The organism is Streptomyces sp. NBC_00236 (assembly GCF_036195045.1).
Lineage (GTDB): Bacteria > Actinomycetota > Actinomycetes > Streptomycetales > Streptomycetaceae > Streptomyces.
Genome location: NZ_CP108100.1, coordinates 7,255,424 through 7,311,755, shown reverse-complemented (window position 1 = coordinate 7,311,755; position 56,332 = coordinate 7,255,424). Strand labels below are relative to the sequence as shown.

The following is a 56,332-nucleotide window of genomic DNA, read 5'->3' as shown; positions in this document are numbered from 1 at the left end:
CCCTGGCGGTCGACCTGGCGGCCGAGACAGGACTGACCCTGGTCGGATTCCTGCGGGGGCCCTCCATGAACGTGTACGCGGGAGAGCACCGCATCGCGCTGGAGGAGCCGGCCGTCCAGGGCTGAGGCGCCCGGTGGCCGTGCCCGGCCACTCAGCCCACCGGGGCGGTCTCCCGCGACTCCGCACTGCCGGAGGTGTCCTCCAGGGGATCCCGGGCCCGACGCTTCGCGATCACGGCGCACACCATGAGCTGCATCTGGTGGAAGAGCATCAACGGCAGCACGGCGAGGCTCGCCTGGGCGCCGAACAGGACACTGGCCATCGGCAGTCCCGAGGCGAGGCTCTTCTTCGAGCCGGCGAACTGGATCGAGATGCGGTCCTCGCGCCCGAAGCCGAGCCGCTTCGCCCCGTACCAGCTCAGCGAGAGCATGGCGGCCAGCAGCACCGCTTCGACGGCCAGCAGGGCACCGAGCCGGGCCGGGGTGACCTGGTGCCAGATGCCCGCGACCATGCCCTCGCTGAACGCGGTGTAGACGACCAGCAGGATCGAGCCCCGGTCGACGAGGCCCAGGACCTTCTTGTGGCGGGTCAGGAAGCCACCGATCCAGCGGCGCAGCAGCTGTCCCGCGAGGAACGGCAGCAGCAACTGGACGCCGATCCTCACCAGGGCGTCCGCGGAGAAGCCGCCACCGTTGTTGCCGAGGAGCGCCGCCGCGAGCAGCGGGGTGACGAAGATGCCGGCGATCGAGGAGAAGGAGCCCGCACAGATCGCGGCGGGCACGTTGCCGCGGGCGATCGAGGTGAAGGCGATCGACGACTGGATGGTCGAGGGGACGAGGCAGAGGAAGAGGAGACCACTCTGCAGCTGAGGTGTCAGGACGTACGGCACCAGCCCCCGGCTCGCCAGGCCCAGCAGCGGGAAGACGACGAACGTGCAGGCCAGGACGGTGAGGTGGAGCCGCCAGTGCTTGAGGCCTTCGACGGCTTCGGCGGTGGAGAGCCGGGCGCCGTAGAGGAAGAACAGGAACGCGACCGCCCCGGTGGAGGCTCCGCCCGCCACATCGGCCGCGGTGCCCGAGGCCGGCAGCAGGGCCGCCAGTACGACGGTGCCGATCAACGCCATGATGTACGGGTCGACCGGCAGCCAGGACGGCAATCGCGGGGTTCGGCGGCTCATGTGCTCCACGTGTCTCTCGTTCAGAAGCGTGCGCCCACCATCCTGCGCCCGATCACCCGTATCGGGAATCCCGTATACCGCTCTGACTGTCATCACGGTTCGCGATAGCGTGGCGCCATGTACGACCCGGCGCAGTTGCGCACCTTCCTCGCCGTCGCCCAGACCCTCAGCTTCACCGCGGCCGCGCGCCGGCTCGGGGTGCGGCAGTCCACGGTCAGCCAGCACGTGCGGCGGCTGGAGGACGCGACCGGGCGTCAGCTGTTCACCCGGGACACCCACCGGGTCGATCTCACGGTGGACGGCGAGGCGATGCTCGGCTTCGCGCGGACGATCCTGGAGGCGCACGAACGGGCGTCGGCGTTCTTCACCGGTACGCGGCTGCGCGGGCGGCTGCGCTTCGGGGCCTCGGAGGACTTCGTGCTGACCCGGCTGCCGGAGATCCTCCAGTCGTTCCGCCGCGACCATCCGGAGGTCGAGCTGGAGCTGACCGTCGAGCTGTCGGGGACGCTGCACCAGCAGCTGGCCGCGGGCCGTCTCGACCTGGTGCTCGCCAAACGGCGGACCGGGGACACCCACGGGGAGCTCGTCTGGCAGGACGCACTGGTCTGGATCGGTGCGCCGCGGCTGCGGATCGACCCGGACGGGCCGGTACCGCTGGTCCTCTTCCCGCCGCCCGGCATCACGCGGGCCCGCGCACTGGAGGTACTGGAGGAGCAGGGCCGCTCATGGCGGGTCGCCTGCACGAGCGGCAGCCTCAGCGGGCTGATCGCCGCCGCCCACGCGGGACTGGGAGTGATGGCGCACAGTCGCGGTCTGGTCCCGCCGGGGCTCGTTCCGGTACCGGCCAGGGCGGGGCTGCCGGACCTCGGCGACGTGGACTTCGTCCTCCTGCACGGGCGGCGGCGGGGCGGGGCGCAGCAGGCGGCGGACGCACTGGCCGCGGCAGTCCTGGCGGGCGGCGACCGGCTGATCCGTCCGCGCGGCGGTGTGGGCGTGATCGGTCCGCAGGACCGCGCATGACGGGGTGCGGGGAGGGGGAGAATGAACGGGACGCGGCGGCACGCCCCCAGGCGACCCGCTCCGGGCCGACCCGGCAATGACGGGTGAATCACCTGTATCCGTACACAACCGCGTGATCGCGGCGTACAGATTCGGTGGAGATTCCCGCGCGAGCCACTTACTCCGTGGTCAGAAGCGTGCCCGGGCCTTGCCCATCTGGCCTGATTTCACCACCTGACCCGTGCATGTCGAACCTGGTACGGGCCGCTCCCGCCACTCCCGGCGCGGCGTCCGGTGGGGTAGCGTCACGGCGCTGTGCGGAGCGCCACAAGGAGCAGGTCATTGCGTGAGTTCACTGTCCCACCCATGGCGGCCGCGCCCCACGTAGGCGGGCTCGCCGATGTCGTGTTCGACTACGCCGACGAGGATCCGCACCGGGTCGCGCTCGGCCGGAAAGGTGCGGACGGACGCTGGCGGGACGTCACCTCGGCGACATTCCGTGACGAGGTGCTGGCGTTGGCCAAGGGGCTCATCGCGCACGGCGTGCGGTTCGGCGACCGGGTCGCACTGATGTCGCGCACACGGTACGAGTGGACCCTCTTCGACTTCGCCCTGTGGTCGGTGGGCGCCCAGTCCGTGCCGGTCTATCCGACGTCGTCGGCCGAACAGGTCCTGTGGATGCTGCACGACGCCGAGGTGTCGGCGGTCATGGTCGAGCACGAGGACCACTCGATGACGATCGCGTCGGTGATCGACCGGCTGCCGCAGCTGAAGCGGCTGTGGCAGATCGACGCCGGAGCGGTGAGCGAGCTCGTCGAGGCCGGCGCCCATGTCGAGGACGAGGTCGTGCACCGGCACCGGCGCGCGGTGACCCCCGAGTCGGTGGCCACCGTCATCTACACCTCGGGCACCACGGGACGCCCGAAGGGCTGCGTGATCACGCACGCCAACTTCATGTTCGAGACGGAGACGATGGCGTCCCGCTGGGAGTCGGTCTTCCACTCCAAGCCGGGTGACGAGGCGGCGACGCTGCTCTTCCTTCCGCTGGCGCACGTCTTCGGGCGGATGGTGGAGGTCGCGGCGATCCGCGGCCGGGTGAAGCTGGGGCACCAGCCGGAGCTGTCGGCGAAGGCGCTCATGCCGGACCTGGTGACGTTCCGCCCCACGTTCATCCTGGCGGTGCCGTACATCTTCGAGAAGGTCTTCAACGGTGCCCGGCGCAAGGCCGAGGCGGAGGGGCGGATCGGTCCCTTCGACAAGGCCGTCGACATCGCGGTGAAGTACGCGGAGGCGATGGAGGCGCGGGCGTTCGGCACCGGTCCCGGCCCCTCCGCCGGGCTGCGGATGCAGCACCAGTTCTTCGACAAGGTCGTGTACAAGAAGGTGCGCGAGGCGATGGGGGGCCGGATCCGGCACGCCATGTCGGGCGGTTCGGGGATGGACCGGCAGCTCGGGCTGTTCTTCGCGGGCGCGGGCGTCACCGTGTACGAGGGGTACGGCCTGACCGAGACGACGGCCGCGGCCACGGCCAACCCCCCGGAGCGCACCCGGTACGGCACGGTGGGGCAGCCGATCCCCGGCACGAGCGTGCACATCGCCGACGACGGCGAGGTGTGGGTGTACGGCGCCAATGTGTTCGGCGGCTACCTGGGCGCTCCGAAGGCCACGGCCGCGGTCCTCAATGACGGCTGGCTGGCCACCGGCGACCTGGGCGCGCTGGACGAGGACGGCTATCTGACGATCACCGGGCGCAAGAAGGAGATCCTGGTGACGTCCGGCGGCAAGAGCGTCTCGCCCGCCGGCCTGGAGGAGCGGGTACGGGCCCATCCGCTGGTGGCGCAGTGCATCGTCGTCGGCAACGACCGGCCGTACATCGCGGCGCTGGTCACCGTCGACCAGGAGTCCGTGGAGCACTGGCTCGCGATGCAGGGGCGGCAGGCGCTGACCCCGGGAGAACTGGTGCGGGACCCGGACCTGGAGATGGAGGTACGGCGCGCGGTGGTGGCCGCGAACACGGCGGTCTCCCAGGCCGAGTCGATCCGTACGTTCCGGATCCTGGCCCACCAGTTCACCGAGGAGCACGGCCTGCTGACACCGTCGCTGAAGCTCAAGCGCAAGGCGATCGAGACGGCGTACGCCTCCGAGGTGGACGCGCTCTACCGCTGACCGGGCCCGGCCGGTGCGCGGCTCGGGGAGGCGCCGCGCGGACGGTACCTGCGGCTCGGTGCGCGTGCCGCTCCTGCGGCACGTCGCAGGAGTACGGTTTCCGGTGAGAACGGCGCGCCTGCGGGAATGTGCGGGCCGCCTTGATCGTTCACCCTGGGAGTCCCACCCCACAACGTTAGGATCGACCGCTCGTGAGCCAGGTCCCCTCCCTCACCCTCAACAACGGCGTCGAGATGCCGCAGCTCGGTTTCGGAGTCTGGCAGGTGCCGGACGACGAGGCCACGGCGGCGGTCGCCACGGCCATCGAGTCCGGGTACCGCAGCATCGACACCGCCGCGATCTACCAGAACGAGGTGGGCACCGGAAAGGCGATCACGGCCTCCGGTGTCGCCCGCGAGGAGCTCTTCGTCACCACGAAGCTGTGGAACTCGGAGCAGGGCTACGACGCGACGCTGCGCGCCTTCGACGCCTCCCTCGACAAGCTCGGCCTCGACTACGTCGACCTGTACCTGATCCACTGGCCGGTGCCGGCCAAGGACGCCTACGTCGACACGTACCGGGCGTTCGAGAAGATCTACGCCGACGGCCGCGCGAAGGCCATCGGTGTGTCGAACTTCCTCCCCGAGCACCTGGAGCGCCTGCTGGGCGAGACCTCCGTGGTGCCGGCCCTCAACCAGATCGAGCTGCACCCGCAGCTCCAGCAGGCCGAGTCGCGTGCGCTGCACGCCCGGCACGGCATCGCGACCGAGGCGTGGTCCCCGCTCGGTTCGGGCAAGGGCCTCCTGGAGGTCCCGACGGTCGTCGCGGTCGCGCAGAAGCACGGCCGCACGCCCGCCCAGGCGGTGCTGCGCTGGCACCTCCAGACGGGCAACGTGGTGATCCCCAAGTCCGTGACCCCGTCGCGGATCGCGGAGAACATCGACGTGTTCGGCTTCGAGCTGGACGCCGACGACCTGGCCGCGTTCGCGGCGCTGGACGAGGGCAAGCGGCTCGGCCCGAACCCGGGCGAGTTCAACGCCGGCGCGTAACCACCGCCGATTTCCCTGTGACCGCCGCCCGGCCCGGAGCCGGGCGGCGGTTTCGCCGTACGAGGCGCACAAGGCGTGCACGGCGTACCAGACGTACGAACAACACATACACAGCGCGAGCTGCACGAAGGGACCGGAGATGGCCGGGGACACCGCTCCCGTTGTCGGGGCAGGCCTTTACCGGCTGCGCAACGTGGGCAGCGGGCTCGTGCTGGAGGTGCGGGACGCCGCGAAGGGCGGCGGCGCACCGGTGCAGCAGAACGACGCCGACGGATCGGCCGCCCAGCACTGGGAGTTCACCCCCGTCCACGAGGGCGCGGCGCTGCACCACGTGGTCAACGCCCACAGCGGCAAACGGCTCGACGTGCGCGGAGCCTCCACGGAGAACGGGGCGGTGATCCAGCAGTGGCGGGCGAACAACTTCGGCGCCCAGGAGTGGCTGGTCGAACGGCACCTGGAGGCACCCGGCACGGTGACGCTGGTGAGCTTCGTCAGCGGACTGGTCCTGGAGGTCGCCGACGGCAGTACGGCGAAGGCGGCGCCCGTCCAGCAGTGGGAGGACACCGACTCCCCCGGCCAGTGGTGGCGGCTGGAGCCGGTGTCGGGCACGGCTTCCCCGTGAGCTCTCCCGCTCAGGCGCGACGGCCCAGGTGGACCGTGCGGGCCAGCAGCAGGTAGGTGTCGGGGCGCCGGTGCAGTCCGGCCGGGTCCTCGGGGTCGAGCAGCCGGTCCAGCACCGCGATGTCGTCGGCGGCGAGCCGGTCGCGCAGCCCGTCGCGGCGGCGGGTGAGTTCGGCCACGACGTGCTCACGCGCCACGTCGCCCAGCGGTGCCGGCAGATCGAGCAGGAAGCTGCGGGTGCCCTGCGGGGCGAGGCCCACCGCGGTGAAGAGGGCGGCCCAGTCCTCGTTCTCCCGCCGCGCCTCGGGCAGGTCCGCCCGCATCTCCTCGAAGAGCTCGGCCTGCACCGCCTCCATCCTGGCCTCCAGGCCGGGCCGGCCGAAGCCGAGGTCGCGCGGGAGCTGACGCGGCTGCAGCCCGCCCTCGACGAGCGCGACGGTCCCGCCGGGGTTCAGCAGGGCGGCGAAGCCGGCCAGCACCGCGCGCTGATCGCCCATGTGGTGCAGGGTGTTGCCCGCCCAGATCAGGTCCGCCCGCCCCAGCCCCGCGAGCTCGCCGGGGAGTTCGGCGTGCAGGGTGGCGACCCGGTCCCCGAGCCCGAGCCGTTCGGCGCGGGCGCGGGTGCGCTCCAGCAGGGCCGGGGTGCCGTCGACCGCGACGACCTCCGCGTCGGGGAACGCCTCGGCCAGCAGACAGGAGATCACGCCGGGCCCGCTGCCGATGTCCAGGACCCTGCGCACCTTCGGTGCGTCGGGCAGGCCGGCGATCCAGCGGGCCGCCTGCGTGTACTGCTCGCTGCTGAGTTCGGCGTTCTGTTCCAGCAGCGGGCCCATGACGTCCCAGTCGGGGTCGCTGGGTCCGTGGTGGTGTCCCTGCGTGCCGCCGTGCTGGTGATCGTGCGCATGGCCGGCGTCGTGGTGGCGGTGTCCGGTGTGGTTGCTCATGGGAACAGCGTCACCACGGCGCGGCCGGGGCGCAAACTTTGTTGCCGTTACGGCAAGCCGCCGCCTTTCCGGTAGTCCTGCGGGCTGACCCCGCGGACGCGTTTGAAGGCGGTGCTGAAGGCGAACGCCTGGCTGTATCCGACCTGGTGGGCCACCGCCTCGACGGTGGCGTCCGTCTCACGGAGCAGATCCGCCGCGACGGCCAGGCGCCAGCCGGTCAGATAGGCCATCGGGGGCTCCCCCACGAGCTCGGTGAAGCGCCGGGCCAGCCCGGCCCTGGAGACCCCGGCCCGGGCGGCCAGCGCTGCCACCGTCCAGGGGTGGGCGGGTTCGTTCTGGAGCAGCCTCAGCGCCAGGCCGACGACGGGGTCCCCCATGGCCCGGTACCAGGCCGGGGCCTCCGCGCCCGGCCGGGAGAACCAGGTGCGCAGGGCGTCGATCAGCAGGAGGTCCAGCAGGCGGTCCAGGACCACGCTCTGACCCGGCTCGTCCCGCGCGATCTCGTCGTCGAGCAGTGCCGGCAGCGGTCCCGGCCGGCCGGCGGAGGGCAGGACGAGCAGCGGGGGCAGCGCGTCGAGCAGCCGTCCGCTGATCTCGCCCTCCAGCAGGTACGTGCCGACGAGCACGGTCGTCGAACCGTCCCGTGCGTTGCCCCAGGTACGCACCCCCAGGTCCATCGACTGCGCCAGCGGCTCCCCGTGCAGGGTGGTGCAGGTGCCGCCGGGGCCGATCCGCGCGCGGGGTGCGGTGTCCGGCAGGTCCGCGACGGTGTACGGCTCCGGTCCGCGCGCGACGGCCCGGTCTCCCGGGCGCAGCAGCACGGGTTCGGCGCCCGCGACGGGAACGATCCATGCCTCGCCGGCTGTCACGGACATCAGACAGAGCGGGGCCCGGTCCTCGATCCGTACGGACCAGGGCGGCTCCATCACCATCCGCAGCAGAAAGGCGCCCCGGGCCCGCGGCCCGTCCAGCAGTCCCGCGAGTGCGTCCATGGAGGGCAGCGTAGACGTACGCGTAGGGAGCTGAGCGGCTCGGGGATGGAGCGCGCGGGGCTGGGCGGAGAGTCTTGAGCCATGACACGGAACACGGAGAACCAGAAGCAGGAAGTCCCCGCCGCGCGCCCGGTACTGGTGACGAGCGGGACCGGCAAGACGGGCGGCCGGGTGGCCGAGCGGCTGGCGGCGCGCGGGGTGCCGGTGCGGGCCGGATCGCGCAGCGGCGAGGTGCCGTTCGACTGGGCGGACCCGTCCGGGTGGGAGGCCGCGCTGCGCGGCGCGGACGCGGCGTACGTCGCGTACTACCCCGATCTCGCGGCGCCCGGCGCGCCGGAGGCGATGAGTACCTTCGGGGAGATCGCCCGACACTGCGGCGTGCGCCGGCTGGTGCTGCTCTCGGGGCGGGGCGAACCCCAGGCAGTGGTGGCGGAGGAGGCGTTGCGCGCGGCTGCGGGCGATGCCGAACTCACGGTCGTGCGCTCGGCGTTCTTCGCGCAGAACTTCAGCGAGGGTGCACTGCTCGACGGGGTGCTGAGCGGTGAGGTGGTGTTCCCCGCGGGCGGATCCGCAGAGCCGTTCGTGGACGTCGACGACCTGGCCGATGTGGTCGTCGCGGCGCTCTGCGGGGACGGCGGCGGGGGCACGGTCCATGAACTGACCGGCCCCCGGGCGCTGACCTTCGCCGAGGCCGCCGCCGAACTCACCGGCGCGACGGGGCGCGAGGTGCGCTACGTCGCGGTGACGGGTCCTCAGTACGCGGCGATGCTCCAGCAGTACGGGGTCCCGGAGGCCGAAGCGGGGTTCCTCGCCGGGCTGTTCACGTTTCTGCTGGACGGGCACAACGCGCCGGTGACCGACGGGGTCAAGCAGGCTCTGGGCCGCGACCCGAAGCCGTTCGCCGCGTTCGCCGCCGAGGCGGCGCGGGACGGCGCCTGGGACGCGTAGGGCGATGGTGGGGCGCCGCCGGCCGTGGGCTACCGGCGGCGGAACGCCAGCAGCCGGTACTGCGGGTCCGCGCGCCGGCGGTCGGGTCCGGGCAGGGCGGCCAGGATCCGGACCAGTTGCCCGGCCGCCTCGCCTGGCAGGGCGAGGCGCGAGGCGTAGTAGCCGCGCCGCACCCCGCGGGCGGCGCTCAGCGGGGTCCGTCCCTGGCCGTGCCCCCGGAACACGGCACTGCCCACCACGTCGAGGCCGTGCGCGGCGCCGAACTCGATGATCCGCTCCGTACCGTCGGACGGGGTCGGCGCGAGGTATGGGGCGAACGCCTCGTCGATGTCACTGCCGACGTCGTGCCCCGCGTCCTTGTCGACCGTGGTGACGAACACGCCGCCGGGCCGCAGCACCCGGGCCGCCTGCGCCACCACCGCTCGCGCGGCGCCCTCCTCGCGCAGCAGATGCAGCAGCCAGACGGCCGTCACCGCGTCGACCACCGCATCGGGCAGCGGCAGCCGGCGCGCGTCTGCGAGCACCACACCGGCGACCCGCTGCCGCGCGAGCCGGGCCATGCCGTGGGCGGCGTCGGAGCCGAGCACTCGCAGGCCGGGTCGGCCACCGGCGATGCGCTCGGTGACGATCCCCGTACCGCAGCCGATGTCGAGCAGGGTGCGGGCGGCGGGCGGGACCAAGCCGAGCACCGCATCCGCGGCCGCCTCCGCCCGGGGCACGCCACCGCGCGTGGCGTCGTAGACGGCAGCCTCGTCGTCGTAGTTCAGCATTCGAACGACTCTAGAACACGGTGCAGGCGTGCTACGGCGAACATCCGGGCCGGGCCGGTGCGGCCGAGCGCGACAGCCGGCCCTCGGACAGAGCTGCGGGCCTGTCCACGATCCGGCCGAACCGCGGGTCCTGCCGTCATCGAGACATGCCCGGTCGGCGAAGCCGGACCGCCGAATCACCCGGTCCCGATTGCCAGCGGGCAAACTGGGCCATAACTTGCGGTTATGGAGCTGGAGTTGCGCCATCTGCGAACGGTACGTGCCATCGCCGACACCGGGAGCCTCACCAAGGCGGCCGCCGCGCTCGGGCTCGCCCAGCCTGCGCTGAGTGCGCAGCTGCGGCGGATCGAGAAGGCGCTGGGCGGCCCGTTGTTCGACCGGGACCACACGGGTGCGCGGCCGACGCTGTTGGGCGAACTGGTGCTGGAGCGGGCGCGGGTGGTACTGCCCGCGGTCAGCGAGCTCCAGGAGGAGGCGGTGCGGTTCGCCAACGCGTGGGGTGCCATGGAGCGGTTCCGGCTGGGCGGCACGCACGGACCGCTGCTCGGCGGGCTCGTCGACCGGCTGGCCGCGGCACACCCGACGGCTCCGGTGTCCACGTACACCGCCTGGTCGGTGACCGAACTGGCCTCTCAACTGGTTGACGGCCGACTGGACTTCGTCCTCATCGGGGCGTGCGGCGAGAGTCCGCCGCCGGCCGCCGACCGGCTGGAGTGGCAGGTCATCGGAGTCGACCCGGTCTTCGTGATGCTGCCGGAGGGCCACCCGCTGGCCGGCGAGGCCGAACTGGAGCTTTCCGCGCTGGCCGACGAGTGCTGGGTCGATGTGCCCGGCGACGGCTGTTTCGCGGACTGCTTCGTGGCCGCCTGCGCACGGGCCGGCTTCAGCCCGGTGTCGGTGTACGAGACGGACACCGCGTCCGTCGTCCATCTGGTGCAGGTGGGCCGGGCGGTCGGACTGTGCCGGGCGACGTTCCCGCCGACGCCGGGCGTGGTGACCCGTCCGGTGACCGGCTCGCCGCTCAGCTGGCGCCATCTGCTGGGCTGGCACCCCCGGTCCGCTGCCGCGTCGGCGGCGGCCGGAGCGGTGAGCGGGTACACCCGGGCGGCGTACGCCCAGGCGGTGGAACGCAGCGACAGCTACACACGCTGGCTCGCCGCGCACCCCCGCTTCGGTGCCGCGTCCTGACCGCCTGGCGGGCCTACTCCGCGCCGTGTCCGGGGGCGACGTCCTCGACCGCGGCGGCCAGGGCCAGGTCCTTCTCGGTGACCCTGCCGCCCGCGTCGTGGGAGTTCACGGACAGGGCGACGGTGTTGTATCCGAGCGTCAGGTCGGAGTGGTGATTCAGCTCGTCCTGGATCCGGGCGACGTGCACGGTGAGTGCGGCGGCGGCGAAATGCGACGGGAGCCGGTAGGTGCGGGTGATCCGGTCCCCTTCCAGCGTCCAGCCGGGCAGGTCGCGCAGCCGGCGCTCGATCTCGTCCTTCGGCAGTGGTGCGGCGGGCATGCGGTGGCTCCCTCACTAGCGGGGTTCGGTCGACGATGCCGGTGACGTTACGGTCTCGGTATGACAACTGTCGCGCTTGACACGGGGGTAGGGCCGCTGCTGCGCAGCTGGCGGGAGCGGCGCCGGATCAGCCAGCTGGAGCTGGCACTGCGGGCCGACTCCTCGGCCCGGCACATTTCCTTCATCGAGACGGGCCGCTCCCGCCCCAGCGAGGAGATGGTCCTGCGGCTGGCCGGCCATCTGGAGGTGCCGGTGCGGGAACGCAACGCCCTTCTGGTGGTAGCCGGTTACGCCCCGCGCTTCACGGAGACCGCTCTCGACGACCCGGCGATGGGCGCGCTGCGGGAGGGCCTGGAGCGGCTCCTCCAAGGGTACGACCCGTACCCGGCGTTCGTCGTCGACGGCCTGTACACCGTGGTGGCGGCCAATCAGGGGATGACCCGGATGCTGGACGGGGTGGCGGATCATCTGCTCGCCCCGCCGCTGAACGCGATGCGGCTCACCCTGCACCCGGAGGGCCTGGCCCCGCGCATCCTCAATCTGCGGGAGTGGCGGGCCGATCTGCTGGCCCAGATGGAGCGTCAGATCGCGCTGGTCCGTTCGGCGGAGCTGCGTGCGCTGTACGAGGAGGTCGCGGGCTATCCCGTACCGGACGGGGCGGCGGGTGAGGCGGACCGGTGCGCGCCGTCGTCCTCGGTGCCCTTCGCCCTGCCCCTGGTGATCGAGCACGGAGAACAGGTGCTCTCCTTCGTCGCCTCCATCGCCACGTTCAACACCCCGATGGACGTGACGGTCGCGGAACTGGCCATCGAGACGCTGCTGCCGGCGGACGCGGCCACCGCCGCACATCTGCGGTCGCTCATCGACTGACGACGGGCCGGGTCCACGGGGCGTCCGCCCGGGCCAGGACGCAGGCGGCCAGGCAGGCCACGGCGAGGATCACCACGGCCAGCACCAGCGGCAGGACCGGGTGTCCGTGCAGGACGCCCATGGCGCCGACGAGAGCTCCGGCCAGCATGGCGGCCGCCGAGAGGACCCGGCGGCCCGCCTTGCCGCCCGGCCCTCCGGCGAGCCGTCCGTCGGAGGCGATTCCGGTGATGGTCAGCGTGAGCACGGTCGTCTTGAGGTCGGGGACGGCGAGTGCCCGCGCGACGGCGTTCTGCAGGCCGAGGCCCAGGGCGAGCAGCGCGATGAGGGTGAAGCGCACACCGCCGGTGTACGGACCGCCCGAGACGAGCGTGACGACGAGAGCGGCCAGGACGCACACCGTCTCCGCACACAGTGCGTGGAGCAGCATGCGACCGCGGTGTGCGTGGGACCGGTGGACGAACCGTCCCCCGGTCACCGCCCCGGCCACGAACCCGCCGAGCGCGACGAACGAGGCGACCAGGGAGAATCCGGGAGCTCCGGCGAAGGCGAACCCGGCGAAGACCACGTTCCCGGTCATGTTCGCGACGAATACCCGGCCCAGTTCCAGATAGCTGACGGCGTCGACCAGCCCGGTGACGACGGTCAGGGCGAGCATCAGCGGCGGCAACGGCCCGTGCCGGTCGTTCATGTCCGGTACGAGGGTGGCCCATGCCTCACGCAGCACTACGGGCACGGGCATCGGCACGGGCGCGCTCCGATCGCGGGACGGTTGATCAGGATGGTCCCGTCGTGTCCCCCGCGACGGGCGCGGCCGGGGCGCGTCGTCCCTGCGCCGCCCGAACGGCGCAGGGACGACGGCCCTGCAGAGCGCGGAGCTACACACGCGCCCCGTTGTCGAGCGGATGCCGGCGCCCGGCCCCGGACATCTTGCGCGGGGTGTGCGCGGGCGGCGGGGCCTTGCTGCCGCGCTCCAGGAGGAGGGCGGCAGGGACGGCCGTCATGACCGACGAGTACGTACCCACCACGATGCCGATCAGCAGGGCGAGGGCGAAGTCCGCGAGGGAGTCTCCGCCCAGCACCGCCAGTGCGACGAGGATGAACAGGGCGCCCATACCGGTGTTGACGGTTCTGGGGACGGTCTGCAGGACAGCCCGGTTCGCCACTTCGGACAACGGCTTTCTGCGTGCCTTCGCCCACAGCTCCCTGACCCGGTCGAACACCACGACGGAGTCGTTGACCGAGTACCCGATGACGGTGAGGAGCGCGGCCAGGAAGATGCCGTCGACGGTGCGTCCCAGCCAGGCGAAGGCCCCGACGAGAATGACGACGTCGTGGACGAGCGCCCCGACGGAGGCGACGGCGAACGTCCAGCGGAACCTGATCGCCAGATAGCCCAGTTGGACGAGCACCGCGATGGCCAGGGCGATCAGGGCGTTGCGCCGCAGTTCGTCGCCCAGGCTGGGCCCGATGAGTTCGTCGCGCACCTTGGTGGTCTCGCCGCCTTCCTCGGCGAGGGCGGCGCGCAGGGCGTACTCGTCGTGGTTGTCGAGGTCTCCGGTGCGCACGGAGATGTCGCCGGCGCCCGCCGTGGTGACTTCGGCGTCGCCGAACCCCGCACCGGCGAGCGCGGCGCGCGCGCTCTCCACGTCGACGGGGCGGCTGGTGGAGTACTCGACGAGACGGCCGCCGGTGAACTCGACGCCCAGGTTGACGCCGCGTACCAGGATGCCCGCCACGGCGACCGCGATCAGGGCGGCGGAGATGAGCAGCCAGCGCCGGGGGGTACGCATCAGCTGCGGATCACGGCGGTTGATCCAGGTCCGGACCCGGCCCGGACTGGCGATGCCGTTGACGCCCCGGTAGTCACTGACGAACCGCGAACGGGCCGCCGTCTCGGTGAGGGCGCGGGCGATGACGAGCGCGGAGAACATCGACGCGAGGACGCCGATGCCCAGGGTCACGCCGAAGCCCTTGACCGGTCCCGATCCGAGGAAGAAGAGCAGGCCCGCCGCGATGAGCGTCGTCACGTTGGAGTCGGCGACGGCACTCCAGGCGTGCCGGAACCCGGCGGTGAGCGAGGTGCGCAGCGACTTGCCCGGGCGCAGCGCGTGTTCCTCTCTGGCCCGTTCGAAGACCAGCACGTTCGCGTCGACCGCCATCCCGATGGCCAGGACGAACCCGGCCAGTCCGGGCAGGGTGAGGGTGACGCCGAGTGCGACCAGAGCGGCGTACGAGATCACCCCGTAGGCGCCGAGGGCCACGGCGGCGAGGGCGCCGAAGAGCCGGTAGACGACGGTGATGAACAGCGCCGTGGCCGCGGCCCCGATGACGGCGGCACGGGCACTGGCGTCGATGGCGTCGGCGCCGAGCGTCGGGCCGACCGTCCGCTGCTCGACGATCTCGACGGGCACGGGCAGCGCTCCGCCCTGGATCAGCAGGGCGAGTTCACGGGCCTCGTCGGCGCTGAAGGAGCCGGTGATCTGGGTGGATCCGGAAGGCAGTCCGGTGTTGCAGGCGACGGTCGGGGAGACCTGTGGCGAGGAGATCACCTTCTTGTCGAGGACGATGGCGACGCGGCGCCGTTCGTCCTGGACGGGGTGACAGGCCGCGTCCCCGGTCAGCCGGGTCCAGTCCCGGCCGGCGTCCTTGTGGAAGTCGAGGGAGACGGACCACCCCGCCCCCTGCTGGGCGTCGAACGCGGCGGATGCCTCCTTGACTCCCGCGCCCGAGATCGCGGCGGGGCCGAGCGCGAGGGTGCGGCCCTCCTCGTCGGGGAGCGCCGTTCCACCGCCGGCCGGGTCGCCGGGGCCCTGGACGGCGTGGAACGTGAGCTGGGCGGTCTTGCCGATGACGTCGGCGGCCTTGCGCGGGTCCTGGACGTCCGGGAGTTCGACGATGATCCGGTCCTCGCCGGAACGGGTCAGGGTCGGCTCCGTGACACCGAGCGAGTCGATGCGCTTGCGCAGCACTTCCAGGGTGCGGTCGGTGCTCTCCCGGTCGGCCTTCGCGGTGTCGGAGTCCTTGGCCTGCAGCACCATGCGGGTGCCGCCCTGGAGATCGAGGCCGAGTCTGGGGGACATGGTCAGCGTGATGAGCACGGAGACGAGCAGCACGGCCGCAGCCAGAACTGCCCGCACCGTGGTGGCGCGGGTCATGCGTGATTCCTCCGAGGGGCGGCCGCACCGCCCCTCCCCGGTCGCCGCGAAGGGCGTCAGGACGGCGGAAGCGGCACGGTGTTGGGGATCGGGACCGGTGAGCGGTCCCCGGGCCGGTGGACGGCGGCCCTCGGAGGCCCGCGTACGCCGGGAAGCGCCGCGCGGAAACGCTCGGCGGCCACGGAGGGCGGGGCGGGCGCGGAAAGGGGGACGGGGTGCGGGAGCGGGATCCCGGGCGGGAGCGGTGGCAGGGTGCCGGGACCGGGCGGGGGAAGGTGCTGCGGGGTGCGGGGATGCTCTGCGGCTGCCCACGGCTGCGGTCCGGGTGCCGGCTGCGGTCCCGTCACCGGCTGCGGTCCCGTCACCGGCTGCGGTCCCGTTGCCGGTCCGGGACGGTGGGCACCCGCGGCGGTGGCACCGGTGCGGCGGAGAGCATCGCGCATGTCGCGGGCGCCCGGCGTCCGGCCTGCCGGGTGGGTGCGCACGGCCACGCGGTCCGTACGCCGGGAGCGGTCGGTGTCGGCGGCGGACGGCCGGCTTCCGGCCGGGCCTTCGGCCGTGGCTGCCGGTCCGGCCGCTGAGCGGACGAGCAGCCCGGTTCCGGCGGCCACGGGTGCGCCGCCTGCGACGGCGAGAACGGCGAGGAGCAGCGCGGCGAGGAACTGCCGTGCCGCGGCCGTGCGTCCGCGGTGCGCCGGGGCGTCCGGCCGGCTCCCGGGGGGCGCGCTCCCCGGGGGCGGCCCCGGGAGTGTCACCCGGATCGGCCGGGCAGGGCCGGTGCGGCCGAGGCGTGGCGGAGCACGGAGCTGAGGATCAGCCCGGCACCGCGCACGACCGTGGTCGCCGGGTCGTCCGTGAGCCGGACGGGGACGCCCAGACGGAGCGCTATCCGGTTGGTGACGTCGGAGCGCAGCGCACCGCCTCCGGCGAGCAACGGGCCCCTGCGCAGGGCTCCGAGCAGCGCGCCGTGCCGGTCCTGGTGCCACATCCCCATGACCATGTCGCTGACGGCCCGGACGACGGCGGTGGGTGCCTCACCGGGTTCCAGGTCGCTGGTCCCCGTCTCGGCCAGGCGCGCGTCACGGACCCTTCCGTCGACGAGGAGGGTCACCTCGGTCAGGTCGGCGCCGATGTCGACGACGAGGAGCGGGCCGCCGTCCTGCGGACCGGCGCAGGCCGCGGCGGCCCTCGCGCTGTCCAGGACGATGACGCTCGACGGGCCGAGCGCGGTGAGGAGGTCCCGGGCGGCGGCGCGGTGCCCGGGTCCGGCGAGAACGGGATGACTGAGGACGATCACCGTGTCGCTGCGGTCGGCGCCCAGCGCCGTGTCGGCGATCCGGCCGAGCATCCGGCCACAGGACTCCGCGTCAATGATCCGTCCGCGCCGGACCGGACGGCCGCTGTGCCCGTAGTCACCGGCGGGGTCGGATCCGGTGTCCGCGACGACGCCCTGCCCGGGGATCCAGGCGCGCGTGCGGGAACTGCCGAGGTCGAGCGCGAGACCGCGGGTGAGACCCCGGTGCTGCGGCTGATGCCCTTGGTGCCGGTGAACGGGGCGAGCCTGTCGCCGTCCGTCGCGCAAAGAACGCATCGCCCCTCACCCCCGGCCCGCTCACGCGGCCGTTCACACACCCATTGACCCGCACATAGCGAGGCATGGCCGAACCCTCACTATGCAATAGGGAGGCAAAGAAAGCCACTCCCACACCGAATCGAAGGACGGGGTGGTGTCGGGTGGTGCCGGGTGGTGTCAGGGGAACGCGGTAGGAGCAGCAATGGTTCCGTACCCGCGGCCGCCCGGCCCTCCGGCCGCCGGACTCCCCCTGTCCGGCGGCCTCGCGCCGTCACCCCCCGGACGGCAGGAACTCCGCGATCAGTTCGGCGAACTCCTCCGGGCCGGCGATCCGCACGCCCAGGTCCTCCGCCTTGGTGCGCTTGGACCCCGCCTTCTCGCCGGCCACCAGAAGTGTCGTGCGCTTGGAGACGCTGGAGGAGGACTTCCCGCCGGCGCGCTCGATCAGCTCGTTCATCTGATTGCGCGAGAGCTTCTCCAGGGCCCCCGTCATCGCTCCGGTGACCACCACGGTCATCCCGTCCAGCGGCCGCCCGTCCGCGCTGCCGCCCTCTTCCGCCTCGCCCTCCTCGCCCGGCTCCGGTGGCGGGGTCGCGCCCGGCTCGGTCATGGTGACCCCGGCGGCGACCAGCTTCTCGATCAACGGGGCCAGCTCCACCAGCTCCGCGACCACGCCTGCGGCCTTCTCCTTGCCGATGCCGTCGACCCGCTGGAGCGTCTCGATGTCGGCGGCTCTGATCCGGTCCATGTCCGCGAAGTAGCGCGCGATCCGCCGGGACATGGAGCGCCCGGTGCCCCGTACTCCGAGGGCGCAGAAGACCCGGGAGAGCGGCTGGGCGCGCGCCGCGTCGATCGCGGCCAGGAGGTTGTCGGTACTGGTCTCGCCCATCCGCTCCAGTGCGAGCAGTTGCTCGCGCTCCAGGGTGAACAGGTCGGCGAAGTCGGCGACCAGTCCGGCGTCGACGAGCTGGACCACTCGGGTCGCACCGAGCCCCTCGATGTCGAGCTGGTCGCGCCCCGCCGCGTACGAGATGGAGGCCACCAGGCGGCAGTCGCGGCCCCGGACACAGCGCCAGCGCTGCTCGCTGGTGTCGATCTCGGATCCGCACTGCGGGCACGCCTCGGGGAAGACGACCGGCTGCTCGTCACCGGTCCGCAGATGGGCGACGGGGGCCTCGATGCGGGGAATGATGTCGCCCGCCTTGTAGACCATCACGTGGTCGCCGATCCGCAGATCGCGGCGGGTGATGTCGGCCGGGTTGTGCAGGGTGGCGTAGCTGACGGTCGATCCGTCGATCTCGACCGGCTCCAGCACGGCGCGCGGCGCGATGATGCCGGTACGGCCCACGTTCCACTCGACGCCGAGCAGGCGGGTCACCTTCTCGACGGCCGGCAGCTTGTACGCGATGGCCCAGCGCGGTGCCCGGGTGCCGGATCCGGCGTCGCGCCGGTCGGCGGCGAGGTCCGCCTTGATGACGATGCCGTCGATACCGAAAGGCAACGAGGCGCGCAGGGAGGCGACTTCCTCGACGCGCGCCTGGACGTCCTCGACGGTGGCGACGGTGCGGGGCGCGACTGCCGTGTCCGCCGCGGTGTGCACACCGAGGCCCGCCACGTATCCCAGGGTCTCGCTGTGGGGCAGCTCGGCCAGCGTGGCGGTGAGCTCCCCCGAGTCGGGCAGCGCCAGTGCGCCGTACGCAAAGAACGTCATCTCCACCGTGTAGGCACGGTCCTTGGCGCGCAGAGTGCCCGCCGCCCCGTTGCGCGCGTTGGCGAAAGGCGCGCCGCCGTGTTCCGTGCGGAGCGTGTTGGCCTGCTCGAACTGCTCGGCCGTCATCAGGATCTCGCCGCGCATCTCGATCGTGACCGGCTCGGCGAGCTGCCGGGGCAGTCCGACGACGGTGCCGATCGCATGCGACACGTCCTCCCCGGCCGTGCCGTCGCCACGGGTGATCAGCTGCTCCAGCCGGCCGGCGCGGTAACGGGCCGCGACCGCGAGCCCGTCGAGCTTGGGCTCGACGCTCCAGGCGGTGACCGGCCGGCCGATCCGGCGCTCCAGCGAGGCGGTCCAGGTGGCGAACTGCTCGGCCGAGAAGACGTTGTCCAGGGAGAGCATCGGGACCGTGTGCGGCACGTCCCCGACCGCCACGCCACCGGCCACCTTGCCGGTCGGCGACTCGGCCAGCACGTCCTGGGGGTGGTCCTGTTCGTATGCGGCGATCCCGCGCGCCAGCCGGTCGTACGCATCGTCGTCGAGCGCGCTCTCGCCCGTGGCGTAGTACGCGGCGGCGGCCTGCGACGCTTCTTCGACCGCGGCGGCGTAGGCGGCGGTATCGGCGAGCACAACAGCTGAGTTCGTCATGACCCCCATCCTGCCGTCCACCACTGACAACGCCCTGGTCATGACCTCCGCGGCCCGCTCCGGGACGGCCGCGGAGCACCGCCCGTCCCCTATGCGGTGCCATCCATCGATACGTCACCCGAGAGAGCGCTCTCCCATGCGGCGAGCACCTCAACCAGGTGCAAGGGAAAGGGAATTGCAGGTCCGCACCCTCTATTGACATGCCCTAGACACGCTTCTACGTTCCTCCGAGAGAGCGCTCTCTCGCATCGTCAAGGAACCCCACTTCCCCCCGAACAGGAGTGCCGTGCTCTTCTTCCCCCATCGACGCACCGGCGAGGACACCCACCGCGGAACACCCCGGCGGTACCGCACCGCCACCCTCGTCGCAGCCGCGCTCGCCCTGTCCTTCCTCCAGGCCACCAACGGCAACGCGTCCGCCGGGCCCACCACGGCGGCCGGGGCACCGGCCGCCCCCCAGGCCGCTGCCGACGTGGTCCGGGTCGCCGAGTTCCTCGCCGAGTGCCCCTACACCCACCGGGCCCCCGACGACCCGATCGTCTTCCCGGGCCTGCCCGGGGCCTCGCACATGCACAGCTTCTTCGGCAACGACTCGACGAACGGCAACTCCGACCTCGCCTCCCTGGAGAAGGCCAGGACCAGTTGCGCCCCCGACACGGACCTGTCGTCCTACTGGGTGCCGACCCTCTACGACGGCGACAAGGAGGTCGAACCCACCGGCACGACCTTCTACTACCTGGGCGAAGGGGTCAGGGACGACGTCATCCGGCGGATCCAGCCCTTCCCCCGCGGTCTGCGCATCGTCGCGGGGAACGCGAAGGCGACCGGTCCCGACGACAACACGATCTCGCGCTGGTCGTGCCTGCACCACGGCGAGGTCAACCCGTCCCACGACTTCGTGAACTGTCCGGCCGACGCGATGCTGGAGTCGTATCTGGACTTCCCCCAGTGCTGGAACGGCCGGGACCTCGACTCGGCCGACCACAAGAGCCACATGGCGTACCCCGTCGGCGGCGACTGCCCGTCGACCCACCCGGTGCCGGTTCCGAAGCTGCGCCAGGTGCTGCGGTACCCCGTCAACGGTGACCCCGCCCGGTTGCGGCTGGCGTCCGGCCGGGGCTACACGATGCACGGCGACTTCTTCAACGTGTGGCCCGAGGCCGAGATGGCGCAGCGCGTCCGCGACTGCATCAACGCCATCGTGAAGTGCGGTGCCGACGGCACCCCCTGACCGAACGGCATCCGTCCGACGCCCGTCCCGGAACAGCGCGTCCCGGGGCGGGCCCTTTCCCCCGAGGACCTCGTGATGAAGGCGGCCCGCACCACCGCAGCCCTGTCGCTGCTGCTCCTCCTGGCCGGCTGTGCGGCCCCGGCCGCCGCCGAGCGGCCGGCCCCGCAGAGCCCCACCGCATCCGCTCCCCCGCTCTCCGTCCCGGCCCATCCGACGGATGCCGCCTGGGTCCAGCTGATGACACCGATGAACGAGCAGGCCGTCGCGCTGCTGACGCTCGCCGGGAACAGGGCCGTTGATCCCCGCGTACGGAGCTGGGCGGCCACCCTGCGCACGGCGCAGAACGGCGAACTGGCTCGGTTGCGCCCCCTGTTGGCCCGGATGGGGCTGCCGGACACCAATGTGCACGAGGGGCATGACATGCCGGGGATGGTGACGGAGCACGATCTCGCACGGGCCCGCACCGTCGCGGGCGGGGCCTTCGACCGCTTTCTCGTGGCGCAGATCGGCGACCATCTGCGCCAGTCCGCGCAGGTGTCGCGCTCCGAGACGAAGGCCGGCACCCGCCCGGACGCCAGGCAGCTCGCGGCCACGATGGTGTCGGCCCGCCGGGCCGAACTCGACCGGCTCGCAGGCCTGTCGTCACGCACCGGGTGACGCCCCGCCCGCCTCGGGTCCGGTCCGGAGTTCCCCCTCTGCGCGCCGCTCGTACCACCCGGTATAAAGACTGCATGACTGCCGACGTGCCCCTGCCCGCCCGTCCCGCCACGCTGGAGGACGTCGCACTGGTGGCCGGGGTGTCACGAGCGACGGTGTCCCGGGTGATCAACGGGGCGACCACCGTCGATCCGGCACTGCGGCGGATGGTCGAGGAGGCGGTGGGCACCACCGGGTACGTGCCCAACCGTGCGGCCCGCTCGCTGGTGACCCGGCGCACCGACTCGATCGCGCTCGTCGTGTCGGAACGGGAGCGGCGCACGGTGTCCGAGCCCTTCGTCGGCCGGATGTTCTCCGACCCGTACTTCGGGCGGGTGGTCAGCGGGCTGCTGGAGGTCCTGCGGCCGGCGGGTATCCAGCTGGTCCTGATGCTGGCCGACGACCAGGAGTCCCGCGACCAGTTGGTGTCCTATCTGCGCCACGGGCATGTCGACGGGGTGGTCCTCATCTCGTCGCACGCCGAGGATCCGCTCCCCGGGCTGCTGCACGACACGCGGCTGCCCGCCGTGCTGGCCGGGCAGCCCCGCAGGACGACGCCGATCACCTACGTCGAGGCGGACCAGCGGGCCGGGGCCCAACTGGCGGCCGATCACCTGGCCTCGCTGGGCCGCCACCGGATCGGCACCGTGTCGGGCCCGCAGGACATGCCGGCCGGTCAGGCACGGCTCACCGGCTTCCTGGACGCGCTCGCCGCCCACGGCATCCGGGACGTGGCGACCGCCGAGGGCGACTTCACCCATGCGGGCGGCGCTGCGGCGACGCGGCGGCTGCTCGCGGACCGGCCGGACCTCGACGCGGTGTTCATCGCGTCGGACCTGATGGCTCTGGGCGCCATTCCGGTGCTGCTGCGGGCCGGCAAGGACGTTCCCGGGGATGTCGCCCTCGTCGGGTTCGACGACAGCAGTGCGGCGCTGGCCTGCGATCCGCCGCTGACGACGGTGCGGCAGCCGGTGGAGGAGATGTCCGCGGAGATGGCCCGGCTGCTGCTCAAGCAGATCGGCAATCCGGGTACGCCGGCACCTTCGGTGATCTTCCATCCGACGCTGGTCCGGCGGCAGTCGGCCTGACCGGAGCCCGGGTGGGGTCACCCCGCCGCGCCGGTGCCCGCGTCCTCCTCCTCGCCGGGCAGACCGTCACCGGCGCCCCGTACGGCGTCAGTCGTCCGCACCACCGGCACCTGCGGCCCCGATACCTCGCGCAGCCAGCGTCTGAGGACCCGGTGCACGGCTTCCGCGCCGACCAGCTCGGCCGCCCGTCCACCGCCCTCGGCGGCGACCGCCTCCAGTGGGTCCGTCATGTGGCGCGGCCACAGCAGGAACGGCCGGGACTGCTCGCCACCGAGCCCGCCGTGCGAGCCGATCTGTTCCTCGAAGGCGTGCACCGTGCCGGTCCCGGGGTCGTACATCGAGTTGACCATCACATCGGCGACGTGCGGGAACGTGTCGGTGCGCCGGATCGCGTCGGCCGCGCCCGGGCCGAAGGGGGTCAGCGGGCCCTGTCCGTCCTTCAGCTCCGCCACGGGGATCCGTGTGCCGTCCCGCCCCAGTACCACCGATCCGTCGCGCTCGCTGTGTACGAGCAGGAAGCCGATGCCGGGGTGGTTGGCGAGCGTGCCGAGCAGCGCGGGGTGGCGGCGGTCGAGCTGTTCCTGCGAGGCGCGGCCGTCGATGTCGGGGAAGGAGATCAGGCCGAGGTTGCCGGAGGCCAGGACGACCGGGTCGGAGGCTTTCGTCAGCTGCTTCTCCTCGCCGCCGGCGACCGGCCGGTGGAGGGCGATCCGGACCGCGTCACGTGCCTCGGAACCGCTTCGCGTGCGCTGGGCCCTGCGGGGGACCGGCAGTCCGCTGCCCGCCCGCACCAGGTCCTTGAGCGTCAGCCCGTACACCCCGGCGAAGGTCTCCCCCGGGCTCTGTCCGTGGTCGGACAGGACCACGACGCGGTAGTCGCGCGGCGTGTGCTCGGCGACCTTGGCGATCAGGGCGAGCGAGCGGTCCAGCCGGGCGAGGACCTTCTCCGCGTCCCGGCTGCGCGGCCCCGAGTGGTGGGCCACCTCGTCGTACGCGACGAGGTCGGCGTAGACGGCGGTCCGTCCCCCGAACATGTCCCCGATGACGGCGGCGACCACCACATCGCGTTCGACGACGGTCGCGAAGGCCCGGATGAAGGGGTAGAGCCCGCCGCGCTTGATCCGGGGCGTCTCCTTGCGCATCCGGGCCCGGGTCGACTGGCCGATCTCGCGTCCGACCTCGGCGACGAAGGAGAGCGCGGTACGGACGGCGTTGGCGGGGTCCGAGAAGTACGCGAAGTAGCCGGCCCGGGAGCGGCGTCCCTTGCCCCGCCGGGCGGCCATGGACAGGACGACGGCGAGCTGGTCGGCGCCACCGCTGAAGAGGTTGCCGCGGCTGGCACCGTCGACGGTGAGCAGTCCGCCGTCGTGGGCGCGCACGATGGCGCGGCGCTGGAGTTCGAGGGCGCTCGCCGGTCTGCTGGAGACCATGACGTCGCCGGTCTCCTTCTCGTACCAGCGGAAGGCAGGGACGTCGTGGTTGCTGCCGTGCAGGATGCCTAGCTGGCTGGCACCGGTCTGGCTGGACCAGTCGGTGCGCCACGGAGTGAGCCGGTGGCCCTCGGTGTCGGCCAGCCAGCGCGCGACGGTCGGCATGACGCCGTCGGCGGCGGCCTGCGCGAGGACGTCGTGGCCGACGCCGTCGAGCTGGATGAAGACGGTACCGGGGGGCCCTTCGCCGCCCGCACCGCCCGTGCCGCTGCGGCGGCGGCGCCGTTGGGCCAGGCGCGAGAGCCTGCGGCGGTAGGCGTTGTCGTCACGGACGGCGAGTGCCGTGGAGGTCGCGGAGGCGACCGCGGACATGACGGCCGCGACGACGACGGCCGTTTCCGGGGCGGCGGCGCCCCGCCCGTCCGGGATGAGCCACAACGCGATCAGGAGCAGCGAGCCGTTGAGGAAGAAGACCAGCATGCCGAGGACGAAGGCCGGCACGATGAGCAGGGCCCGTACGACCACCGGCCAGACCAGTGCCGAGAGCAGACCGAACGCACCCGCGCCCCACGCCGCGGTGAACGCGGTCTTGGTCACGCTGTCGCCGTCGTCCGACTGGAGCTGGAAGTCCGGCAGGATCCCGGCGAGCGCCAGCAGGGTGATCGTCGAGACCCCCCACACCACGATCACTCGCATCAGGGCGCTTCCGGCTCTCCGCCATCGCCCGTCACCCACGCCGCTGCCACCTCACGTCCGGGCCCTGCCGTTCCGGGCCCGGCCCCAGCCTTTCACAGCGAGCGCGGCGGTCCGCGGCGCGATGGCCGGTGACGGGCCCCGGGGCGTGTTTCGGAAGCAGCGCCGTCCGCCCGGCGAACCTTCGAAACAGGCCCTAGCAGCCGTCGTAGCCGGCGGTCGGCATGGAGAGCCTGCGGTGCACACTGGCTTTCGTACGGGCGCTGTACTGCGGTTCGTCGAGACCGGCGATCTCCAGGCGGACGCCGCGCCGCTCGCACTCGGCGGCGAACTGCGGGACCGAGGCGACGGCCCGGGCGAGCACCCGGTCGGTGGGGGCGACGAAGAGTTCGACCTCGCCGCCCTCGACGTCGGCCCAGAGCCCGTGGTGGTCGGGAGCCAGTCCGTAGAGGCGCAGCTGCCGGGTGACGACGTAGCCCTGGTCGGCGGCCCACCGGGCGCACATGGCGTGCTGGCTGCGGGTGTCCACGAGGAACGGATCGCTGTCGAGCTCCTCCAGCGGCGTGAGACTGGCGATGGCCGCCACGCGTACGTCCCCCATTGGCTGTCCCCCGTACCAGGGGGTGTCTGGCAAACCCCCGCGGCGTCGCGTCGTCCGGCACGGGGCTGTGCCAGAGACCCCCTTGGCGTTCTGCGACCCTACCGGCCGGATACCCGTTCCAGAAGGCGCACGTCGGGGCGGGAAGGGGCGCCCGGAGGTGCCCGGGGTGCGCCGGGGGCCCCCGTGGGTGCCGTCCGCCCCGTAGGCTCGTCGGCAGGTCCTACGAGCAGGAGGCGGCACGTGCCGGTGGAGATCACCTGGTGGGGTCATGCCACCTGCACGATCGAGGACTCCGGGGTCCGGGTCCTGACGGACCCCCTTTTCGTACGGCGCTTCGCGCATCTGCGGCGGCGACGCGGTGAGCTGCCGGGACCGACGGCCGCGGTCGCCGACGTCGTGCTGATCTCGCATCTGCACTCCGACCATCTGCATCTGCCGTCCCTGGCCCGCATCGCCCCGGGCTCCCGTCTGATCGTCCCGCTGGGGGCCGTCCGGGCGGTGCCGGGGCTGCGGGTGCTGCGCAGGATGCGGGCGCTGCGGATCACCGAGGTGGCGGCGGGCGACGAGGTGCGGGTCGGCGCGGTGCGGGTCAGGGCGGTGCCCGCCCTGCACGACGGGCGGCGCCTCCCGGTCGGCCCGCACCGCTCCCCCGCGCTCGGATACGTCGTCGAGGGCGAGGCCCGGACGTATTTCGCCGGGGACACCGGGCTCTTCGACGCCATGGCGGACGCGGTCGGCCCGGTGGACGTGGCCCTGCTGCCGGTCGGCGGCTGGGGACCGTATCTGGGCCACAGCCACCTCGACGCGACGCGCGCCGCCGAGGCGCTCGTCCGGATCGCGCCCCGGGCCGCGGTGCCGGTGCACTACGGCACGTACTGGCCGATCGGGATGGACGGGGTCCGGCCCCACGAGTTCCACTCGCCGGGTGACGAGTTCGTCCGCCAGGCGGCGCTGCGGGCGCCCGAGGTGGCGGTGCACCGGCTGGAGCAGGGCGAGCACGTGCGGCCGGGGGCCACCGGGTGATAGTCGAGTTCCTCCGGCAGACGACGCAGCTGCCGCCCGAGTCGACGCAGCAGGCCGTCGGCTATCCCTCGCTGTTCCTGCTGGTGGCGCTGGGCGCCCTGGTGCCGGTGGTGCCGACGGGTGCCCTGGTGAGCTCGGCGGCCGTGGTGGCCTTCCATCAGTCGTCGCCGTTCTCGCTGCTGATCGTGTTCGCGGTGGCGTCGTCCGCGGCGTTCCTCGGGGACATCTGCCTGTACTGGCTGGGGCAGCGCGGGGTGCGGTCGAAGAACGGTTCCAGGTGGCTGCGTGCCATCAGCGACCGGGCCGCGCCGGAGCGGCTCGCGCAGGCGCGGCGGAAGCTCGACGAGCACGGCGCGATGGTGCTGGTGCTGTCCCGGCTGGTGCCGGCGGGGCGGATCCCGGTGATGCTGGCGTGTCTGCTGGGCCGGATGCCGCTGAGGCGGTTCGCCCGGGGCGATGTGCCGGCCTGTCTGGCCTGGGCGGCCACGTATCAGCTGATCGGGATTCTCGGCGGTTCGCTGTTCCCGGAGCCGTGGCAGGGCGTCGTGGCGGCAGTGGGTCTGACGCTGCTGATCAGCGGGGCACCGGCGCTGTGGCACCGGCTGCGTGGCCGGTGACTTCCGGCCGTCTCAGCCGCTGACCGTACGGGGCTCGCTCGTGGTGTCGAGGATGCGCGAGCCGCCGATGGGCAGGTCCCAGAGCCGCTCGCGCGGGTGGCCGGCCCGTCGCCATGCGGTGCGCAGCCGGGTGAGCGGTTCGAGGACGGGCTCCGCGGAGAGCAGGAAGGTCGCCCAGTGCATGGGCGCCATGGCGGCGGCTCCGAGATCCTCGTACGCCTGCACGGCCTCCTCCGGGTCGGCGTGCACACCGGCGAGCCACCAGCGCGGCTCGTACGCCCCGATGGGCAGCAGGGCCAGATCGATGCCGGGGTGGCGGCGGCCGATCTCGGTGAACCAGTGGCCGTATCCGGTGTCGCCGGCGAAGTAGATGCGTTGTCCGCGGCCGGGCCCGGTGGTGTCCTCGATGACCCAGCCGCCCCACAGCGAGCGGCAGGTGTCGGTGAGGGTGCGCTTGGACCAGTGGTGCGAGGGAACGAAGTCGAAGCGGACCCCGCCCAGTTCCGCCGATTCCCACCAGTCGAGTTCGGTGACACAGCCGAAGCCGCGGCGGCGGCACCAGCGGCCCAGTCCGGCCGGGACGAACAGCGGGGTGTGCCGGGGAAGCCGGCGCAGGGTCGGTGCGTCGAGATGGTCGTAGTGGTTGTGGCTGATGACGACGGCGTCGATCGTCGGCAGGTCGTCCCAGGGGACGCCGACGGGGGTGATCCGGGCCGGGGTGCCGAGGATGCGGCGGGACCAGACGGGGTCGGCGAGCACGGTCAGTCCGCCGGTACGGATGATCCAGCTGGCATGCCCGGCCCAGGTGACGCAGGTGGTTCCGGCGGGGGTGGCGGGCAGTGGCCCGGGGGCGTACGGCAGCCGGTGGATGCCACGCAGTCCCTCGGCGTTGGGCCGGATGGAGTGTTCACGGGCCAGTCGGGACATGCCCGTCAGGCCGGGGAGGGGCGCGGTGAGCCGGTCGGCGAAGCTGCTGGGCCAGGACCGCAGCTCGCCGAGGGGGCGCGGGGTCACGATCTCTCCGCCGGACACCACGCGCGGGTCCCGGGCGAGGGAGCGCTCTGTCTGTTCCGTCATCGGGGGACTCCCGTCTCGGAGAGCGTCGGCGCAGCGTGTCAGCGGGGTTCGTCGAGGGCTGCCCGGAACATGCTCAGCGCTGCCGCGACATGCGGCAATTCGAGGGGTTCGGCCGCGGCGAGGGACTCCGTCTGCTGCCGCGGTGTCGAGCCGAGCAGCGGTCCGGTGCCCAGCCGCACCCGCAGGGCGCCCAGTTCGTCGCCGAAGCGGTGGCCGCCGGGGGCCGGGGCACCGAGGCGCTCCGTCAGGTACTCCTCCAGTTCCAGCGAGTCCGTGACCCCGCGGGCGGCGAGCCGGGAGCGCAGCGGGCCGAGGTCCGCGTACAGGTGACGGCCCGCCTGCGGGGGTCTGGCCAGCGCGCCGGAGGCGAGGACGGCGTGGTGGGCGGCCGCGGCGACGCGGGCCTGGAGGGCCGCGGCGCGGCGGACGCGTTCGGTGACGGCGTCCGGTTCGTGGAGCGCGTGGGCGGCGGCGGCCGCGACGGGGCCCGCGACGAGGGCGCCGAGCGCGGTGAGGATGTCGAGCGTACGGGCGTGGCGGACCGCGGACCGCGCGGTGTCCGGGAACCGGGCGACGGCGACGGGCCAGGCCGAAGGGGTCAGCGCGCCCGCCAGGTCGGAGACGACCGTGACGTCGTCGGGGCACATCTCGGCCGGGCTGAGCAGCACCGTGTCGTGCGGCCGGTGCAGGGTGTCGCGCCACGTCTCGTCGCTGACGATGTGCAGCCCTTCGGCGACGGCCGCCTCGCACGCCTCACGCACCAGTTCCGGCGGGGCGACCGTGGCGGTGGGGTCGTCCACCACCGAGATCAGCAGCAGCCGCGGCCTGCCTCCCTCGGCGCGCACCCTTCGTACCGTCTCCAGGAGTGCGTACGGGTCGGGGACGCCGCCGCATTCGGCGGGGGTCGGGACCTGGTAGGCGGGCCTGCCCAGCAGCCGGGCCTGCGGGATCCAGGAGGCGGGGCAGGGGCGCGGCATCAGTACGTCGCCGCCGTGTGCGGCGATCAGGGCGAGCACCAGCGGGGAGGTGCCCGGCGCGGCGGCGATGTGCTCGGGGCCGCCGCGCAGTCCGCGCCGGTGCCAGTAGGCCAGGGCCGCCTCGCGCAGGGCGGCCGAGCCGCCGGCCGGTTCGGGTTCGCCGCGGCCCGCCGCGGCCGCCAGCACGTCGGCCAGTCCGGGCAGCACGGGCAGGCCGGGGTCCGGGGCGGGCGGTCCGTACCGTACGGGCCCGCGGTCCTCGCGGATCCCTGGCCCGCCGCGCCCCTGACGTCCGGTCCGCTCCCGGCCCATCCGGGCCTCCTTCGCCGCCGCTCGGTCGCCGTGCCCGTCGCCCGGGCCGTGTCCGCCCCTTTATACGAGGGAATGGAGCGGGGCGCCTGCGCTACCGCGAGGCCGTCCGGGCGGTCTTAGCACGGCCTCGGCGAGGCCGCCCGGCGGCCCGGGATCCGGACCGCGACGCGACGGCCCCATTGACACTCGCCCCGCCCCGTTATTACGGTCACGCCAGGATTTCGAACGAGTGCCGAAATATCGAACAAGTCGAGGGGCAACTCCCGTGCGTATCACCGGAATCAGCACACATGTGGTCGGAACACCCTGGCGCAACCTCACCTATGTGCAGGTCCATACCGACGAGGGCCTCACCGGTGTGGGTGAGACCCGGATGCTCGGCCGCACCGATGCGCTCATCGGCTATCTGCGCGAGGCGGAGGCCAACCACATCTCCGGTTCGGACCCGTTCGCCGTCGAGGATCTCGTACGCCGGATGAAGTACGGCGACTACGGGCGGGCCGGTGAGATCGTCATGTCCGGCATCGCGGTCGTGGAGATGGCCTGCTGGGACATCAAGGGGAAGGCGCTCGGTGTTCCCGTCTGGCAGCTTCTCGGCGGAAAGGTCACCGACCGGGTCAAGGCGTATGCCAACGGCTGGTACACCACCGAGCGGACCCCGGAGGCGTATCACAAGGCCGCCTCGGCGGTCGTCGCGCGCGGCTACCGGGCGGTGAAGATCGACCCGTTCGGGACGGGCCACTTCGAGCTGGGCCAGGAGGAGACCCGCTACTCCGTGTCGCTCATCGAGGCGGTCCGGGACGCCATCGGTCCGGACACCGAGCTGATGCTGGAGATGCACGGCCGTTTCAGCCCCTCGACGGCGGTGCGGATCGCCCACGAGATGGCCCCGTTCCGGCCGGCCTGGCTGGAGGAGCCGGTGCCGCCGGAGAACCTGAAGGCGCTCGCCAAGGTGGCGGCCAAGGTCGACCTGCCGATCGCGACGGGTGAGCGCATCCACGACCGCATCGAGTTTCGCGAGCTCTTCGAGTCGCAGGCCGTCGACATCATCCAGCCGGACGTCGGCCACATCGGCGGGATCCTGGAGACCCGGAAGCTCGCCGCGACGGCCGAGACCCACTACACGCTGATCGCCCCGCACAACGTCGGGGGCTCGGTGCTGACGGCTGCCAGCCTCCAGGTCGCGGGCTGCACCCCCAACTTCAAGATCCTCGAACACTTCAACGACTTCGCGGACGCCGACATCAAGAAGGTCGTCAAGGGCGCCCCTCAGGTCGACCCCGAGACCGGCTGCTTCGAGCTCTCCGACGCCCCCGGCCTCGGCGTGGAGCTCGATGTCGACGCGGCCGCCGAATTCCCGCAGCAGCAGGCCCGGTTCGACCTGTGGGCCGACGGCTGGGAGAAGAGGCAGCCCAAGTGAGCGACACGCCCGCCCGCTCGCGGGCGATCACGATCGACCGGCCGGGCGAGCACCGGCTGACGGACGGACCGGTCGTGGAGCCAGGCCCCGGCGAGGTCCGGGTGCGGGTGGCCGCGGCCGGGATCTGCATGAGCGACCGCGAGGTGTACGACGGTCATCGCGACCCGGGTTACGTGCACTACCCCGTGGTGCCCGGCCACGAGTGGTCGGGCACCGTCGAGGCGGTGGGGGCGGGCGTCGACCCGTCCCTGACCGGCCGGCGTACGGTCGCCGAGGGGTTCCGTTCCTGCGGGAGCTGCGAGCGGTGCCGCGGCGGTGAGACCTCGCTGTGCACCTCGGGGTACGACGAGACGGGTTTCACCCGGCCCGGCGCTTTCGCCGACCATGTCGTGCTGCCCGCAAGGCTGTTGCATCCGCTGGCCGACGACGCGGACCTGCGCGCCGCGGCGCTCCTGGAGCCCGCGGCCGTGGTCGCGGCGGCCGTACGGGCCGGGGCCCCCGAGCCGGGTGAACGGATCGCGGTCGTGGGCGCGGGAACGCTCGGGCTGCTCGCGGTCCAGCTGCTCGCCGCGGTGTCTCCCGGTGAGCTCACGGTGATCGATCCGCGGGACGAACGGGCGCGCCAGGCGCTGCGCTTCGGGGCGAGCGAGGCCCTGGCACCGAAGGAGGCCGCGGAGGTGCACGGCCGTTACGACCTGGTGGTGGAGACGGCCGGGGCCGCGACCACCGCGGCCGACGCCTGCCTGCTCGCGCGGCGCGGGGGCCGGGTCGTGCTCACGGGGATGTTCGCGCCGGGGGCCGTCGGCATCGACCCGGTCCACCTGTCGCTGAGCCAGCTCACGGTGCGCAGCGTGTTCGGGGCCTCGTCCGCTTCCTGGTCGTACGCGGTGCGGGCGTTCACCGCGGGGCTGCTCGATCCGGCGGCCCTGATCACGCACGAGTTCCCGCTGGAGCGGTTCGCGGAGGCCGTCGCACTGGTCGGGGGCGGCGGCGCGGGGACGGGCAAGGTGCTGATGCGCCCCTAGGGCCCCTTGTCTGGATCATGCCGGGCTCGCGGGGCCCGGCACGCGCTCCCGGTCCTTCTCGCCGGTTCACGCCCGGCTCGCGGGCCCGTCCCGTCCGTCGCTCCTTCACCCGAACCTCGTCCGACCCACCGAACACGAAAGGTCGCTCATGACCTCCGTATCCCCTGCCCCGTCCGGATCGCGTACCGGCGTCCGGCGTCCGGGCGAGCCCGCGCTCAGCGCGCTCGGGCTCGGCGCCCCCGCCGCGACCCCGGCCGACGCGTCCCCGCACTCCTTTCCCGACGGCGGCACATGGCGGACCGAGATCCCGTCCGTGGAGGGCCCCGAAGCGCTGTCCGTCGTACTGAAGGAGAGCGCGCGGCTCGATGTCCCCGTCCACCGGATCAGCCAGGGCAGCGGCGTCTGGATGCTCAGTGACACCGAGATCACCGACATGGTCGAGGGCTGCGCCGAACGCGGCATCGAGCTCTGCCTGTTCACGGGTCCGCGCGGCAGCTGGGACACCGGTGCCTCGTTCCGCACCGATTCGGGCGGCGCCGGGCTGCGCGCCCGTGGCCACGACGCCCTGGCCGGCTGTGTCGAGGACGCGCTGCGCGCCTGCGAGCTCGGCGTGAAGTGCCTGCTGGTGGCGGACGAGGGGGTGCTGTGGACGCTGCACCGGCTGCGCGAGCAGGGCGTACTGCCCGCCGACACGACGTTCAAGGTGTCCGCCCTGGTCGGCCCGGTGAATCCCGCGTCGTTCGCCGTGTACGAGCAGCTGGGGGCGGACTCGGTGAACATCCCGTCCGACCTGACGCTCGCTCACTTCACCGAGATCCGGCGCGCGTCGGCGGCTCCGATGGACCTGTACATCGAGGCCCCGGACGACCTCGGCGGGTATGTGCGGATGTACGAGGCGGCCGAACTGATCCGGCGCGGCGCCCCGCTCTACCTCAAGTTCGGCCTCTCCAAGGCGCCGGGAATCTACCCGTACGGTGCCCATCTGCGCGATGTCGCCCTTCAGACGGCCCGCGAGCGGGTCCGGCGCGGCCGGCTGGTCCTGGATCTGCTGGCCCGGCACGGCGCCGGCGGGAACATGTCGCCGCTGGGCTCCCGACTGCCCGGCACCCTGCGCCGCTTCCCGGCGCGGTGATCCACCGCCGGGCGGGTCCGTGACCCGGACCCGCCCGGCCTCCCCGGCGCCCGGGCCCAGGCCTTTCGTTCGGATCAGGCCCGGTCAGGGAGCCTCCGCCGTGCGATCGCACGCACCGGACGCCGACGAGCCCGCCCTCCGGGCGAATGGCGCTACTTCCGAAACACGCCTAGCCCGCGAAGGCCGTACCGGGCAGGCCCCGGCCGACGTCCGGCAGAACCAGCAGCGACCCCGAGAGCGGGTGCGGCGAGTGGAGGCCGGTGCGGGCGGTGGAGATGTAGAGGTCGCGCAGGTCCCGGCCGCCGAAGGCGCAGGCCGTGGGGCGTCGCACCGGCAGTGCGACGACGCGGTCCAGCCTGCCGTCGGCCGTGTAGCGGCGCAGTGCGGCCCCGTCCCACAGGGCGACCCAGACGGCCCCCTCCGCGTCCACCGTCAGACCGTCGGGGTAGCCCGCCCCCTCCTCCACGGTCGCGAACGGGCGGCGCCCGGTGACCCGGTGGCCGTCCACGTCGAAGACGTCGATCCGGCGGGTCGGCGTGTCGACGTAGTACATCAGCCGGCCGTCCGGGCTCCATCCGGTGCCGTTGCTGCAGGCCACCAGGGGCAGCACCCGGGTGGCCGTGCCGTCGGGTGCGACCCGGGTGAGGCTGCCGCCGACCTCCGACTCGTCGTAGCGCATGGTGCCCGCCCAGAGCGCCCCGTCCGGCGCCACCGCGGCATCGTTGCCGCGCCGTCCCGGTTCGGGGTCGTGGACGAGCCAGCGGAAGGCGCCGTCGGCGTCGTAGAGCCCGACGCCGTCGCGCAGGTTGACGACGAGGCCGCCGCCGGCCCGTGGCTTGGCCGCGCCGACGTGCTGTTCGGTGGCCATGACGGTCCGCCGGCCGTCCGCGGGGTCGTAGGTGTGGATGCGTGCGGAGAGGATGTCGACCCAGATGAGCCGCTCGGCGACCGGGTCCCAGGTCGGGCCCTCCCCGAGCGCTGCGTGCTCCCGTACGGCGACATCGAGGCGCGGGCGGCTCACTTCTCCCTCCGGTGGTGCCCGAGCCGGCCGGAGAGCGCCTCCGCACCCTCGGCGGCGAGCGCGGCCAGTTCGGCCTCGCGCTCCTCGCTCCAGCGGATCATGGGAACGGAGACGGAGAGCGCGGCGACGACCCGGCCGGACCGGTCCCGTACGGGCGCGGCGACGCAGCTCACATCGGGGTTGGACTCGCGGTGCTCGACCGCGATGCCCCGTTCCCGTACGGAGGCGAGCGCCGCCCGCAGCTCTTCTTCGTCGGTGATGCTGTCGGGGGTCATCCCGGTGAGTTCGAGCCCTTCGAGGCGGGCGTCGAGCTCCCGTTCGGGAAGGGCGGCGAGCAGCATCTTGCCGACCGACGTGCAGTGGGCGGGCAGCTTGCGGCCGGCGGCCGACACCATGCGGACCGCGTGGGTGGAGTCCACCTTGGCGATGTAGATGACGTCGGTGCCCTCCAGGATCGCCACGTGGACGGTCTCGCCGCAGGTCTCCGCGACCTGCCGGGCCACCTGCTGCCCCTCGGCGGCGAGGTCGAGCTGTTCGGCGTACCGGCTGCCGAGCTGGTAGGTGCGGACGCCGAGCCGGTAGCGGCCGGGCTGTTCGGGGATGGTGACCAGGTACGAGCGGGCGGCGAGCGTGGTCAGCAGTTCATGGACGGTGGTGCGCGGGAGCTGGAGCTTGCGGGTCACCTCGGGCGCGGAGAGCGTACCGTCGCCGTGGAGGAAGAGTTCGAGTACGTCCAGCGCCCGGGTCACCGCGGGGACGAGTCGCCCCATGGTCGTGCACCACCCTCTCGTGTTCGACATTCCGGCCAGTGACCGGCATCACGAACACAGGCTAAGCGTGGCGCACTTGCCGGGGCAATGACGGGGTGATGTGCGGCACCCTGGCCGAGGGCATATAGCGCCGTTTCGTCCCGTTATGCGTGTCAATGATCGTCGGGTGGCGCCGCCGCACAGGCGCCCGCGCGCACGGTTCGGGCGCGCCTGCCGGTTCGGCGGGGGCCCGCAGGGTATTCGCTGTTCCATGTCTTCACCGAGCTTCCCTTCACCTCTGCCGCGGCCCGCCGGGCTGCGGGGCGCCCTTCACCGGAGTGACCTGGCCGTGTTCCAGAACCTGGCGGGACGGCACTGGCCTGCCGCCGGACCCGTGCTGCCGCGGCTCAGCCGCAGCGCGAATCACGGGCTGCTGTGGTTCGGCGCGGCGGCCGGCATCGCCGCGTTCGGCGGCAGCGCCCGTGCCCGGCGGGCCGCGCTGCGCGGAATCGCGTCGCTGGCGGTGGCCTCGGCCGCGATCAACACGGTCGGCAAGGGTGCGGTGCGCCGCGAACGGCCGATACTGGACGCCGTTCCGGCGATACGGCGGCTGAAGCGCCAGCCCGTCACCACGTCCTTCCCTTCGGGGCACGCCGCCTCGGCTGCCGCGTTCGCCACCGGGGTGGCGCTGGAGTCGAAGGGGTGGGGAGCGGTCGTCGCTCCCGTCGCGCTGTCGGTGGCCGCGTCCCGCGTCTACACCGGCGTGCACTACCCGAGCGATGTACTGGCCGGTGCCGCACTCGGGATAGGGGCGGCGTTCGCCCTGCGCGGCCTCGTGCCGACCCGGGGCCAGTTGCCCGCACCGGGCAGACCGCCCGCCGACGCGCCGGCACTGCCGGACGGCCAGGACCTGGTCGTCGTCGTCAACCAGGAGTCGGGGACGGCCACCGCCACGGCGTCACTGGTGCGGGACGCACTGCCGCACGCGGACGTGGTGGAGTGCCCGCCGTCGGAGCTCTCGGCCGAACTGGAGAAGGCGGCCGGCCGCGGCCGGGCCCTGGGGGTGTGCGGGGGCGACGGTACGGTCAACCAGGCGGCGGCCGTGGCCGCCGTGCACGGGCTGCCGCTCGCCGTGTTCCCCGGCGGGACGCTGAACCACTTCGCGTACGACCTGGGCATCGAGACCGTGTCCGACGTCTGCGCGGCCCTCGGTTCGGGAAGCGCGGTCCGGGTGGACCTGGGCAGGTTCCGGCCCGGACCGGAGGGGCCGGGGGGCGCCCACGGCTACTTCCTCAACGCCTTCAGCCTGGGCGTCTATCCGGAGCTGGTGCGGACCCGTGAGCGCTGGTCCCCGCGGATCGGCGGCTGGCCGGCCGGTGTCGTCGCGGCGTTCGAGGCGCTGCGCGGCCAGCGTCCGCTGGAGGCCGAACTGCAGGGCCGGAGACGGCCCCTGTGGCTGCTGTTCGTCGGCAACGGCCTGTTCCAGCGGGTCGGCCCGGCGCCCGGCCGGCGGCACAATCTCGCCGACGGGCTGCTGGACGTACGCGTCGTGCACGGCGGCCGGACCCCCGGGCTGAGGCTGCTGGCGGCTGCCGTCGCCGGCCCTCTGACCCGCTCCCCCATCCATGCGGCGGAGCGGCGCCGACGCATCCGCATCTCCGGGCTGAAGCCCGGAACCCCGTACGCGTACGACGGCGAAGTGGCGCACAGCACGGGCGACTTGATGATTGACAAGCTGCCGGAGGCACTGACGGTCTACTGCCCCAGACCGGTCTGAGCCGGTCCGTAACCGGGGTGAACGAGGGGCGGTCGACACCGAGTCGGCCGCCCTTTCGCGTCGGTTCACCATCCCGCACATGTCCATATAGCAAGATACCTATCTCATTATTCGGAGTCAGGGCATACGGTGACCGTACCGATCAGCGCTTCGCGGCCCGCGTTTCGCGGTTCGCACTCGAGAGAGGATGCACGGTCATGCCGAAGGAGACCGCCGTCTACACCCACGGCCACCACGAGTCGGTGCTGCGCTCGCACCGCTGGCGCACCGCCGCCAACTCCGCGGCCTACCTCATCGGCGAACTCCGGCCCGGCATGAGCGTGCTGGACGTCGGGTGCGGGCCCGGCACCATCACCGCGGACCTGGCCGCTCTGGTCGCCCCGGGCCGCGTGACCGCGGTCGACACCGCCCGGGAGATCCTCGCCCAGGCGGCTGACACCGCATCCGAACGGGGCCTGGAGAACGTCGAGTTCGCCGTGGCCGATGTGCACGCCCTGGACTTCCCCGACGACACGTTCGACGTGGTCCACGCCCACCAGGTGCTCCAGCACGTCGGCGACCCGGTGCAGGCGCTGCGCGAGATGCGGCGGGTCTGCCGTCCCGGTGGCATCGTCGCGGCCCGCGACAGCGACTACGCGGCCATGAGCTGGTTCCCCGAGTCACCGGTGATGGACGGCTGGCTGGACCTGTACCGCCGGGTGGCACGGGCCAACGGCGGTGAGCCGGACGCGGGCCGCCGGCTGCTCTCCTGGGCGCGCGAGGCGGGCTTCACCGACATCACCCCGACGGCCGCCTCCTGGTGCTTCGCCACCCCGGAGAGCCGGGACTGGTGGAGCGGCCTGTGGGCGGACCGCACGGTCGGCTCGGTCTACGCGAAGCTGGCGGTCGAGGGCGGCCACGCCACCGCCGAGGAGCTCACCGCGATCTCCGAGGCCTGGCACACCTGGGGCGAGCAGGGCGACGGCTGGTTCATGGTCCCGCACGGCGAGATCCTCTGCCGGGCCTGATCCACCGGTCCGGGGCCGGCCCCGTACGCCGGCCCCGGGTCGCCCCGCTCCCCTGCGCCGAATCGATCACAGACCGCTGACCGGCCAACTACCCTGTTCGGCATGGAAATCCTGGGAACCACGCTGCGTATCTGCGTCGACGACCTGGAGGCCTCGGTGGCCTTCTACGAGGGCCTCACGGCCAGTCCGGCGCTGCGCTTCGAGCGCGGCGGGGTGTCCGTCGCCGCCATCGGCTGCTTCCTGCTGATGAGCGGCCCCGAGTCCGAGCTGGAGATCCTGCGCAAGGTGACCGCGACGATCGCCGTGAAGGACGTCGACGAGGCCCACGCCTCCCTGATCCGGGTCGGCGCGCGCGTCATCGCGGGCCCGGTGCCCACCCCGGCCGGCCGCAACCTGATCGCGGTGCACCCGGACGGCTCGGTCTTCGAGTACGTCGACCGCAACCGGCCGGCCGGCTGAGCCTCCCCCCGGCGTCAGCCCCGCGGCCGCATCCGGTAGTTGTACGCGTCCGGCAGCGGTTCTCCGGTGTGGGCGGTGAGTTCGGCCCACACCTCGTCCAGGATCTCCGCGCCCTCCCGCAGATCGGCGACTTCGAAGCCCTCGTCGAACAGGGCGCGGGCCGCCGCCCGGTCGCCCTCGGCGAGCAGGAGGCGCGCCTCCAGGAGACGGAAGCGGCCTCGGAGGCGGATGTCCGGGAGCAGGCCGGCCCAGACCGCGCGGGCACCGGCGGTGCGGCCCGCGGCCAGCAGCGCCTCGATCGCCTCCCGGCCGAGGGCCGCCATGGCCGCCGTCCAGGCCTCGCCCTCGTCGCGCCGCTCCGCGCACAGGTCGTCGAACGCCTCCGCGTAATGGTCGGCCGCCCTGTCGCGCTGGCCGCTCTCCTGGGCGGCGACGGCGAGACAGCGCAGCAACGGCCAGCGCGACGGGGCGAGGGCGAGGCCGCGCTCCCAACTGCGCACCGCCTGGGCGCGGTCGTCGGCATGCCACTGGGCGACGCCGAGGTGGTATTCGGTGAGCGGTTCGGCGGAGGCCGTCTCCAGCATGTCGCGCCAGTGCGGGGAGACGAGGCTGGGCCCGGGCGGGGCGACGCGGCTCGGTTCGGGGAAGGCGCCCTGTTCCAGGAGCTGGAGCCAGGGTTCCTGCTGTTCGCCGAGCGTCGACGGCGGGAACGGGGTGCCGGGCAGCTTGTATCCGGCGCGGCGTACTTCGAGGGCGCCCCAGCCCGAACCGGTGGCGAGGATCTCGCCCGGCTCCGTGTCGGCGCAGCGCCGCCACGCCTCGTACGCGGCGTCCACGTCGGCGCGCGGCAGCGCCTCGGCGAGCCGCTGCTCGGCCTCGGCCCGGGCCACGGCCCAGTCGCTGCCGTGCACGGCGCCCGGGTCGGCGGCGAGCGGCCCGTACGACTCCAGCCAGCTGAACTCCCCGCCGGGCTCCAGCGGCACGTGCTCCAGCTGGGTGCGGGCCAGCCCTGCCTGGATCTCCGCGTAGCCGATGGTGCCGGGCTCGGTGAGCCACTCCTGCCAGCGGCGGCCACCGGGCCCGCTGCCCCAGAGGAAGAGCTTGCGGCCGCGCAGCAGGTCGGTGGAGGTCTGGACGAGGCCGCGGCCGTGCTCGTCCAGGGAGGCGATCCAGCGGCGGGCGCCGTCGGGCACCTCGTAGAAGTAGTCCGCCGGGAAGTCGCCGCGCAGCGGATACGTCCGGTCGACGCCCCCGGTCTCGGGCATCGGGACCCGGGTCAGCGTCCGCTCGTACCCGAAGTGCCAGGCCTCGTCGGCGGGCGCCAGCACCCTGGTGTGTTCGCCCTCCGGGACAGCGATGTTGGACCACCAGTAGACGGGTGCGGGGTGTTCGTGCGGGTTGCGTATCCGCACGCCGACGTGGAGGAAGTCGGAGTCCTCCGGCAGCCACAGATCGACCTGGAACGGCAGGTCGCGCAGCCGCTCCCACTCCCAGAGCCGGACCATCTCACCGCCGTCCGGCGCCGGGACCAGGGCGGCGTGCACCGGGGCGCAGGACAGGGTGGTGTGACCCGTCGCGCCGATGTTCCACTCGATGCCGCCGGAGAACCAGGCGCCGTTGAGCGCGAAGTCGGCGGGCTGCAGCACGGGGTTGGCGTAGACGAGGTCGCGGCCGTCCGCCTTGTGGACGAGGGAGTGGATCCGCCCGCCGAGCCCGGGGAGCACGGTGGCCCGCAACCGGTCGTTCTCGATGACGATCGCGTCGAGGTCCATGGGGGTGCGTTCGCGTCCGTAGCCGTCGAGGATCCGGACGGGAAGGACGGTGGCGAGGGGTTCGTGGCCGATCTGGCGTGCCATGTCGCGGGGCAGTGCCGCCCGGTCCCGGTCGTCGACGACGTGCATCTCGTCCAGGGGCCGCAGCGCGGGCAGCGGATTCTCCGGCCCCGTCGCCGCTGCGGGCAGGGTCAGTACGGTGCGTCGTACGGTGGTGGCCACGGCAACCTCGCTCCCTCGCGCGGGCCGCCGCAGGTCCGGGCGCCCCCCGATGACCATGGAACACGCTGGACGCCGCCCGGACCAGGGGATCGGCCGTCAGACTTCGGCAAAAGCCGCGACCACCAGGTCGGCGAGCAGCGCGCCGGCCGTGCCGTCGGGGTCGAGATCGGGGTCGTAGACCGTGACGTTGAGGCCGACGCAGCGGGGCGAGGCGACCAGCGTCCGCAGCAGGGGGCCGAGTTCGCCGGGAAGCAGTCCGCCGTCGTCCGGGCTGTCGACTGCGGGCATGACCGAGGGGTCGAGCACGTCGGCGTCCAGGTGGACCCAGTACCCGTCGAGCTCCGGGCCCTCCAGGCTCCGCACGATGCCGCCCGCCAGTGCGGCGGCACCCTGCTCGCGGATCTCCCCGACGGTCGCCACCGGGATCTTCAGGTCGGCGAGCTCGGTGCGGCCCTCGTCGTAGTCGCGGATGCCGAGAACCCGCGCGTCCTCGTCCCTGAGGTAGGGCCGCAGCCCCTCCAGGTCGGCGAGATCGTCCTGCCCCCGACCGGTGGCGATGGCCAGCTCCTCACCGGCAGCGGCCCCGATCCCGCCGCCGTTGCCCGCATGGCGGAAGTCGGCGGACCCGTCGACCGACACCAGTCCGTAGCGGCCGATCCGGCGCAGGGCGAGCGAGGCACCGAGCTGGATGGAACAGTCGCCGCCCAGCACGAGGGGGAAGTCACCGGCGCGCACGTGGTGCTCGACGCGATCGGCGAGGGTGCGGGTGTACCGCGCGATCGCGGCGGCGTTGAAGACCCCGTCCCCCTCCTGCCACGCCCCGCGGTCGTAGCGGGGCGGTACGACGACCCCGCCCTCGGACGCACCGAGCCGCTGCACGATCCGCTGCTCGCGCAGGGCACCGGCAAGCTTGTAGCAGCCGGGCACGGTGCCGGGGGCGGGTGGGCGAAGGCCCAGGTTGGAGGGGGCGTCGAGCACCACAATATTCCGCATGCGCCCCATCCTGCGCGCCGTAGGCTGGCACCTCAATCGGTTTGCGGAATGCGACAGGAACGGCGGGACACAATGGGCACGCAGCACACGTACCGGGTGATCGTGCGCGGCACGTGGGAAGGGCTCACGGACGAGGCCCGCGAACGCCTGCTGGCCGAGGTGGAGCAGCACGGCCTGGCCGCGATGCAGTTCAGCGAGGAGGGGTCGCTGACCTATGACCGCGTGCTCAAGCACTTCAGCTTCCGCTACGTGGTGGTGTCGGACGCCGAGGACGGCGAGGAGATGGCCGCCGCGATCGCCGAGGACCGGGCGGAGACAGCGCTGCGGAAGGCCGGTTACGGGCACGGTGAACTGCGGTCCACCGCGACGGACATGGACACCATGAAGATCAACTACAAGGGGCGGCGGGGGCCGGAGGCGGGGTGACGGCGGGCCGGCGACGGCCACCACACCGCTGATCAGGAGATCTCTGCTTTCAGCTCTGTCACGGACTTATCGGTTTGCAGACCGGATCGCCCCTCGACAGCCCCTCCGACAGAGCTGAGAGTCCCTGAAAAGTCCCTGGCTCAGCCCGGCCGAGATCCGCATCCGCCCCGAGCCCTGCACCGGCTGGGCCTGCACCCGGACCAGCCGGCCGCCCGCATCACCGGCCCGCCTCCGCCCGCCCGCATCACCGGCCCGCCTCCGCCCGCCCGCATCACCGGCCCGCCTCCGCCCGCCCGGTGGCGCGCGGAGGCCCAACGGCCGCACGGGTAACGGGAGATCGGGATTGCCCTCGTCCGCACCATTGACGCGGTCATGCCTCCCCCACATCATCGTGGGAGCGCTCCCACGGGTGCTCCGCACCGATGGCACCCACCGACCACTCACACCGGGCGTTACGCCGACCGACGCGGCGCTCGCCCGAGGAGGACACGCCATGCCGCTCGCACACCTCCCCGGCCGGTTGGGCCGGCCGCACCGCAGGGCCGGACGAACCGCGGACAGACGCCCCGCCGCAGCACTCGTCTGCGTTCTGGCCACGGTCGCCGCCCTCGCCGCCGCTCCCCCGGCACCCGCCGCGACCGGCCGGGCCACCGCGGACCCGGCCGCAGCGGCGTCGGCCGTCGAGGTCTCCGTCAACGCGGGGGTGGGGCTCGGCACGATCGACAAGGCGGCGTTCGGGGTCAACCACGCGCTCTGGGACTCGCACATGAACGACCCCGACGTGACCGGCCTGCTGGGCGATGCGGGTGTCGGCATGATGCGCTACCCGGGCGGCTCCTACGGCGACATCTACCACTGGAAGGACCACACCGCCCCCGGGGGCTACGTGGCTCCCGGCACCACCTTCGACGAGTTCATGGGCAGCGTCCGCGCCTCCGGCTCCCAGTCGATGATCATCGCCAACTACGGCACCGGCACCCCGCAGGAGGCCGCCGACTGGGTCCGGTACGCCAACGTCACCCGCGGCTACGGGGCGAAGTACTGGGAGATCGGCAACGAGATCTACGGCAACGGCCACTACGGCAACGGCTGGGAGGCCGACGACCACCCGGACAAGAGCCCGCGCGAGTACGCCCGCAACGTCCTCGCCTACGCCGGTGCGATGAAGGCGGTCGACCCGACGATCAAGATCGGCGCCGTGCTGACGACGCCGGGCGACTGGCCGGACGGCATCACCGGCCCAGGAGACTCCGCCGACTGGAACCACACCGTGCTGTCCGAGGTCGCCGGGACGATCGACTTCACCATCGTGCACTCCTACCCGGGCGGCGCCACCGCCGACGAGGCCCTGGACCGGACCGCCCGGCTGCCCGGACAGCTCCGCGAGGTCCGCAGGCAGATCGACCGGTACGCCGGGGAACGCTCGTCGGAGATCGGCATCGCGCTCACCGAGGTCAACTCCAACGTCCAGATGAACAGCCGCCCCAACGGCCTGTTCGCCGCGGACACCTACATGACGGCGCTGGAGAACGGCGTCTTCAACGTCGACTGGTGGAACGTCCACAACGGGCCCACCAAGGTGGAGACGGTGGACGGCGACACCGACTTCAACGACTTCGGCCTGCTCTCCAGCGGCGGCTGCGTCGGCGACGTCTGCCAGCCGGCCGTGAACACACCGTTCCACCCGTACTACGGCATCAAGTCGCTGACCAAGCTGGGCCGCCCCGGTGACACGATGGTCGCTTCCTCCACCGACAGCGACCAGGTCTCCGCGCATGCCGTGCACCGGGCCGACGGCACGCTGAGCGTGATGCTGATCAACAAGGACCCGCTGAACTCCCGCACCGCGGACATCAGTTACGCCGGATACACGCCCACCGCCCAGGCGCCGGTCGTGCACCGTTACGGCCGCGGCGACACCGATATCACCCGGGTGGCCGCCACCGCCGGAGAAGACCAGGTGCTGCCGCCGTACTCGATCACCACGATCACCGTCGCCCCGCACGCCACCGCGGCCTCGGTCGGAGCGCCCGGCGCACCGAGGACCACCGCCGTGGACAGCTCGACCGCCACGGTGAGCTGGACGGCCCCCGCGAACGGCAAGGCGGTGCGCTACGAGGTGTACGAACAGCTGGGCACCAACGCCCAGTTGCTCACCACCTCGACCTCCACCTCGGCGACGCTGCACAACCTGCCGCCGGGCTCCGAGCACACGGTCAACGTCCTCGCCCGGGACGCCGACGGCCGCCTCTCGCGCCCCTCCGAGCCGCTGACCTTCGCCACCACGGCTCCGCGCGCCAGCAGCTGCCTGGTCAACTACCGGGTGGACAGGGGCTGGGGCAACGGATTCGTCGCCACCGTCACGGTCTCCAACGTCGGTGACGCCCCGGTCAACGGCTGGACCCTGGACTTCACCTGGCCGTCCACCGGCCAGTCCGTGCAGAGCTCCTGGAACGCAAACGTCTCCGGCTCGGGCACGCGCGTCCATGTGACCGACAACGGCACCAACGCCGAGCTGGCCCCGCGCGGCGGCTCCACCGCCACCTTCGGCTTCGTCGGAGCCAACGACGGCGCCAACCCCACCCCGACGGCGTTCACCCTCAACGGCACGGTCTGCCGCACCTCCTGACCCACGGCGTGCGGCCCGGCCCGTCCTCCGACGGGCGGGGCCGCACGCGCGCGGGCGGATCGTCGCCCGCGGAAGGTCCGGGCCCCGGCGGTCCCACGTGCCGTACCGGTCGAGCCAGGCAGCACCGTCGCCCGCGGCGAACGTCTCCGGGCCCTCTGCGGTGTCGGTTTCAGCCGGAGCCGTGCCTGCCGTGCGGGGCCTTCTCGACCGTGTCCGCCAGCCGGGCGAGCATGCTGCGATGGCGCAGTTGGATCAGCGCGTCCGCGGCTGCGTTGTGAAGCTTTCCGGCCGGTCCGCGCAGCGGGTGTTCATCGATGGTCACCAGTGTGTTCTCACCCCAGGGCCGGACTTCCAGAGCGATCCGGGCCGTACCGGCCCACCCGCTGTCGACCTCCAGTTCCAGCACACGGGGAGGCTCGCACCGTCGTACGACGGTGCTTCCCGCCACTGACCACGGACCGAGCCGGATCACATAGGTGATGCAGGAGCCGACCTGCGGCCACTCCCCTTCCTCAGGACGCGACTTCGACGTACCGACCACCCAGTCGCCGTACCGCGTACCGTCGGCCAGAACGGCCCAGACATCCTCCACGGGACTTTCGATCAATCGATGTCGTACGGCCATCGGTCCTCCACGTCTCGTCGGACTCGCGGTCCTTCCCGTGCCGGCCCGTCCGGGTGAGCCCGGCCCCGCGCCCGGGTGGCCGGCCTCCGGGAGATCCGCTCGCCCACCGGGTGTCGGGTGCCCCTTCCCCGAGGCAGGTCGGACCTTGCGCTCAGGGAATCAGCAGCGTTGCGATCATCCCGTCCCGCTTGTCCTGGGCGTTCTTGTAAGGAACCGCGCAAACGCCCCCGCAAGGCTTTCCCTTACTTCAGGATGCGGCCGGACAGGCGAGCTCGCCATTTCCCCCGTCGGCGCACCGTTCACCCGGTCCGATTCTCTTCGCGGGGGCCCAGCTTTACGGAGGGTGCGGCGGCCGGGGAACCATCGCTCACCCATCATCCGCACTCGTTCACGGGGGCCTGCCGTGGCCGGGCGCCGACGCCGTTCGTCCTTGCGCGAACGTGTCGTCGGTCATGCAGCACCGGACGCATTGGCCTCCGTTTTTCCCGGGTGAGCGTCCGTGCACCCGAATTGGAGGGTGTCCCAAGGGAACGCACTCCCGCCGAGGCCGAGTGGTTCTGGAACATATGCCGCAGCGGCCCATCCTTTCGGTTTCGGTGGGCAGGAGAGCCCCGAACCCGGGGAGGCTGCAGTGACACATGACCGGATCGGTCCGGCCGGGGTGCCGGCCGCGGCGGAGGACGCCGCGGCTGTCGGCTCCCTCGATGTCGTGGCGGAGCGCCCCCGCGAGCGGTTCGGTGCGCCTATGCCCCTCCGCGGCCACACGCGCGCTTCCCTCCACGGGACCATCCGCGTGGACGGCCGTACCGCTGCGGGCCCTGCGGGACAAGGCGTGCCGGACACGGTCCGTGACCGCCGGAATGGCGCCCGTCCTGCGCTCGGCACATCCTGGACAGGCGGCGACCGGTCGGCGCCACTACGACGGCGAGAGGTGGCCATGGCCGTATCACCTCTGGGCATGCCACGGCGCATCGTGACGGTGCCGGGCGTCTACGCTCCGCAACACGACACGCACCTCCTCATGCGGGCTCTCGCCCGGGAGAACATCAGCCCCGGGACACGTGTCCTGGAACTGGGGACCGGCAGCGGGGCCCTGGCCGTGCACGCCGCCCGGTTGGGCGCACGCGTCACCGCCGTCGACATCTCGCACAGGGCGGTGCTGTGCGCCAGGGTGAACGCCGCCCTCCACCGCAGCCGGGTCACCGTCCGGTATCGCGACCTGTCCGCTCTCGACGCGGAACAGTACGACATGGTCCTCAGTAACCCTCCGTACGTTCCCTCGCCGACCGCAAGACCCCCGCTGCGGGGCAGAGCCCGTGCGTGGGACGGCGGTCCGGACGGCCGCGCCGTCGTCGACCGGGTCTGTGCGACCGCCGCGACCGTTCTGCGACCCGGCGGAACGCTGCTCATGGTCCATTCGAAAATGTGCGGCGACCAGACCACGATCGACGTCCTCGCACGGGCGCGCCTCGACGCGGAGGTCATCGACCGCGAGCTCATCCCCCTGGGACCCGTCCTGCGCTCCCGCCTCCCGTGGCTCCGCGATCAGGGACTGTTGGACGACTCAGGACAGGACAAAGAGGAACTGGTGGTCATCCGTGCGCGATACATCTGACGCCCGCCGTGTCCGCCTCGAACCCGGCGGACCGCTCCTGGTGGAGGGACCCGTCACCGTCGCCGGACATGACGGCGTGGCTGTCACCTCCGATCGCTTCATGGTGGCGGTGTGCACCTGCCGCCGCAGTCGCCGCTATCCCTGGTGCGACACCAGCCACCGCAGCCGCTCAGCCCCGCCTGCCAGGACCGGGACCGACACGGCCACCGACCCGGAATCAGGTGCGACAGCATGACCACCGCGCTCTACTCCGAATCGCGTGACGTCAGCCCGGCACTGCCCACCTCGCGCGGAGTGCTCTCCCGGGCCGTCCTGTCGGCCCTGCGGGACGGCCACGCACCTCAGGTGGATCCGCACTCCGTGTCCGGGACCGATCCCTACGGGGACGATCTCCAGCTTGCGCTCTATGTTCTGTACGAGCTGCACTATCAGGGATTCGACGGAGTCGGTGACGACCGTGAGTGGGATCCCGACCTGTTGCGGCTGCGTGGGGCGCTGGAGCACCGCTTCCTCACCGCCTTGCGCACGGACGTCCCGGGGGAGGCCGACGCGCGTGACGCCCTTGCCACGATCCTCACCGAACCGGCCGTCGACGACGGCACCGGAGTGAGCGACTTCCTGCAGAACGAAGGCCTGCTCTGGCAGGTCCGGGAGTACGCGGCGCTCCGCTCGCTCTACCACCTCAAGGAAGCCGACCCGCACGCCTGGGTCATCCCGCGGCTGCACGGCCGTGCGAAGGCCGCGATGGTGGCGGTGGAGTACGACGAGTTCGGCGCCGGACGCGCCGAGGACATCCACGCCCGGCTCTTCGCGGACCTGATGGACGACCTCGGACTGGACCACGCCTACGGTCACTACCTCGACGCGGCCCCCGCGGAGGCTCTGTGCACGGTCAACGTGATGTCGCTGTTCGGTCTGCACCGGGCGTTGCGTGCCGCTCTCGTGGGGCACTTCGCCGCGGTCGAGGTGACGTCCTCCCCCGGGTCCCGGCGGCTCGCCAGGGCGATGCGGCGCACGGGTGCCGGGCCGGCCGCCGCACGTTTCTACGACGAGCACGTCGAGGCCGACGCGGTGCACGAGCAAGTCGTCCGCCTGGAGGTGATCGACCCCCTCCTGGCGGCCGAGCCGGGCCTGGACCCCGAAGTGGCCTTCGGTATCCAGGCCACCGGCCTGCTCGAAGACAGACTGGGTGCGCTGTTGCTGAGGGCCTGGCGGGGCGGCCGCTCCGCCCTGCGCATCCCGTTGCCGGCGACCGCACAGCATCCGGGCAGCCCGTGAACCGGCCCGCGGGGCCCGTGATGCCAGGGTCGACGAGCACGCGGGTACGGCCAGGGACCTGCGACGAGCGCAGCCGACCCGGGGCCATGGCCCGGCAGTCGTGCTCCCTCCGGTCTCGCCGCGCTCGGTGACTGCGGCGAGCACCCGCCGCCCGCGGTCGCCCTCGGCGACCTGCGACGGCTGCTGGGCCTCAGGCCGCTGGGCGACGTCCACCGCTCCGAAACGGGTCAGCCATGTCCACCGCAGAGGATTACCCCGAGTCCGCCGCCGCCAGGGCCGGCACGCTGGCCGACCTTGACGCGAGTCTGGTGTCGTGCCGCGCCTGCCCGCGTCTGGTGGCCTGGCGCGAGGAGACGGCGCTCATCAAACGTGCCGCGTTCCGCGACTGGCAGTACTGGGCGCGCCCGGTGCCCGGGTTCGGGCCCGCGGACGCGGCCATGGTGATCACGGGGCTGGCGCCCGCCGCGCACGGCGCGAACCGGACCGGCCGGATGTTCACCGGTGATCAAGCCGGCGACCTTCTGTTCGCGACACTGCACGAGCTCGGTCTCGCCTCCCGGCCCGTCGCGACGCGCCGCGGCGACGGACTGGAGCTGTACGGCGTACGAGTCACCGCCCCCGTGCACTGCGCACCACCCGCCAACAGCCCCACCACCGGCGAGCGCGATACCTGCCGCCCGTGGCTGACGCAGGAACTGCGGCTGCTACGACCGACAGCACGCGCCGTTGTCGTGCTGGGCGGCTTCGGCTGGCGGGCCGCCCTGCCGGCCCTTCGGCAGGCGGGCTGGAGTCTGCCTCGTCCCCGCCCCGCCTTCGGCCACGGCACCAAGGTGACGCTGGCACCCGCGGACGGGGCCCGAGCCGCATTGACGGTCTTCGGCTGCTACCACGTCAGCCGGCGCAACGTGTTCACCGGCCGCCTCACCCCGGCCATGCTGCGCCACGTACTCGCCGACGCCGCTCAGGCCGCCGGGCTTCCCGTCGTACGACCGAGCCCCGGGCCGGCCGGGCCGGGCCCGTCCGGGGAATCCGGCTGACGCACCGCGAACGCGACGGCCGGAGCTCGGCGCCGTAGGCTGATAGCAGCGAGTGTCAAGCGGATGGAGGACATCATGATCGTCCTCGGTGTCATTCTCCTGGTCATCGGCTTCGTGGCGGGAATCTCGATCCTGTGGACCATCGGGATCGTCCTGCTCGTCGTCGGGGCCGTTCTCTGGATACTGGGAGCAGCGGGGCACGCCGTCGGCGGGCGGCGGCACTACTGGTAGTCGCGTCGAAACCGCGTCTCCCGCGGCCGGATCGCCCCTGCTGCCCAGTCGGCCGTGCCGGCGGCGCGGGGGCGCGCCGACACCGTCCGCGCAGGGGCGCGCCGACACCGTCCGCGCGGGGGCGCGCGCACGGCGGACACTTTCGTTCGCACCTGGTCGGCATGTCCGGGCCCACGGTTGACGTAGCCCTGCGCGCCCTCGGGCCCCGAGAGGGCCGGCGTCCGCCCCGGCCGGGTTCCGGGTGAATCTCCCCCGGTGCCGTGTCCCGTCGCGGCGGCGCCTCCGCGTACCGAGCAGTCCGGCGCCACAGCGCCTCACGCCCCGCCCCCCGTGCCCGTGCCCCGTGCCCCGTGCCCCGTGCCCCGAAAGAGGGATCGAAAGTTTCGACAACTCTCGTGTCCCGGCACGGACGTTGCGGCAATATCTCAGCTGCCCTCCCTCGGTGCTCCACCACCAGCCACGCTGACCTGCACAGAAGTGATCCACCGTGTCACCGGCGTTTCGGAAACATTACGGAAACCGTTGACAACTCCCTTGCCAGGCCCGACTGTTGTGACGCCCCCGGCCGTGCATGGGATGCGTGCGGCCGGGCTGTGTCACCCCATCGATGAACGCCGACGTGTGCTCGGCGTGTCCTTTGGTCACAGACCGCGCAATTCGCGAGGAGGAAACACCGTATGAGCGACACCTCCCACAACTCCGACCCACGTCATGTCAGCCGGAGGAAACTCGTCTTCGGCAGTGCCGGGGCTCTGGTGGCGGCCGGGACGGCAGGGCTGCTCCTGCCCGGCACGGCACGCGCCGCAACGGTCCTCACCAACAACGCGACCGGTACGCACAACGGCTACTACTACTCCTTCTGGACGGACACCCCGGGCTCCGTCAGCATGACGCTGTCGGACACGGCCGGCTCGTACAGCAGCCAGTGGAGCGGCGTGAACAACTGGGTCGGCGGACTCGGCTGGAGCAACGGCAGTCGTCGGGCCGTCACCTACTCCGGCTCGTTCAACCCGGGCAGCAACGGCTACCTCGCCCTCTACGGGTGGACCGCCAACCCGCTGGTCGAGTACTACATCGTGGAGAACTTCGGTCCGTACAACCCCGGTTCCGCCGGCACGAGGCGCGGCACGGTCACCGACGGCGGCGGTACGTACGACATCTACGAGTCCACCCGGACCAACCAGCCCTCCGTGGAAGGCACCAAGACCTTCCAGCAGTACTGGAGCATCCGGCAGAGCAAGCGCAGCAGCGGCACCATCAACACCGGCGCGCACTTCGACGCCTGGCAGGCGGCCGGGATGCCGATGGGTGCGTTCAACTACTACATGATCATGGCCACGGAGGGCTACCAGAGCACCGGCAGCTCCAGCGTCAGCCTGGGTGGCGGCACCACCACGCCCACCACTCCGCCTCCGAGCGGGGAAACCACTCCTCCTCCGGGCACGGGTGCCTGCACCGCCACCTACCGGACCACCAGTTCGTGGAGCGACGGCTTCAACGGTGAGGTGACCATCAAGGCGGGCAGCAGCGGCGTCACCGACTGGAAGGTGCCGGTGACGCTGGCCGCCGGCCAGACGGTCACCTCGCTCTGGAACGGCACCGCCAGCCGGAACGGGAACGTTCTGACCGTGACCCCGGTCGGTTACAACCGCACCCTGGGCGCGGGGCAGTCGACATCGTTCGGCTTCACCGCCAGCGGACCGAGCAGCCCGTCCCCGTCGGTCGGCAGCTGCAGCGTCGGCTGACCCCGCCCTTCCGCGTACCTTCACGCTCCGGCGCGGTGCCCGTCGGGCACCGCGCCGTTCGGCTTCGGGCCGGCCGAGCCAGTCAGCCCTCGGACGACACATACGAGTTCGCCGGTACGGGGCAGACCTTGGGGCGTTGGGCCTGGAGGACCTGCGGAACTCCGGCGCCGGAGACCTCCCGGGCCGTAGCCCTCTTCGACGAGGTCCAGCCGTCCTGACTGCGCTACGGGCAAGGGGCACGGCTCCCGCTCGCTCGCCGACCTCCATCGCACACCATCTGGATGCACTTGTACGATTTCGAGTCGACGGGCGAGGGACGACACGCCCGACATTCTTCGAGCTGCGACAAGGACCGATCATGGCGCGCGTACAGACCGGCTGCCCCGACTGCAAGCGATGCACCAACAGCGCCGCCGGCGAAAGTGCCCGGAAGGCGGGGCGCTGGACCGCCGGCATCGCGACCATGGGTCTCAGCGAGGCCGGCATGGCCTTCACGCGCAACTGCCGAGGGTGCGGGCACGCCATGTCCCTTCATGACCGCAGGGACAACAACGCGCTCACCCGGGACCCGGAGCACCGGGGCGCACCGGTCGTCCCCGGCCACGCAGCCCCTTACCCGCCCGCCCCGGGGCCCGCGTGGGGCGCGCCGCCCCCGGCGCCCGCTCCCGCGTGGGGCGCACCTGCCCAGGCCCCGGCTCCCGCGTGGGGCGCCCCGGCTCCGGCTCCGGCTCCGGCTCAGAATGCGCAGGAGATCATGGATCTTCTGCGGCAGCTCGGCGAACTCCGCGACGCGGGTGTCATCAGTCCTGCCGATTTCGAGGCGAAGAAGGCCGACTTCCTCAGCCGGCTCTGACCCCGCGGATGCCCCGGTGCACGCGCACCGGCCGTCAGACCGGGTTGTCCTCCTCGGTCGGCGTGGGCATCGCGTGCGGACGCAGAACCATGAGCGAGCCCTCCGACGTCGCCACCATGGCGAAGGGGAACCGGTCGAGCTCCAGGCAGAGTTCGACGTCATCGGCGTGAACGCCCTGGCGCACCCCGTCCGTGAGCTCGGTGGCGGCGCGTGACGCGGCACCGCGGCGGAGGAACGCGGCAGCGTCCGTCGCGGTCCCGTCGGCCCGCCCGGCGATGTACTGCGCGCACGCGAGGTCCTCGTCGGCCTGTCCGTCCTCACCGGTGACGACGAACGTGACACTGTCGCTCCCGCGTGCCCGCAGCAGCCGGGCCGTTGCCTCCGCCACGACGAACCCGGCGCAGAGCACCAACGGGGCGTCCTTCACCGCGAGTGCGCCGACCGTCCCGGCCGTGGTCTTCTGCACCACGGTCCGTCCGTCGAGGTCGGCGGATCGCAGCAGGCCCGGCGAGTTGACGGCGTCGAACCCCGGCGCGGCCGCGCCGTCCTTGAGCGCGATCCAGTCCGGGTGTCGCGCCTTGAGCGCGAGGGCTTCGTCCAGTGAGCCGGCGAGAACGATCTTCTCCGCCCCTCGGGCGAAGGCCCAGGCGGCCACGGTGTACGCCCGCATGACGTCGACCACGACTGCTACCGCGGGAACTTCGGTGAGATCGGCGATGCCGAGGAATCGAGTCTTCATTCACGTCATGATCACGCATGCCGCATCCGCGGTCCACCCGCGTCCGGTGCGTACGCACCACGGCCGGTTCCGAACCAACGGGCATCCTCGTGGAGATCGGCGTGGTGGCCCTGCGCCGGAATCCCGGTCCCGCCTTCCCTGTCCCGCTCGCGGCAGACCCGCACCTTCCGGGAAGCCCCTCGGGCCGACAGGCGCCTCAGTCCGACAGGTGTCCCAGCACCGAGCGCATCGCGCGGTGCACCGCCTCGCGCGACTCCTCCGTCCGGTCGAGGGCGTCGAAGGTGTGGTGGCCGTTCGGTACGTCGATCACCTCGGTGTCCGCCCCGTGCTTCGTGGCCGCGGTCAGGAACTCCTCGACCGTGGCGGCGATCCCCGGCATCTCGCGCCCCACCCGGGTGATCACGAGGGGCAGGGTGCCCGCTCCCGCCACGGCGTCCGCCGGGCGGAACCCGCTGTCCACCGGTCCCCAGGCGGGGATCGGGGCCAGGACCGGGTAGGAGGCCGCGAGGCAGCGCAGCCAGGCCGGGGGCTCCCTCAGCCAGTGCGCCGAGAGCAGGCCGCCGCCCGAGAAGAACCAGAGCGCGATCCGGTCCGCGTCCACCCGTGGATCGGCCCGGACCAGCTCCACGGCTGCCGCCACGTCCGCGGCGGCGACCGGGTAGCCGGCCATGTCGTGCAGCCGGTGGTCGAGTGTCGCGCCGACCACCCCCTCCGCGGCCGCGTACCGCGCGTACCCCCGCAGGAGCGGCCAGTCACGCGGGGTCGGCTCGACTCCGGCGGGCACCGGGCCGCCGTGCACGAACACCACCGCCGGCCGGGGACCCTCGGCGTCCGGCAGGTACAGATCGACGTTCCCGGTCCGTTCGCGCGGGAGTTCCGGCACGTCCACCACGAACGGCCGCAGATGTGCGGGGGGTTCGCCGGAGCCCGGAGGAACGAGGTGGTGTCCCTCGCCTGCGGCGGCCCGCAGCAGGACGCCGGCCAGTTCGGCCGGGAGGGACAGCATCGGCCAGTGTCCGGTGGGGAGTTCGAAGAACGACACCTGCGGACCGGCCAGCGGCAGAAGAGCCGGGTCGCCGAAGTCCACCCGCTGCTGGACCATCGCGATACTCGAACCGTTCGCGTCGCACAGCACGCCGGTGACGGGCAGCGCGTCGGCCGCCCCGGTGAGCCGCAGCGGCTGGAGCAGGGTGGCCAGGGGCTGGGGCGAGGCCAGGGCGGTGAGCCGGTCCAGCGCCGCTTCGGGGATGCCCGCGGTGCTGCCCCAGCGCTGCCACGCGTCGCGCGCCGGGGGCGCCAGGTCCTCACCGGACCCTTCCGCACCGGCCCGGCCGGCCAGGTCCTCGCGCAGTTCCGGGTCCGGCACGGTGGCCGCAGCCGGCACTCCGTCCTGCCCCGGTCCCGTGTCCAGGCAGACGATCCGGCCGATGCGCTCCGCGCGCCGGTCGGCGGCGCCCAGCACCGGGTAGGTGCCGTAGCCGTGGGCCACCAGGACGATCCCGTCCGGGTGGCGGGTTCCGGCAGCGACCGAGTCGATCACCGCGAGGACGTCCTCGATGTGTGTCTCCAGGTCGATGGCGTCCGCCGTGCCGCCGCGGGAGCCGCCGAGCCCGGCCAGGTTCACCGTGTGTACCCCGGCACCCGCCGAGACCAGGTGTGCGGCGGTCTCCTCCCACACATGTGCACCGGTGAACAGGCCCGACACCAAGATGAATTCGGTCATGGTCCACTCCTTGGCGATACGTCGTCGGCGGACCGGTCCCCCTCGCCGGGCCGCCCTCGCCGGTACCGTAGAAGCTCCCTCAGAGGGAGGTTCAAGTGTTCACCTCGCACGACGGCCTGTGGAGCATCGGCGAGCTGGCCGAGCGCGCGGGCGTCACCGTCAAGGCCGTCCGCTTCTACTCCGACAACGGCTTGCTGCCGGAGGCTTCCCGCAGCGCCGGCGGGCATCGCCGTTACGGTCCCGACGCGCTCGGCCGGCTGCGCCTGCTCCGCTCCCTGCGCACCCTCGGGCTGCCGGTGCGCGAGGTGCGCCGCGTCCTCGACGAGGAGGGGGAGGGGGCGGGCGGAGTACTGGAGGACGCCGTCGCCGGGCAGTTGCGCGCACTCGGCTCACAGCTCACCGCCCTGCGCTGGCGGGAGGCGGGGATGCGGCTGGTGCTGGAGTGCCCGCCCGGTGAGCGGGCCGACCGGCTGCGCCTGATCGGGGCGGTGACGACACCGCCGAGCACGGCCTCGCTGGCCCGGTTCTGGCGTGGCTGGCTGCCGCCGCGCATGCCGGCCCGGGCGACGTCCGCGTTCCTGGAGGTGGCGGTGGTCCAGCCGCCCGACGACCCCGAGCCGGCCCAGGTGCTCGCCTTCGCCCGGCTGCACGCCCTCGTGACCCAGCCCTGCCCGGGCGCCGAGCAGCCCCAGCCCGAGGCCCACAGGACGGCCGGGGGTTCCCGTGCTCCCGCCGTCCTGTACGCGGGCCTCGCGCAGGCGTACGAGCTGGCCGGCGCCCAGCTGCGCCGGGGTGCGGGGCCCCGCCCCGGCCAGGAGCTGGACAGCTTCGTGGACGCGTACGCGAGCGCGTACGGCAGCCGGGACACCCCGGCCTTCCGCCGTCTGCTCACCGGTCAGCTGGCCGCCGACCCACGGATCGACCGGTACTGGGAGCTGACGGCCGAGGTGATCACCGCGCCCGGCGGTCCGCCCGAGCCGACCCCCGGGACCGCGCACGACTGGCTGTTCGCCGCGCTCGACGCGCAGACCGCGGCGGCGGGCTGAGGCGCGCGACGCCCCACAGCCCTGCCCCGGCGTCAGCGCATCTCCGCCGTGATCGCCCACCGCTCGTGGTCGCGCCAGGCCCCGTCGATGAACAGGAAGTCGGGCGAGAAGCCCTCCAGCCGGAATCCCGCCCTGCGCACCAGCGCGATCGAACCCGCGTTGCCGGGCTGGATGTTGGCCTCCAGGCGGTGCAGGCCGAGCGGTCCGAAGGCGTGCCCGAGGACCAGCCCGAGCCCTTCGCTCATCAGGCCGCGACCGGCGGCATGGGCGAAACCGCCGTAGCCGAGGGCGCCGCAGCGGAAGCCGCCCAGGACGATGTTGTTGATGTTGATGAACCCGGCGATCGCGCCGTCGTCCGCGCTCCCGGCCGTACCGGTGCGCTCGCACACCAGGAACCCGGCCCTTGCCGGGTCCTCGATGAGCACCCCCGCGTAGGCGGCGTACGCGTCGGCGGAGGCGGGCGGGAACAGCCAGGGGTGGTGCAGTTCGCGGCTCTCCCGGGCCCGGAAGGTGAACTCGTCCGCATCGGCGTGGGTGAAGGGGCGGATCGCCGTGCGCGGCCCCTGGGCCAGGTAGGTGGTGTCGGACATCGGGCCAGCCTAGATCGTCCCCGCCCGGCCCGGCGGTCGGGCCGGGCGGCGGAGGGCGGCGCTACTTGTTGCGCCTGCGGAAGACGTACGCCCCGCAGGCCATTCCGGCCAGGAACATCACGATCAGCCACACGTAGAGCGGTGCGGTCACGAGCGGGACGATGAGGCGGACCTCGACGTCCTTGGTGTTCTCGGCGATGAACACGATCGACAGGACCGCAATGACGAGGACCAGGATGCGGGCCGGCGTGAACGCACCCGAACTGCCCTTGCCACTGCTCGACACATCCTTCGGGCTCATGAAGCAGCCCCTTCCCTGGGTCTGATGCGCCACCGCCCCCGGAGCACCAGGATGGCTCCGTCCGGGTGCCCGGGGGCGGCGTTGTACGGCCATTCGGGTGACGGCCGTGACCGGTGCTACCGCGTTACTTCCCCGTGCCGCCCACCACGGGCAGCTGCAGCACTCCGGTGTCCCCGGGCGCGCTGACGACCGTGACGGGCTTGATGCCGCGGTTGCCGAAGTACGCGCTGTCGCTGGCGGCGATCGCGAATTCCAGCCGGTGTCCCGCCTCGTACCGGTGCACGATGCCGGGCAGCTGGACGGTGAAGGGACGGGTCACGTCCGGCACCCGGACCGGCGAGACGAGCCGGTTCACCAGCGTCCTGCTGCCGTCCGGCGCGACGTCGTACACCTTGGCGAACAGGACGAGCCTGTCGGCGGCGTCACCGCTGTTCTGGACCCGCTCCGTCTTCGGCGAGACGACCTTCAGCGTGGCCTTCGGCGCTCCGACGACATCGACCGCCGAGGCGAGCGGGGCGCTGGTCCAGCCGAGGTAGGTGCCCTTGGTGTCGTACGGCTTCGGGTCGGGCAGCCCGATGAGACCGGCGAGCGAGCTCTCCGAGTGGCTGGTGGGGATCAGCCAGTTGGTGTACTGGCGGCTGCCGCGTGCGACCTTGGAGCGGTTGTCGACGAGCTTGCCGTCGCCGGAGAGATACATCGTGCGCGTCAGGCCGGGGACGGCGTCCGCGGTGCCGTAGCCGCTCTGCCAGTCGCGGTAGTAGGCGAACTCGGGTCCGGTGTCCTTCGCCGTCTCGTGGCGGAGGTAGCGGTCGAACCAGGCGAGGATGCGTCCGCCGACGTAGCTGTCCTCCAGATTGCCCTGTCCCAGGTCGAGTTCGCCCTCCACCTGACCGCCGCTGTGCCCCCAGGCCTGCCAGATCATCTTGGCCGTGGTGCCCTGCGCCTTGAGCGTCCGGTACGTGGCGGTGGCCTCGTTCAGGTTGAACAGGCTGTCGGCCTGACCCTGGATCAGGAGGGTGGGCGCCTTGACGCGGTTCAGGTAGGAGACCGGCGAGACGCT

General features: G+C 72.7%; 53 protein-coding genes (2 of these 53 cut by a window edge). 29 read left to right on the top strand and 24 right to left on the bottom strand.

The genetic code is table 11. The features are described from left to right. On the top strand, window positions 1–125 hold the 3' portion of the coding sequence (fdhD, locus tag OG446_RS32595; protein ID WP_328897385.1) for a formate dehydrogenase accessory sulfurtransferase FdhD. Its footprint begins 724 nt before the window's first position; only the last 125 of its 849 coding nucleotides appear in the window; its start codon lies beyond the left edge, outside the window; it ends in the stop codon at window positions 123–125. Window positions 126–151: 26 nt separating this feature from the next. Here fdhD and OG446_RS32590 read toward each other — a convergent pair whose 3' ends face one another. Then, complete coding sequence (locus OG446_RS32590) at window positions 152–1,177, bottom strand: bile acid:sodium symporter family protein (protein ID WP_328897384.1); 1,026 nt, start codon at window positions 1,175–1,177, stop codon at window positions 152–154. A gap of 117 nt (window positions 1,178–1,294) precedes the next feature. Between OG446_RS32590 and OG446_RS32585 the strand changes: the two genes are divergently transcribed. The 4 genes from OG446_RS32585 to OG446_RS32570 all read left to right on the top strand — a co-directional run bounded on the left by OG446_RS32585 (window position 1,295) and on the right by OG446_RS32570 (window position 5,992). Next, the gene (locus OG446_RS32585) at window positions 1,295–2,197 is read left to right on the top strand and encodes a LysR family transcriptional regulator (protein WP_328897383.1); all 903 of its coding nucleotides are present in this window, start codon (window positions 1,295–1,297) and stop codon (window positions 2,195–2,197) included. A 345-nt stretch (window positions 2,198–2,542) separates the two neighbouring features. Continuing rightward, a complete protein-coding gene (locus OG446_RS32580; RefSeq protein WP_328897382.1) occupies window positions 2,543–4,342 on the top strand; it encodes an AMP-dependent synthetase/ligase in 1,800 nt (599 codons plus the stop codon). A gap of 191 nt (window positions 4,343–4,533) precedes the next feature. Continuing rightward, window positions 4,534–5,370: an aldo/keto reductase gene (locus OG446_RS32575; protein ID WP_328897381.1), complete on the top strand. Its 837-nt coding sequence runs from the start codon at window positions 4,534–4,536 to the stop codon at window positions 5,368–5,370. A 139-nt stretch (window positions 5,371–5,509) separates the two neighbouring features. Beyond that, window positions 5,510–5,992, top strand: a complete 483-nt coding sequence (locus OG446_RS32570; protein WP_328897380.1) for an RICIN domain-containing protein — start codon at window positions 5,510–5,512, stop codon at window positions 5,990–5,992. A gap of 10 nt (window positions 5,993–6,002) precedes the next feature. Here OG446_RS32570 and OG446_RS32565 read toward each other — a convergent pair whose 3' ends face one another. Together OG446_RS32565 and OG446_RS32560 are read right to left on the bottom strand one after the other, a co-directional pair. Further along, entirely contained in the window at window positions 6,003–6,935 is a 933-nt protein-coding gene (locus tag OG446_RS32565) for a class I SAM-dependent methyltransferase (protein ID WP_328897379.1), read from the bottom strand. 47 nt (window positions 6,936–6,982) lie between these two features. Next, window positions 6,983–7,927, bottom strand: coding sequence for an AraC family transcriptional regulator (locus OG446_RS32560; RefSeq protein ID WP_328897378.1), 945 nt, complete (start codon window positions 7,925–7,927; stop codon window positions 6,983–6,985). Between the two features lie 81 nt (window positions 7,928–8,008). Between OG446_RS32560 and OG446_RS32555 the strand changes: the two genes are divergently transcribed. Then, a complete protein-coding gene (locus OG446_RS32555) occupies window positions 8,009–8,875 on the top strand; it encodes an NmrA family transcriptional regulator (RefSeq protein ID WP_328897377.1) in 867 nt (288 codons plus the stop codon). 29 nt (window positions 8,876–8,904) lie between these two features. On the opposite strand, the gene OG446_RS32550 is transcribed toward OG446_RS32555, so the two are convergent. After that, the gene (locus tag OG446_RS32550; protein ID WP_328897376.1) at window positions 8,905–9,645 is read right to left on the bottom strand and encodes a class I SAM-dependent methyltransferase; all 741 of its coding nucleotides are present in this window, start codon (window positions 9,643–9,645) and stop codon (window positions 8,905–8,907) included. Between the two features lie 225 nt (window positions 9,646–9,870). Here OG446_RS32550 and OG446_RS32545 point away from each other — a divergent pair, with 225 nt between their 5' ends. Further along, entirely contained in the window at window positions 9,871–10,833 is a 963-nt protein-coding gene (locus OG446_RS32545) for a LysR family transcriptional regulator (protein WP_328897375.1), read from the top strand. 13 nt (window positions 10,834–10,846) lie between these two features. Here the strand turns inward: OG446_RS32545 and OG446_RS32540 are convergent, their stop codons facing one another. Continuing rightward, window positions 10,847–11,152, bottom strand: coding sequence for a 4a-hydroxytetrahydrobiopterin dehydratase (locus tag OG446_RS32540; RefSeq protein ID WP_328897374.1), 306 nt, complete (start codon window positions 11,150–11,152; stop codon window positions 10,847–10,849). Window positions 11,153–11,212: 60 nt separating this feature from the next. Here OG446_RS32540 and OG446_RS32535 point away from each other — a divergent pair, with 60 nt between their 5' ends. Beyond that, on the top strand, window positions 11,213–12,022 hold the full coding sequence (locus OG446_RS32535) for a helix-turn-helix domain-containing protein (RefSeq protein WP_328897373.1): 810 nt from the start codon (window positions 11,213–11,215) through the stop codon (window positions 12,020–12,022). Here OG446_RS32535 and OG446_RS32530 read toward each other — a convergent pair. The 5 genes from OG446_RS32530 to ligA all read right to left on the bottom strand — a co-directional run bounded on the left by OG446_RS32530 (window position 12,012) and on the right by ligA (window position 19,112). Beyond that, window positions 12,012–12,755, bottom strand: a complete 744-nt coding sequence (locus OG446_RS32530; protein WP_328898488.1) for a YoaK family protein — start codon at window positions 12,753–12,755, stop codon at window positions 12,012–12,014. The genes OG446_RS32535 and OG446_RS32530 overlap by 11 nt on opposite strands. A gap of 142 nt (window positions 12,756–12,897) precedes the next feature. Beyond that, window positions 12,898–15,177, bottom strand: a complete 2,280-nt coding sequence (gene secD / locus OG446_RS32525) for a protein translocase subunit SecD (protein ID WP_328897372.1) — start codon at window positions 15,175–15,177, stop codon at window positions 12,898–12,900. Window positions 15,178–15,233: 56 nt separating this feature from the next. Further along, window positions 15,234–15,932, bottom strand: a complete 699-nt coding sequence (locus OG446_RS32520; RefSeq protein WP_328897371.1) for a hypothetical protein — start codon at window positions 15,930–15,932, stop codon at window positions 15,234–15,236. Continuing rightward, a complete protein-coding gene (locus OG446_RS32515) occupies window positions 15,929–16,768 on the bottom strand; it encodes a rod shape-determining protein (RefSeq protein ID WP_328897370.1) in 840 nt (279 codons plus the stop codon). The genes OG446_RS32520 and OG446_RS32515 overlap by 4 nt, the downstream gene beginning before the upstream one ends. Window positions 16,769–17,021: 253 nt before the next feature. Continuing rightward, entirely contained in the window at window positions 17,022–19,112 is a 2,091-nt protein-coding gene (ligA, locus tag OG446_RS32510) for an NAD-dependent DNA ligase LigA (protein ID WP_389259639.1), read from the bottom strand. A 286-nt stretch (window positions 19,113–19,398) separates the two neighbouring features. Between ligA and OG446_RS32505 the strand changes: the two genes are divergently transcribed. From OG446_RS32505 to OG446_RS32495, 3 genes are all read left to right on the top strand, one after another. Further along, complete coding sequence (locus OG446_RS32505; RefSeq protein ID WP_328897369.1) at window positions 19,399–20,343, top strand: DUF1996 domain-containing protein; 945 nt, start codon at window positions 19,399–19,401, stop codon at window positions 20,341–20,343. 75 nt (window positions 20,344–20,418) lie between these two features. Further along, a complete protein-coding gene (locus OG446_RS32500; RefSeq protein ID WP_328897368.1) occupies window positions 20,419–21,000 on the top strand; it encodes a DUF305 domain-containing protein in 582 nt (193 codons plus the stop codon). A 74-nt stretch (window positions 21,001–21,074) separates the two neighbouring features. Further along, window positions 21,075–22,127: a LacI family DNA-binding transcriptional regulator gene (locus OG446_RS32495; RefSeq protein ID WP_328897367.1), complete on the top strand. Its 1,053-nt coding sequence runs from the start codon at window positions 21,075–21,077 to the stop codon at window positions 22,125–22,127. 17 nt (window positions 22,128–22,144) lie between these two features. Here OG446_RS32495 and OG446_RS32490 read toward each other — a convergent pair whose 3' ends face one another. After that, window positions 22,145–24,253, bottom strand: coding sequence for a phage holin family protein (locus OG446_RS32490; protein ID WP_328897366.1), 2,109 nt, complete (start codon window positions 24,251–24,253; stop codon window positions 22,145–22,147). A 193-nt stretch (window positions 24,254–24,446) separates the two neighbouring features. Then, the gene (locus OG446_RS32485) at window positions 24,447–24,851 is read right to left on the bottom strand and encodes a hypothetical protein (protein WP_328897365.1); all 405 of its coding nucleotides are present in this window, start codon (window positions 24,849–24,851) and stop codon (window positions 24,447–24,449) included. Between the two features lie 240 nt (window positions 24,852–25,091). On the opposite strand from OG446_RS32485, the gene OG446_RS32480 reads away from it, so the two are divergent. After that, the gene (locus tag OG446_RS32480) at window positions 25,092–25,874 is read left to right on the top strand and encodes an MBL fold metallo-hydrolase (RefSeq protein WP_328897364.1); all 783 of its coding nucleotides are present in this window, start codon (window positions 25,092–25,094) and stop codon (window positions 25,872–25,874) included. Continuing rightward, window positions 25,874–26,491 (top strand): DedA family protein, encoded by a 618-nt coding sequence (locus OG446_RS32475; protein ID WP_328898486.1) that lies wholly within the window; start codon window positions 25,874–25,876, stop codon window positions 26,489–26,491. The genes OG446_RS32480 and OG446_RS32475 overlap by 1 nt, the downstream gene beginning before the upstream one ends. A 12-nt stretch (window positions 26,492–26,503) precedes the next feature. Here OG446_RS32475 and OG446_RS32470 read toward each other — a convergent pair whose 3' ends face one another. Then, entirely contained in the window at window positions 26,504–27,568 is a 1,065-nt protein-coding gene (locus tag OG446_RS32470; RefSeq protein WP_328897363.1) for an MBL fold metallo-hydrolase, read from the bottom strand. A gap of 38 nt (window positions 27,569–27,606) precedes the next feature. Continuing rightward, window positions 27,607–28,857 (bottom strand): aminotransferase class I/II-fold pyridoxal phosphate-dependent enzyme, encoded by a 1,251-nt coding sequence (locus tag OG446_RS32465; RefSeq protein ID WP_328897362.1) that lies wholly within the window; start codon window positions 28,855–28,857, stop codon window positions 27,607–27,609. Between the two features lie 265 nt (window positions 28,858–29,122). Between OG446_RS32465 and OG446_RS32460 the strand changes: the two genes are divergently transcribed. The 3 genes from OG446_RS32460 (at window position 29,123) to OG446_RS32450 (ending at window position 32,434) form a co-directional block, all read left to right on the top strand. Further along, the gene (locus tag OG446_RS32460; protein ID WP_328897361.1) at window positions 29,123–30,277 is read left to right on the top strand and encodes a mandelate racemase/muconate lactonizing enzyme family protein; all 1,155 of its coding nucleotides are present in this window, start codon (window positions 29,123–29,125) and stop codon (window positions 30,275–30,277) included. Beyond that, entirely contained in the window at window positions 30,274–31,302 is a 1,029-nt protein-coding gene (locus tag OG446_RS32455) for a zinc-dependent alcohol dehydrogenase (RefSeq protein WP_328897360.1), read from the top strand. The genes OG446_RS32460 and OG446_RS32455 overlap by 4 nt, the downstream gene beginning before the upstream one ends. Window positions 31,303–31,450: 148 nt before the next feature. Beyond that, window positions 31,451–32,434, top strand: a complete 984-nt coding sequence (locus OG446_RS32450) for a hypothetical protein (RefSeq protein WP_328897359.1) — start codon at window positions 31,451–31,453, stop codon at window positions 32,432–32,434. Between the two features lie 169 nt (window positions 32,435–32,603). On the opposite strand, the gene OG446_RS32445 is transcribed toward OG446_RS32450, so the two are convergent. Beyond that, window positions 32,604–33,455, bottom strand: coding sequence for an SMP-30/gluconolactonase/LRE family protein (locus OG446_RS32445; RefSeq protein ID WP_328897358.1), 852 nt, complete (start codon window positions 33,453–33,455; stop codon window positions 32,604–32,606). After that, a complete protein-coding gene (locus tag OG446_RS32440; protein WP_328897357.1) occupies window positions 33,452–34,225 on the bottom strand; it encodes an IclR family transcriptional regulator in 774 nt (257 codons plus the stop codon). Before OG446_RS32440 ends, OG446_RS32445 begins: the two co-directional genes overlap by 4 nt. A 250-nt stretch (window positions 34,226–34,475) precedes the next feature. On the opposite strand from OG446_RS32440, the gene OG446_RS32435 reads away from it, so the two are divergent. From OG446_RS32435 to OG446_RS32425, 3 genes are all read left to right on the top strand, one after another. Further along, window positions 34,476–35,981, top strand: a complete 1,506-nt coding sequence (locus OG446_RS32435; RefSeq protein WP_328897356.1) for a bifunctional phosphatase PAP2/diacylglycerol kinase family protein — start codon at window positions 34,476–34,478, stop codon at window positions 35,979–35,981. 197 nt (window positions 35,982–36,178) lie between these two features. Further along, window positions 36,179–36,988: a class I SAM-dependent methyltransferase gene (locus OG446_RS32430; RefSeq protein WP_328897355.1), complete on the top strand. Its 810-nt coding sequence runs from the start codon at window positions 36,179–36,181 to the stop codon at window positions 36,986–36,988. Between the two features lie 102 nt (window positions 36,989–37,090). Continuing rightward, a complete protein-coding gene (locus OG446_RS32425; protein ID WP_328897354.1) occupies window positions 37,091–37,447 on the top strand; it encodes a VOC family protein in 357 nt (118 codons plus the stop codon). Between the two features lie 14 nt (window positions 37,448–37,461). On the opposite strand, the gene OG446_RS32420 is transcribed toward OG446_RS32425, so the two are convergent. Continuing rightward, entirely contained in the window at window positions 37,462–39,441 is a 1,980-nt protein-coding gene (locus OG446_RS32420) for a DUF5107 domain-containing protein (RefSeq protein WP_328897353.1), read from the bottom strand. Window positions 39,442–39,537: 96 nt separating this feature from the next. Beyond that, window positions 39,538–40,434, bottom strand: a complete 897-nt coding sequence (locus OG446_RS32415; protein ID WP_328897352.1) for an arginase family protein — start codon at window positions 40,432–40,434, stop codon at window positions 39,538–39,540. Between the two features lie 72 nt (window positions 40,435–40,506). On the opposite strand from OG446_RS32415, the gene OG446_RS32410 reads away from it, so the two are divergent. Both OG446_RS32410 and OG446_RS32405 read left to right on the top strand, forming a co-directional pair. Beyond that, window positions 40,507–40,860: a DUF6204 family protein gene (locus OG446_RS32410; protein WP_328897351.1), complete on the top strand. Its 354-nt coding sequence runs from the start codon at window positions 40,507–40,509 to the stop codon at window positions 40,858–40,860. Between the two features lie 493 nt (window positions 40,861–41,353). Beyond that, window positions 41,354–43,489, top strand: a complete 2,136-nt coding sequence (locus OG446_RS32405; protein ID WP_328897350.1) for a cellulose binding domain-containing protein — start codon at window positions 41,354–41,356, stop codon at window positions 43,487–43,489. A gap of 169 nt (window positions 43,490–43,658) precedes the next feature. Here the strand turns inward: OG446_RS32405 and OG446_RS32400 are convergent, their stop codons facing one another. Beyond that, window positions 43,659–44,114: an SRPBCC family protein gene (locus OG446_RS32400; RefSeq protein ID WP_328897349.1), complete on the bottom strand. Its 456-nt coding sequence runs from the start codon at window positions 44,112–44,114 to the stop codon at window positions 43,659–43,661. Between the two features lie 937 nt (window positions 44,115–45,051). Here OG446_RS32400 and OG446_RS32395 point away from each other — a divergent pair. The 7 genes from OG446_RS32395 (at window position 45,052) to OG446_RS32365 (ending at window position 50,873) form a co-directional block, all read left to right on the top strand. Continuing rightward, entirely contained in the window at window positions 45,052–45,729 is a 678-nt protein-coding gene (locus OG446_RS32395; RefSeq protein WP_328897348.1) for a HemK2/MTQ2 family protein methyltransferase, read from the top strand. Then, entirely contained in the window at window positions 45,713–45,964 is a 252-nt protein-coding gene (locus OG446_RS32390; RefSeq protein WP_328897347.1) for a CDGSH iron-sulfur domain-containing protein, read from the top strand. The genes OG446_RS32395 and OG446_RS32390 overlap by 17 nt, the downstream gene beginning before the upstream one ends. Next, on the top strand, window positions 45,961–47,007 hold the full coding sequence (locus tag OG446_RS32385; RefSeq protein WP_328897346.1) for an iron-containing redox enzyme family protein: 1,047 nt from the start codon (window positions 45,961–45,963) through the stop codon (window positions 47,005–47,007). Before OG446_RS32390 ends, OG446_RS32385 begins: the two co-directional genes overlap by 4 nt. Before the next feature lie 233 nt (window positions 47,008–47,240). Continuing rightward, window positions 47,241–48,044: a uracil-DNA glycosylase gene (locus tag OG446_RS32380; protein WP_328897345.1), complete on the top strand. Its 804-nt coding sequence runs from the start codon at window positions 47,241–47,243 to the stop codon at window positions 48,042–48,044. 75 nt (window positions 48,045–48,119) lie between these two features. Next, on the top strand, window positions 48,120–48,275 hold the full coding sequence (locus OG446_RS32375) for a DUF6131 family protein (protein ID WP_328898485.1): 156 nt from the start codon (window positions 48,120–48,122) through the stop codon (window positions 48,273–48,275). A 677-nt stretch (window positions 48,276–48,952) separates the two neighbouring features. Further along, on the top strand, window positions 48,953–50,020 hold the full coding sequence (locus OG446_RS32370; protein ID WP_328897344.1) for a glycoside hydrolase family 11 protein: 1,068 nt from the start codon (window positions 48,953–48,955) through the stop codon (window positions 50,018–50,020). Window positions 50,021–50,378: 358 nt separating this feature from the next. Further along, the gene (locus OG446_RS32365) at window positions 50,379–50,873 is read left to right on the top strand and encodes an SHOCT domain-containing protein (RefSeq protein ID WP_328897343.1); all 495 of its coding nucleotides are present in this window, start codon (window positions 50,379–50,381) and stop codon (window positions 50,871–50,873) included. Window positions 50,874–50,907: 34 nt separating this feature from the next. On the opposite strand, the gene OG446_RS32360 is transcribed toward OG446_RS32365, so the two are convergent. Together OG446_RS32360 and OG446_RS32355 are read right to left on the bottom strand one after the other, a co-directional pair. Further along, a complete protein-coding gene (locus tag OG446_RS32360; protein WP_328897342.1) occupies window positions 50,908–51,612 on the bottom strand; it encodes a 2-phosphosulfolactate phosphatase in 705 nt (234 codons plus the stop codon). 196 nt (window positions 51,613–51,808) lie between these two features. Continuing rightward, window positions 51,809–53,335, bottom strand: coding sequence for an alpha/beta fold hydrolase (locus OG446_RS32355; RefSeq protein WP_328897341.1), 1,527 nt, complete (start codon window positions 53,333–53,335; stop codon window positions 51,809–51,811). Between the two features lie 95 nt (window positions 53,336–53,430). Here OG446_RS32355 and OG446_RS32350 point away from each other — a divergent pair, with 95 nt between their 5' ends. Further along, complete coding sequence (locus OG446_RS32350; protein ID WP_328897340.1) at window positions 53,431–54,381, top strand: helix-turn-helix domain-containing protein; 951 nt, start codon at window positions 53,431–53,433, stop codon at window positions 54,379–54,381. Window positions 54,382–54,413: 32 nt separating this feature from the next. Here OG446_RS32350 and OG446_RS32345 read toward each other — a convergent pair whose 3' ends face one another. The 3 genes from OG446_RS32345 to OG446_RS32335 form a co-directional block, all read right to left on the bottom strand. Then, entirely contained in the window at window positions 54,414–54,971 is a 558-nt protein-coding gene (locus tag OG446_RS32345) for a GNAT family N-acetyltransferase (RefSeq protein ID WP_328897339.1), read from the bottom strand. A 61-nt stretch (window positions 54,972–55,032) separates the two neighbouring features. Next, window positions 55,033–55,272: a DUF1049 domain-containing protein gene (locus OG446_RS32340; protein WP_328897338.1), complete on the bottom strand. Its 240-nt coding sequence runs from the start codon at window positions 55,270–55,272 to the stop codon at window positions 55,033–55,035. A 124-nt stretch (window positions 55,273–55,396) separates the two neighbouring features. Beyond that, window positions 55,397–56,332, bottom strand: the 3' portion of a protein-coding gene (locus tag OG446_RS32335; protein ID WP_328898484.1) for a CocE/NonD family hydrolase. The gene runs 840 nt beyond the window's last position; 936 of the gene's 1,776 nt are visible here — the last part of the coding sequence; its start codon lies off the right edge, out of view; its stop codon occupies window positions 55,397–55,399.

Coding starts and splice junctions, on each gene's coding strand:
- OG446_RS32590 (WP_328897384.1), bottom strand. CDS start 1,177: ATGAGCCGCCGAACCCCGCGATTGCCGTCCTGGCTGCCGGTCGACCCG.
- OG446_RS32585 (WP_328897383.1), top strand. CDS start 1,295: ATGTACGACCCGGCGCAGTTGCGCACCTTCCTCGCCGTCGCCCAGACC.
- OG446_RS32580 (WP_328897382.1), top strand. CDS start 2,543: ATGGCGGCCGCGCCCCACGTAGGCGGGCTCGCCGATGTCGTGTTCGAC.
- OG446_RS32570 (WP_328897380.1), top strand. CDS start 5,510: ATGGCCGGGGACACCGCTCCCGTTGTCGGGGCAGGCCTTTACCGGCTG.
- OG446_RS32565 (WP_328897379.1), bottom strand. CDS start 6,935: ATGAGCAACCACACCGGACACCGCCACCACGACGCCGGCCATGCGCAC.
- OG446_RS32560 (WP_328897378.1), bottom strand. CDS start 7,927: ATGGACGCACTCGCGGGACTGCTGGACGGGCCGCGGGCCCGGGGCGCC.
- OG446_RS32555 (WP_328897377.1), top strand. CDS start 8,009: ATGACACGGAACACGGAGAACCAGAAGCAGGAAGTCCCCGCCGCGCGC.
- OG446_RS32550 (WP_328897376.1), bottom strand. CDS start 9,645: ATGCTGAACTACGACGACGAGGCTGCCGTCTACGACGCCACGCGCGGT.
- OG446_RS32545 (WP_328897375.1), top strand. CDS start 9,871: ATGGAGCTGGAGTTGCGCCATCTGCGAACGGTACGTGCCATCGCCGAC.
- OG446_RS32540 (WP_328897374.1), bottom strand. CDS start 11,152: ATGCCCGCCGCACCACTGCCGAAGGACGAGATCGAGCGCCGGCTGCGC.
- OG446_RS32535 (WP_328897373.1), top strand. CDS start 11,213: ATGACAACTGTCGCGCTTGACACGGGGGTAGGGCCGCTGCTGCGCAGC.
- secD (WP_328897372.1), bottom strand. CDS start 15,177: ATGACCCGCGCCACCACGGTGCGGGCAGTTCTGGCTGCGGCCGTGCTG.
- OG446_RS32515 (WP_328897370.1), bottom strand. CDS start 16,768: ATGCGTTCTTTGCGCGACGGACGGCGACAGGCTCGCCCCGTTCACCGG.
- ligA (WP_389259639.1), bottom strand. CDS start 19,112: ATGACGAACTCAGCTGTTGTGCTCGCCGATACCGCCGCCTACGCCGCC.
- OG446_RS32500 (WP_328897368.1), top strand. CDS start 20,419: ATGAAGGCGGCCCGCACCACCGCAGCCCTGTCGCTGCTGCTCCTCCTG.
- OG446_RS32495 (WP_328897367.1), top strand. CDS start 21,075: ATGACTGCCGACGTGCCCCTGCCCGCCCGTCCCGCCACGCTGGAGGAC.
- OG446_RS32490 (WP_328897366.1), bottom strand. CDS start 24,253: ATGCGAGTGATCGTGGTGTGGGGGGTCTCGACGATCACCCTGCTGGCG.
- OG446_RS32485 (WP_328897365.1), bottom strand. CDS start 24,851: ATGGGGGACGTACGCGTGGCGGCCATCGCCAGTCTCACGCCGCTGGAG.
- OG446_RS32470 (WP_328897363.1), bottom strand. CDS start 27,568: ATGACGGAACAGACAGAGCGCTCCCTCGCCCGGGACCCGCGCGTGGTG.
- OG446_RS32465 (WP_328897362.1), bottom strand. CDS start 28,857: ATGGGCCGGGAGCGGACCGGACGTCAGGGGCGCGGCGGGCCAGGGATC.
- OG446_RS32450 (WP_328897359.1), top strand. CDS start 31,451: ATGACCTCCGTATCCCCTGCCCCGTCCGGATCGCGTACCGGCGTCCGG.
- OG446_RS32440 (WP_328897357.1), bottom strand. CDS start 34,225: ATGGGGCGACTCGTCCCCGCGGTGACCCGGGCGCTGGACGTACTCGAA.
- OG446_RS32435 (WP_328897356.1), top strand. CDS start 34,476: ATGTCTTCACCGAGCTTCCCTTCACCTCTGCCGCGGCCCGCCGGGCTG.
- OG446_RS32430 (WP_328897355.1), top strand. CDS start 36,179: ATGCCGAAGGAGACCGCCGTCTACACCCACGGCCACCACGAGTCGGTG.
- OG446_RS32425 (WP_328897354.1), top strand. CDS start 37,091: ATGGAAATCCTGGGAACCACGCTGCGTATCTGCGTCGACGACCTGGAG.
- OG446_RS32415 (WP_328897352.1), bottom strand. CDS start 40,434: ATGCGGAATATTGTGGTGCTCGACGCCCCCTCCAACCTGGGCCTTCGC.
- OG446_RS32410 (WP_328897351.1), top strand. CDS start 40,507: ATGGGCACGCAGCACACGTACCGGGTGATCGTGCGCGGCACGTGGGAA.
- OG446_RS32405 (WP_328897350.1), top strand. CDS start 41,354: ATGCCGCTCGCACACCTCCCCGGCCGGTTGGGCCGGCCGCACCGCAGG.
- OG446_RS32400 (WP_328897349.1), bottom strand. CDS start 44,114: ATGGCCGTACGACATCGATTGATCGAAAGTCCCGTGGAGGATGTCTGG.
- OG446_RS32395 (WP_328897348.1), top strand. CDS start 45,052: ATGGCCGTATCACCTCTGGGCATGCCACGGCGCATCGTGACGGTGCCG.
- OG446_RS32385 (WP_328897346.1), top strand. CDS start 45,961: ATGACCACCGCGCTCTACTCCGAATCGCGTGACGTCAGCCCGGCACTG.
- OG446_RS32380 (WP_328897345.1), top strand. CDS start 47,241: ATGTCCACCGCAGAGGATTACCCCGAGTCCGCCGCCGCCAGGGCCGGC.
- OG446_RS32375 (WP_328898485.1), top strand. CDS start 48,120: ATGATCGTCCTCGGTGTCATTCTCCTGGTCATCGGCTTCGTGGCGGGA.
- OG446_RS32370 (WP_328897344.1), top strand. CDS start 48,953: ATGAGCGACACCTCCCACAACTCCGACCCACGTCATGTCAGCCGGAGG.
- OG446_RS32365 (WP_328897343.1), top strand. CDS start 50,379: ATGGCGCGCGTACAGACCGGCTGCCCCGACTGCAAGCGATGCACCAAC.
- OG446_RS32360 (WP_328897342.1), bottom strand. CDS start 51,612: ATGAAGACTCGATTCCTCGGCATCGCCGATCTCACCGAAGTTCCCGCG.
- OG446_RS32355 (WP_328897341.1), bottom strand. CDS start 53,335: ATGACCGAATTCATCTTGGTGTCGGGCCTGTTCACCGGTGCACATGTG.
- OG446_RS32345 (WP_328897339.1), bottom strand. CDS start 54,971: ATGTCCGACACCACCTACCTGGCCCAGGGGCCGCGCACGGCGATCCGC.
- OG446_RS32340 (WP_328897338.1), bottom strand. CDS start 55,272: ATGAGCCCGAAGGATGTGTCGAGCAGTGGCAAGGGCAGTTCGGGTGCG.